Here is a 57,671-nt window from a genome sequence, read left to right as displayed (position 1 = left end):
CCATGGCACGCCGCTTCCCGCCCTTGAGCCCCTGGCAGCTCAAGGTCCTCAGGTGAATCTCGGACGGATGTCCCAACGGAGTCATGCAGGGCTACACCTACAAGACCACCGCGATTGCCCTGCAAGGGCGGCGTCTCATCTCGGTGAGTAAGCGCAAAGGAGTGTGGTCGGCCAGCCTCACGCCTGACGGTGTGTACTACCTCCGACACGGTGCCTACCGTCCAGTGGAGAAAGCGTCTCCACGACCGACAGCCTCGGCTTCCACAACCTCGCAGGCCAGTCGCAGACCAGGTCAGGGTGGTAGCGCTTGCACTTCGGACGCGACCGTGCGCGCGATGAGGGCAGCCACAGCGAGGAAGCCCAAGGCAGTCAAGGTCAAACACGTCGAGATCCGGGAGACCTTCATGCGATACCGCGTCATGGTGACTCGTGTCCAGGTGGCTGAAAGGTACGTCCGGGCGACGGACGAGGAGGACGCCGCAAAGAAGGTTCAGGAGGAGTTCGACCGTCCGTACGGCTATTTCGGCTCGTGGAAGACCGCAAGCTCCGAGGTCGAGGTCGTTGGGGCTGAGGAGACGGCCGTCATCAAGCAGCCGCACCCGCTCTCACCCGAAGGCCCGCTCCTGCTGAGCCTGAAAGAGGCCGGCAAAGCCCTGGGGCTCTCCTACTCCACCGTCTACGAGCTGGTGAACCGCGGGGAGATCGAGCACGTGATGGTCGGTTCCAGGAAGTACATCTCGCGCGACGCGCTGACGTACTTCATCTCCCAGAACACCCATCGTGGCTACCACAGGTGAGACGGCCATCCTTCTGTCGGACCTAGCCCTTGCGGACTGGTTGCCCTCAGCGGCGCCACCACTGGGGGCGCCGCCGGTTGCGGTAGTGCCATCCTTCTTCGTGTGTGCTTCCGTGGTCCGCCTCCTTGTGCTCCGTTCGGTGCCGGTATGTACGACGTGGTCCGTGAGGACTCCAGTCTCCGAGGAAGGGCCTCAGCTCATCCGGTGAGGGTGCGGTGTCGAAGTCCTGGCTTCGGACACCGGAGTCAGAGCGGACCGGATCCCACCGCTCGGCTGTTTCCTCTCCCCACCGTGCCCATAGCATCAACCGCTCAGATTGCGGGGAGTCCCCGCACTCCTGGGCCTCCTCCTCCAGCGCTCTGCAGAAGCGGAGTGTGTCAAGTCGAATCGGACAGGGGCAGGTGATCGTCAGGCCGCTTCACGCAGGTCAGCGCTGTGCTGTGCGGTAGGCACGATGTCCGGCTCGTTGATCCACGCGGCCTCGGGAAGAGCAGGAAGCACAGGCCTGCGGGTGAACCGCTGCGGATTGGCCGCGCGAAAGGCCTCAATGGCTTGCGCTCGCTTGTCCTGAATCGCGTGCGCGGTGCCGATATGCACCGTGAAAGGAGTGTGCAGCCCGATCCCGGAGTGGTAGTGCTCGTGGTTGTAGTACTGGAAGAATCTGCGGCAGAACCGCCGGGCTCCCTGAATGGACCCGAACCGGTCAGGAAACGCCGGGCAGTACTTCAGCGTCTTGAAATGCGCTTCGCTGTAGGGGTTGTCGTTGCTCGTCTTCGGCCTGGAGTGCGATTTGGTGATGCCGAGCATGGACAGCAGCTCGGAAACGGGCTGCGATGTCATCGCGGTACCGCGGTCGGAATGGATCACTTCGGCGGCGATCTGGCCGTTGGCCGCGATGGAGTTGGCGATGAACCCTTCGGCGATCTCGCCTGATTCTCTGGTGTGGATTTCCCAGTGCACCACGCACCGGGAGTAGATGTCGATCATGACGTACAGATCGAAGAACCTGCCCGGGCCGGGTCCACGCAGTTTCGTTATGTCATAGCTCCACACCTGGTTCGGGGCGTGGGCCACCAGCTCGGGTTTGGTCTTGGGCGGGTGGGTGGCCTGGGCCCGCCGCTCCCGGCTCTGGCCGCGTTCGCGCAGCAGCCGGTACATCGTGGCCACCGAGCACAGGTAGGTGCCCTCGTCCAGCAGGGCCGCCCACACCTGCCGGGGAGCTTTGTCCCGAAACCTCGTGCTGTTGAGGACTGCGATGATGTGTTCGCGTTCTTCGCTCTCCAGCCGGTTCGGGGGAGGCGTCCTGGCGGGTTCGGTCGGGGCGGAGGGGTTTCGGTCCCGGTTGCGGTAGTGGGTCGAGCGGTTGATGCCCGACAGGCGACAGGACTCTTTGACGCCGGTATGCGGTTCGAGTTGGATTCGTGTGTTCTCGCGAACCTCGGTTACGAGTTCTCCGAGTCCGCGCTCTCGGACACGATCTCCAAGAGCGCGTGTGCTTTTCCCAGGATTTCCATGGCTGCCTCGGTCTGGGTCAGCTTCTTGGACATCCGGGCGTTGTCACGCTCAAGTTTGGCTTTCTCCCGGCGCAGCTGTTCCAGTTCGACCTGTTCAGGTGTCTTCTTTCTGGAAGTCGCCCCGGCCGGTGAGGTGCTCAGTTCGCCGCCATCTCTCTGTTTGCGCCAGAGCTGGATGCTGGAGTCGTAGAGTCCTTCCCTGCGCAGCAGGGCGCCTTTCTCGCCGGCGGGTGCGGTGTCGTATTCCTCCAGGACCCGCAGCTTGTAGGCGTGGGTGAAGGTCCGGCGCTTGGGCCGGGTGGCTCGAGGCCCTTCATCGTTGGTGTGGAGGTCGTGGTTGGTCATCGTCACGGTGGTGGTTGCCTGTTCTCGCCCTGCTTGTGCCAGTTAGTGAAGGTTATCCCTTGGTGTCCCACTTGAGCCTGACACAGAGGGAAGTCACGGATTTCATTGACGGTGTTCCACGACTCCAGTGCTTCCCGGAACACCGCGCTCCGCCTGGCCGCGATGGCGTGTTCCGTGGCGTCGGCCATGGCCTTCTCCCATTGGGCCTGCTCGTGGAGCCGTCTGCGCCTCTCCTGCTCCTCCCATTCCCTGAGCTGCCGCTCCCGGGCGAGCCTCGCCTCGTCTACGGCCTTCGAACGGTGCTCGAGCTCGGGAACGAGGTCACGGACCTGGTTCTCCAGACGACGTCGTCCCTTGTCGCCCCAGTCCGTGGAATCGGCGTGTTCTTGGGGCGAGATCATGAGTTGGAGGCGGCCGGTCCATCTGAGTTCGTACACGGGGCGAGGCAACAGGTAGCGGTTGTGTGAGCGTTTCCTGAGCCGTGTGTCCGAGGGCTTCTTCTCCACCTGCTCGCGTTCTTCCACCACCGTCAGGTCGTACTGGTGTCCGTCGACCGTGACGAACAACGTGGTGCCGTTGCGCCTCTTGGCCAGGATCAGCCGATACCCCTTCCTGCTCAGGACTTTGCCGAGGGACTCGATGACGGTCAGTGCCCGCGGTCGAAGGGCTTCTGAGACCCTCAACGGCGAAGGATCGCGCCGGAGCTCTTCGAGGATGGCCGTCGTGCCGGTGTGCGTGCTGCCGGTGGTGGTCCGGATCTTGTTCCACTCGGTCTCGCCGCCGTTCGCCGGGTCGACCAGACACATGACCAGGTCTCCTGCGCTACGTCCTGTGTACTTCAGGGATTTACCCTCAGGCACGAGATTGTGCCGCTTGGCACGGTCGATCGCCCGTCGATAGCGCGCCCGGGTTTCCATGTCCGGGCTCTCGAGGTGGAGGACTCCCCCTCCGGCGTTCAGGTCGGCGATCAGCTTCGCGGCATCGTCCGAGGAGACGGAGCGGGAAGCGCGAGCTCTCTTCCGCTCTGCCTCGGCCGGGTGTTCCCTCCCCTTCGAGGCCTTCCCGCCGGAGGGCCTGTCCGGATGGTGGCCGTGCTCCAGGTAGAAGCGGCCGGCATCTGTGATACGGGATTGCCACTTGCCCTGCTTCCTGCCCGCCGTGACGAGGCCCCGGTCGCGAAGTGCGTAGGCCGACCGGCGGTACTTGGCGCCTTCGTGGTCACTGAGGTCGATGCCTTCAGCGATCTTGGACAGTACCGAGAGCTGCAATTCGTTGAGTGGATCCCAGCGACGCATAACCGTTCCTTCTCCGGCTCCGAGGCCGTTGACCAGTCGGCGGAGAGGCTGGCCAGATGAGGGTGTTGGGGATCCGAACCTACAGCAGCACTTCGTGGTGAGAGGGGAAAACCGAAAGACGGAGACACCTCTGTCGAGAAGAAGAACTCCGGAAAGTTCTCAGACCTGGGATGCCGACTCGAGTAGCCGAAGGTCTCAGGTCGGATACGGCAGCGAACCTGACTTGAAGGGAAAGGACTGCTCACGCCCGGTTTCCGGCCTCCAGCAGTACGGGGTCCAGAGCCGGTCTGCTTGTCCTGCCTTGGTGAGGACCATACGTTCACGGGCCAGAAGCGTCGAGGCGGCTACACAGAGGGAAGCCGTGATTCGCCCATCCGGATACCTGGATTTGCCGACAAGCTGACAAAACGTTGTGACCAGTGCAGATACCCTTGCCGATCGTCGGTGGAACAGATTGGTGCAGGGGTGGGCCATGGTGGTACAGGTGCACGGTCGTCCTGGTACGTCGTTGGACACGGCGGCGGACCAGTATGGTTCGGCGGCTCGTCGTGGCGCGTTCTTCGAACGCCGCGTGGGCCAGGCTGTACAGGGCTGGTTGGAGGGTTTGCCGGGCGTGTACCACCTCTTCCACGACCTGGTACGCCTGGACCACGTCACCGGTGCGGGACTGGATCCGATGTCGTTGGGGCTCACCAACATCGATCATCTGGCACTGACCGGATCGGGCTGGTTGCTCATCGACGCCAAGGGGTGCGGAGCCGGGGTGCTGGGCACCGATGCCCGGGGCAAGGGCCAACTGACCACTCCTGCCGGGGAACGAGTGGCTCAGCCGTGGATGGATACCGGCCGCTCCTACTCCCAGGCCGGAGTCGTCTACCGCCTCACCAACGGTAAGAAGGGCCAGTTGGTGTGGGTGGTTCCTGAGGACACGGACATTCACGAACCCTCGGCTGCGCGGGCACGCATCTTCGAACGTGGCGGGACGTTGTGCGACCTGACCGAGATCGTCTCCGGAGCGCTGGAACCCATGCTGCCCGACCCCGTGCCGGTCGATCCATGGGACCTGGAGCGTCTCACTGCTCACCTCTTCGCGCCCTGACCGGAGAATCTCATGCGTGCTCGGCTTCGGGGCGGGCCAGGGGGGGCGAAGACCTCTTGCCGGGGTTGACCCCATAGTTAACCGAGAGCTACGGGTACCAGTACAGGATGGTGTTCAGTCTCGTTGCCGTGGTTGAAGGCAGCAAAGCCTGACAGGGCAGGGGATGGACTGCGTCCGGCAAACTCCGACATCTTCTTCTCTTATATGAATCATTGAAGAGAAAAATCATCCTCCCCATGTCCTCCTCCTTCTCATGCTTCACCAAGACCGCGATCTCATCCTGTCTCTGATTCCTGTTTATCCAGACTGTTCTGGTCTGCTTGCCACGTTCCTTCGCCGTCCCATGGTTGACTCCCCATCCTCGCAGGTAGATTCACGAATTCTTGTTCCCTCAACTGCTCATCCATCTACCTTGACCTGTGCTCAATCTCTTCAGATGAACGCTGGTGCCTTGTGAGATCCCCGGGCTGGGAAAGTCGGGGCGAGGTATCTGAATTCCTCAGAGGGCCCTGAAGGACTTTTGATGTATGTGCTCGTGTGTTTCGACTGCAAGGAGTGCGATCTCGATTCCCCTTAAGTGGGAGGGCGCCGGGGGCTTTTCTCTCTCCGAGGGTGTGGGCCTCATCAGCGGATTCGATCGTCTGATTCCTCGCGTCATGCGTTTGCAGGCGACCTGCTTCCTCCTTGCGACGGGTTTTGTTCCCACGACGAGGAGGACGACGGTTTGCCGATCCGTACCATCGAGGCCAGCGCGCTGGCTCAACAGGCGCTGGCGGTGCTCTACCAGCACCGCCTGGTCACCAGCCACCAGTTGGCCCGCCTGCTCACCCCGGACGCCGCTTCACGCCGGTACATGCTCCACGTCCTGCGCCAGATGCGACATCAGGGCCTGGCCGACCGGGTGGTGCCCCCGGGCCGCCAACCCCACCGCTGGTTCCTTACTCCTGCCGGGGCACGTGCTGTGCAGGAAGCTGACCAGGTGCTGGTACGCCCTTACCGGATGAGCCCCGAACGCGCCGCGGGCCCGCTCGCCGACCACATGCTGGCCGTGGTGGAAATGGGCCTGGCCTTCTTCGAACACGCCCGCACCCAGGGGGACGACTTCGAACCCCTGCACTGGATCCCGGAGGTGGCACACCGCTACGCGAAGGGCACCGGCAGGTTCGCCGACACCCACGTGATCAGCGACGCTCTGCTGCACTACGTCGCCATCCGTTCCAACGGGTTCCGCGTCCAGTACCAGTTCCTGGTGGAGGTGGACCGCACCACCATGCCCGTGGCGCGGCTGGCGGCCAAGCTCGTGGCCTACGCCCGCTACTTCGATCACTATCCCCTACGCAAACGCAGGAGCGCCGCGGACGGGCCAGCGCGCCCGGCGTGGCAGAAGCGGTATCCGCGCTTCCCCCGGGTGCTGCTGGTTCTGGACGGAGCCAACCAGCGGCGCCTGGCCAACCGCCGGACCGACCTGGCGGCGTACGTGCGTTTCTCCCCGTATTTGACGGTCCCCCGGGAAGGCTTCGCGATCGGATGCGCCACGATGCCCGACCTGATGGAGCACGGGCCACAGGCGCGGATCTGGATCAACCTGACCAGCCCGCAACAGGGAAAGGAAGAGTACACGGACTTCGCACTGGGCTTCAGTCGCTGACCCTGAGGGGCCATGGGTGGATAGCGCGGTAGACCGGGCGTAGCCGTCGGGGAGGTGCGGGCACCGTGCCGCACCTCCCCGACTGTCGATCTTCCGCTACGTCCTGCACCAGCGCAGCACACCGATCAGAGAACTGTGCCACCAGTAGTTAGGCGGTAGCCGTGGTTGTGCTGCGGTAGCGAACGTTGCTGAGAGCTTCGAGGGCGCTGTCGTCGGCTTCGGGCAGGGTGTGCAGGTAGCGCTCGGTCGTGGTGATGGAGGCGTGTCCCAACCGGTCCCGGACCACGGTCAGGTTGGCGCCTCCGGCAAGGAGCCACGAGGCGTGAGCGTGCCGTAGCTGGTGCGGGGTTGCCGACTTCGGCAACCCTGCCTTCTCCCTTGCCGGGTGCCAGATGTTCTTGCGGAACCAGTCCGCCGGGATGTGCCCGTCAGTGGTGACCTTTCGTCGTCTCCTGGGCTTGTCCTTGCCTTCGGCTCGGCGGGCGGCACGGTAGTGGGCGAAGGCGGCACGACAGTACTCACAGCGGCACTTCCCGTTCGTGTACGCGGTCGTCGTGCCGTGCTTGTACCTACGCCCCTGGTCGTTGGGTGCGGTGAGCCCGAGGTCCGCACCATCGGGGACCCCGGGTACCGGGGCGTTGTCGTCCTGTTCGGGGAAGGAGAAGAGCAGGTCGTCGTCGCGGATTCCGTTCGCCATGGCGTAGGTGAGGACCTTCTTCACCAGGGGCCGGCTGAGCTTGAGGCGGCGGAACTTGCGGTCCTTGGGGTACTCCTTGACCAGGAACCGTCCGCCGGTCGGGTGGGACTTCGCGGTGAGCTCCACGACGGAGCGGCTGACGGTGAGGATGCCCGTCGCCCGGTCGATGTCCTTGAGCCGGACCTCGCTGAGCTCTCCCCACCGGAGCCCCGACTCGATGTCGAACTCGACGAGCAGCCGGAACCGCTCATCCTCGATCGCGTCGTGGAAGTCGGAGAACTGCTCGGGGGTGATGATCTCGAACTGCTTCTTGCCGACCGTTGGCAACACCACTCCCTTGCAGGGGTGGGTGAAGATGACCTGGTTGACGACGGCTGAGGTGAAGATGGCCGACAGGACCGTGGTCATGCGGTGGATGGAGGAGGCGGCAAGTCCCTCCTGCTGGGATTGCCGGACCCAGCTCTGGACGTGCTGGGGCAGGATCTCGTTCATGCGCATCTTGCCGAACTCGGGGATGAAGCGCTTGTGGACGGTGTAGGTGACGTTCTGGCGGGTGGACTCCTCCATGACGTGGTTGGGCAGCCAGGTGTCCAGGACGAAGGCGGCGAAGCGCTGGCGTCCGTGCTTGGTGCTGGTGACTCGGCCCTCGGCGACCTTGGCCTCGGCGCGTTGCCATGCCTTGTCGGCTTCCTTCTCGGTGGCGAAGGTGCCCGCCGACCGCTCGTCGCCCTTGATGTCGGTGTAGTACGCGGTGAAGCGTGTTCCGCCCCTGGCGCCGGTGCGGGCGCGTGAGAATCCCACGTGGACAGACCCCTGTTCTTGACCGTGATCTGACCGTGTGACCGTGCGGTAGAGCACGACACCCGGCGTCACTCCGCGAACGGCAGGAGGCCGTTCAACAGGGGTAATGCGGTTCTCAGGGGGTCTGTGACGGGTCGTTCCAGCGGTCGGATGATCGCTGATAAGGATGAGGCCCCAGGTTCAAGTCCTGGTACGCCCACCAGCGAAAAGGCTCCCTACGGGGGGCCTTTTTCTGTGTCCCGTGCGTCACACGTGCGTCAGCGTCAGACCTGAACGTCGCCGGGTTCGTCGCGCGTGCGTCACGACGAGCGGCGAACCGCCTCCCCGGACGACTTCTCGTGCGTCACGCCGTGCGTCAGCCCTTGCGTCACGCCGTCCGCCGAGTCGCGCCAGACATCCCGGAAGCCGTCGTACTCGTCCGGCGCCGGGTGTGCGTACCGCTGGGTGGTCAGCGGCGACTCGTGCCCGAGCAGCTTCTGCACCTTGTACGGGGACGCGCCCTCGATCACGAGCTGGGGCGCCCCTGGTTGCGCTTCCGCGAGCCGCACACCACCTGTCACACTCGAAACGCCGTAGAACACCCGTATCCAAAACCCGGAGCGCCCTCGAGGCCCCGGGTTTTGCTGCGTCCTGGGCCAGGTGGAGGGCAACTGATCACTCGTCGAACGTGTGGCGCCACTTCATCCGATCCACCACGCTCATGGGATCGACGAACGTCGCTCTCCCGTTCTCCCGCTCCAGGGCGATCACGAGCTCCTCGGGGTGAATCGACCCAGAGAATTCACAGGTGAGCTCTATCGTCATTCCGAGAGTCCCTGCCTCTGGTTCCATTCCTGCCGGGTAATCGCCCCCTCGGGCCATCTCCCGGTTCAAGACCAAGTGACTTTCGTCCTCGTTTTCGCAATAAACGTCCGGGTACTGGCCCTCTACATGGCGATCAGTGTTGTTAACGATTCCTAGAGTGAATTCGAAGGCGTGGGACTGCCCCTCCCGCGTGTCCCGCATCCGTACGGACGTCACCGTGTACGACACCGCTTCCCCCTGGCCCATCGAGTCCGTCCGGTAGTCGAAGAAATCACCGAAACGCAACGTGCCGGCTCCGGTTTCCCCTCGCTCATCCTCGGGCCCAGGGTGGAAGGCATAGATCGCGATGCCACCCATCAGTAGTAATGAGAGGGTGCCCGCGACGAAGCTGAAAACAAAACACCTGATGAGGATCCATCCCTTCATCTAGACGCCCGCATGGGCAAGGTCAGACAGCTTTGACCTTTGGAGGATTTCGCTATATGACCCTATCCATCCAAACTGATGAGATCACCGGAGAGAACATCGTCACACGGCGGGACTGGGGCGCTGACCCAGACGGAGACCCGACCGGCAACGGTCCCATCGAGGGCTCGCCGGGCATCGCGATCCACTATGCGGGCTCGATTTGGCCCGTGCCCATCCTGCACCGCAACTGCGACGAGTACGTACGCGGTATCCAGGAATCTCACATGACCGGCCTCTATGACGACATCGCGTACAACTACCTCGTCTGTCGACACGGTTACATCTACATCGGGCGCGGACACCAGTACCAGTCCGGCGCGAACGGCACCGACTTCGGCAACGCCACCTACTACGCGATCTGTGGCCTGACTGGCGTCCTGGACGGACCCGTGCTCATCCCCGGCACCACACCACCCCTGGTGTCAGCAGTCCGCCGCGTCATCGATCACCTCGAAACGCTGGGCGCCAATGCCTCCGACACCGTCGGACACGGTGACATCCCTGGGAACGACACCCTGTGCCCCGGAAACCTGCGCCCCTACGTCGAAGACGGTTCCTTCCAGCCGGAGGGCACCACCGCCGAGAACGCCCCCGAACCGCACGCACACATCAGAGTCACGCAGACGGCCGAGCCTCCCGAGTGGCCAGGTGTGGAGTTCACGAACCCGCCTCCGACCGAACACACTTCCGTGCAGGTATGGCAGGAACAGATGGCCACGCGTGGTTGGCGGCTCGATGTTGACGGCGTGTACGGCAACCGGAGCCAACTCGCATGCCGCCTGTTCCAGGCAGAGAAGGCATTGGACGTTGACGGGATCGTCGGCGAGCAGACATGGAACGCCGCCTGGACCGAACCCGTCACCGATCCCGTGGACTGGACCTGGCCCGGACTCTACTTCCGTTACGAGCCGGCGAGCCTGCATCCTGACATCTCCCGCTCCTACCCGAGTGTGACCACGCACACCAGCGTGTCCGTCTGGCAGAGCCAGATGGCTCACCGTGGGTGGAACGTCGGGGCGGTCGACGGTGTGTACGGCGCTCAGTCCCAGGCCGTGTGCCTGGCGTTCCAGGATGAGAAAGGGCTCACGGTGGATGGGATCGTTGGCCCTGAGACCTGGGCGGCGTCGTGGGACGCCCCAATCGACTGAAGCATCCCAGTAGAGGGGTGTTCTCGCATGAAGCGAACTGGCCCCCGTTGGTTGGACCGGCGAACTGGACGCGGCCCTGGCCGCGCTGGACTGGCGGCACGAGGACCTCGGCCCGGCCCCCTGCCGCGCCCCGGGGGCCTTCGGCGGCGTACGTCATCTCGTCCTGGCCGCCGTCGCCTCTGCCCTGTGTGGCGCAGACGCTGCGGGAGCACTGACCCGGCGTCGATGCCGTTGCCACCTGGCACGGGTGGGAGCAGCCCTGGCCGGGGAACTGGTCGCGGGCGCGATCATCGCCCTCATGCTCACCGGCGGGCGGATGCTGGAGGATTTGGCGGGCGCCGTGCGCGCTGCGCCCCGGGTGCTCTGCCCGCCGGGGCGCCGAGCGCCGGTACGCGGTAGGGGCGCTGTCGGGCTGTACGCGGTCCCGCTTTCGCACTTCGCCCAGGAGGAGGGTTTCCACGTGCTCGCCGCGGTCGACGACGGGCCTGGGAACGTGGGACTGAAGACCCTACGCGAAGAACCCTTCGACGCCTGTTCACAAGGGCACGATTCGGGTCGAGTGGGAGGTAGGCCGCGGCCCGCCGTCACGGGCCCGGGTCGATCGAGCGAGGAGATGATGACATGAACGCCATTGTTCGTCACACCGGACCGTCCCGCTTGCCGGACCTGGCCGAGCTGTTCGACGCCCCGCTCTTCTCCGGTAGGTCTCCCGCGGGTCTGCGGGTGGAGACCGCGATGGAGGACGACCGGTACGTGGTTCGGGCGGAGGCACCCGGGATGGACCCGGACAAGGACCTCACCGTGACCGTCGAACACGGGGTCCTGACGATCCATGCGGAGCGGAGCGAGAGCACGACGTCGCCGCAGCACTCGGAGTTCCGCTACGGCTCCTTCAGCCGCATGCTCGCGCTCCCGGCGGACGCCTCCGAGGAGGACGTCACCGCCTCCTACGACAAGGGAATCCTGGAGGTGAGCATCGGTCTGACCCAGCGGTCGCAGAGCAGCCGTCGGGTGCCCATCTCACGCAAGGCGCAGGAGTAGGAGGGGCGGCGCCGGCGTCCGGCACGGGGGAGGCCGGGCCCGGCTCCAACGGGGAGGCGCGTCGCCGCAGCCGGGGCTGGCGGCTCCGCCGTCCGGCCAACGCCCGTCCCGGGACAGGCCGGGGCCGTCGGCCGTTCCTGTGCCGTGGGCCCCGGATCGGCAGAACTCGAGTCGGAGGTTTCGTCATGACGGTCCTGGTGGGATACGCGAGTGAGCACGGTTCCACGGAGGGAATCGCGAGGAGGATCGCCGCCCGGTTGCGCGAGCGGGGTCGCACCGCGGACGTGCGGCCGCTGTTCGATGCGCCGGGGGCGGACGGCTACGAGGCCGTGGTCCTGGGCAGTGCCGTGCACGGCGGCGCCTGGCTCGATGAGGCCTCCGGCTACGTTCGTGCCAACACCGACCCGCTCGGCCGGATTCCGATCTGGTTGTTCAGCGTCGGCCTGGCCAGGGTCGTCGGAGGGTGGTTCGAGAGGCACTCCCGGGACCCCGAGGAGATCATGGAACTGTGCCGCGGACACGATCTCCGCGATCACCGTCTGCTGGCCGGCGCCCTGCGGCCGCAACACCTACCGTTGCCTGGACGGGTCTTCTACCGACTCATCGGAGGGCGCTACGGCGACTTCCGTGACTGGGAGGAGATCGACGCGTGGGCCGACACGATCGCCGCCGACCTTTCCGCGGCGGGCGCCTCGGGCGCCGCTTCTGTCTGACCGCCGGTGCGGTGAAGCGCCGGGCGCGGTGAAGCGCTCTGCGGCGGGGCGGAAGCTCTCACTACGCCGCCCCGAGGGGGCGGGGCGGGCGTATCACGGCGACCGGGCAGGGGCTGTGCGAGATCACGTTCTGGCTCACCGAGCCGAGCAGCATGCCGGCGAAGCCGCCGCAGCCGTGCGAGCCGACGACCATCAGGTCGCAGTCCCGGGCGCTGGTGCACAGAACCCTGGCTGGATGTCCCGTCGCGACGACCTCCTCGACCTGTACCTGGGGCCACCGCGCGTGTTCGTCCGCGACCGCCGTGGACAAGGCCTCGCAGTAGGCTCTCCGTTCCTCCACCTTCCCGGGTTTGGGCTGTTTCCCGTTCCCCGCCCACGACGGGTCCTCAGATGCGCCCGAACGCCACCAAGCTGTGTTCTCCCGTACGGTTACCGCGCGCAGCGCCGCTTCGCGGGCGTCTGCCGCGGAGAAGGCCCACTCCAATGCCGCCCGGGAGGTCTCCGAACCGTCGACACCCACCAGGATGCGGTCCGTGGCGGCTTCGGGCGGCCGGTCGGGCACGACCACGACCGGGCACGCAGCCGAGGCGAGCATCTCCAGGACCGTCGAAGCCGGGAGCACAGCGTCCAGGGCCTTCCTGTGGTGTGCGCCCAGTACCAGCATGCTCGCGCTCTGGCTCTCCAGGAGCAGAACAGTCTCAGGATCGCCGATGACGTCCACCGCTTCTACGGTGACGTCCGGCTCCAGTTCCACGGCGCGTCGACGTGCGCTCCCCACGATGCGCAGAGCGGACTCGTCGAGGTTGAACCCCGGTAGGCCGAGAGGCAGAGAGCGGTACAGGGGCCAGCCGAGAGCGTATACGATACGCAGCCCGTGACCCCGCCGACGGGCCTCGCCCGAAGCCCAGCCGACTGCCCGCTCGCTGGCTGGCGAGCCGTTGACCGCTACCACCACGTGTGCGTGCGTGCCCTGGCCCATCGTTGCCTCCGAAAGGTGGACAAACCCCGGTTTCAGGTTATGGAGCCCGCGGAGCCCGTGCCAGGAGCGTACGTCCCGTACGGGCGGGACCACCGGTCCGGTTCCTCAGCGCTGCCACGGGGTCCCGGTGGTGGGCTGCCCGCCTCCGGTGAAGGAGAGCGTGCCACAGGGCCTACGCGGTGGGGTCCGACGGCCCTGGTCCGTCACGCGGCCGGAGGGCAGGATGACACACGAGGAGCGGAAACGGGCGCACCCGCCAGCGCGAAAAGAGCGTGCCAGCCGGTCGCCACCGGACCGCTCACCGTTCGTGCCGGGCCCGGGGGGGGGAGCCTGAGATGCGTACCGTGCGTGAGGTCATGACGACCGAGGTCTTCTCGGTCGCGCAGGAGACCGACTACCGGAATGTCGCCGGGACACTGCTGGAACGGCAGGTGAGTGCGCTGCCGGTGACCGACGGCGACGGGCGTGTGGTCGGGGTGGTGTCCGAGGAGGACCTGCTGCACAAGGAGGAGTTCGCGGGAGGGGACTACCGGCCGCCACTGCGTGCCCGGCTGCGTACCCGGATGGGTCCGGGGGGAAGCGCGGCCGACAAGGCGCAGGCCCGAACCGCGGGCGGGTTGATGACCAGCCCCGCCGTCACCGTCTCTCCTGACGCGGGTACGGTCACGGCGGCCAGGCTGATGGAGCGGCACGGTGTCAAGCGGCTGCCGGTCGTTGACGGGGAGGGCCACCTGGTCGGGATCGTGGGCCGACGGGATCTGCTGTCGGTGTTCATCAGGGAGGACGACGAGATCGCCGAGGAGGCACGAGCCGGGATCACCGAGGCCCTGACGCCGGTGCGCGTACAGGAACCCGCCGTCACCGTCGAGGACGGGGTGGTGAGGGTGTCGGGGACTGTGGAGCACCGCAGTGAGGCCCAGGCGCTGATCCGTCGGCTCAAGGCGATCGAGGGCGTCGTGTCGGTCGACTCCGAGCTTCGCTGGCGCGTGGATGACGTCGTGCCCGAGTACGTTCGGTGGCGATCCGTGACTCCCTGAGGCACGCGGCCGCGGGAGGGCGCACGGCGGATGGATCCGCCGTGCGCCCTTCTGGTCGCCGGGCGCGGGAACCGGTTCAGGCGGAGTGCACGATCATGAGCGGGCAGGGCGCGCTGTGCAGCAGCCCGTGCGCGATCGCTCCCAGTGCCGCGCGCGGAAATCCGTGGTGTCCCCGCGCGCCGACCACGAGCCGGTCGGCTCCGCGCGCGGCTTCGGCCAGGGCGAACAGCGCTGGCGCGGGAGACAGGGCCAGGGCCGTCACCAAGAGCAGGCCGCAGTCGCACCGGATTCCCTCTGTCTGCCCCGTGTGAGGGCGAAGTCCCCAGTTCCCCGGGGACGAAAGCCCCTGCGATCGACTCCTGGTGGCCCTGGCCTGCACGGATCGGCTGCGGGAGAGTTGGCGTCAACAGCGAGCTTTGCTCTGGAGGTGACCGGTATGGACGACGGCACGGGTTACCCGCTGAAGGTCGAGGGGACGCTCGACCCCTCATTGAGCCGCTGGCTGTGGCTGGTCAAGTGGATCCTCGCCATCCCCCACTACGTCGTACTCTTCTTCCTGTGGTTGGGGTTCTGCGCGCTGACCGTGGTGGCGTTCTTCGCGATCCTGTTCACGGGGCGCTACCCGCGGTGGATCTTCGACTTCAACTGGGGGTGCTGCGGTGGAGCTGGCGGGTCGCGTTCTACGCCTACGGGGTGCTGGGGACCGACCGGTACCCGCCCTTCACGCTCTCGGGTGACGTCGACTACCCGGCGCGACTGGAGGTGGCCGCACCAGGGGACCTCTCACGCGGCCTGGCCCTGGTCAAGTGGTGGCTGCTGGCCTTGCCCCACTACCTCGTCGTCGCCCTGTTCACCTCCGGGGCCGTGCGCGTGGTGTCCGACACCGGTGCTCCCGCTGGGGCAGGGGGCACCGAAGTCGTGTTCCAGTCCCCCGGTCTCATCGGCCTGCTGGTGCTGTTCGCCGCGGTGGCCCTGCTCTTCACCGGCTCCTACCCGCGGGGACTGTTCTCCTTCGTGCTCGGCCTGCACCGCTGGGGGCTGCGGGTCGTCGCCTACGCCGCACTCATGACGGACCAGTACCCGCCGTTCGTACTGGTCAAGGGCGGCACCGAGCCGACGGTGACCGAGGGTCCGGGGCCCGTTCCGCGTCCCGGCGGCGGTGAAGGCGGGTGAAACGGCCCCGCGGTACGGGTGAGGGCCTAGGGCGGAAGCCGCCTGTGACCAACGCCCCGCTGACCCCGGGCGTCGATCGGGACTCCGCACTGCTGCCGGATGTGTTCGGCGAGCGGGATCCGTCGGTGGCGCGCAGCATCGAGAGCCCGATCGCCGACGCCCACACGGCTGGCCAGCCGACGGGCCTATGCGGGCAGACGCCCGCTGACGACCCCGCGCACGCCGGGTTCCCGGTCGAAGCCGGGACCGACTCCGTATTCGTGGTACCGGACGGATTCCTCGCGGCCGGGGAGAAGGCCGCCGCGGCCGAGCGACGCGACACCCGTACCCGGTGCACGCACGCGGCCGCTCCCAACGTGACACGAGAGGGCTTCACAGCCGCTGGGGGGAAGTCATGAACCACAGAGCCGACGCGCCGCTGGTGGCGGCGGTCAACGGAACCGCGGCGAGCGGGCGGGCCCTTGACTGGGCCGCGGATGACGCGCGGCGGCGGGGGTTGCGGCTGCGTATCGTTTACGCCTTCGACTGGCCGCTCTACCACTCGATCCCCCGTGGCCTGCCGCGGTTCGACGTGAACGAGTTCGCGCGCCGCATCGTGGACGAGGCGCGCGAACGGGCCCTGGAACGGGTGCCGGGCCTCGACGTCACCGCGGTGCACGTCACCGGCGATCCCGAACCCGTCCTGCTGACTGAGAGCCAGAAGGCGCATTCGATGGTGGTGGGAGCGCACCGCATGACGGCCGTGGAGCGGGTGATACCGGATTCCACGGCACTGGAGCTGCTGGCGTCCGCCTCGTGCCCCGTGGTCGTCGTGCCGGACCGGGAACCGGGTCCCTTCCGTGGCCGTGTCGTGCTGGCTGTGGACGGATCGCACTCCGCGCGGGCCGCCGCGGAGTGGGCGTTCGCCACCGCGGACAGCTGGAGGGCTGAGCTGCGCGCGGTCATGGTGCGCGAAGAGGGCCGCTGGTGGCGCCTCGGGGCCCTGGACGACCCCGCCTGGACCAAGCCTCGGGAGGTACGGGAGGAAGAGGAGGCCAAGGAGGCGCGCAGGGCGCGCCGGATGCTTGCGGAGGCGGTCGAGGGCTACCGCGAGCGCTGGCCACGGATACGGGTCGAGGAAGTCGTGGAGAAGGGTCACCCCGTCGAGGCCCTGTGCGACTCGGCCCGGGACTGCGACCTGATGGTCGTGGGTTCGCACGGGCGGGGCGGCTTCACCGGGATGCTGCTGGGCTCGGTGAGCCGGAACGTGATCTCGCACAGTCCGGCCCCGGTCGCGGTGGTGCGCCCCGCCGAGCACGGATGAGGGAACCCTCCGGCGCACAGCCCTCCCCGGTACCGGTTTCGCCTGGTGCGGGCCGTCCGCGGGGCGGAGCGGGGGCCGGGGCCGGGTAGACCTGGGGCATGGCAGAGATCGACGACCGCATCAGGGTGCGCGGCGCCCGCATCCACAACCTCAAGAACGTGGACACGGAGCTTCCCCGGGACGCCCTGGTCGCCTTCACCGGCGTCTCGGGCTCGGGGAAGTCCTCGCTCGCCTTCGGGACGCTCTACGCCGAGTCCCAGCACCGGTACCTGGAGTCGGTGGCCCCCTACGCGCGGCGCCTGCTCCAGCAGCTGCCCGCCCCCGAGGTGGACGGCATCACCGGGATGCCGCCCGCGGTGGCGCTCGCCCAGCCGCGCTCGGCTCCGTCGGTGCGGTCCACGGTGGGCACCCTGACCACGCTCTCCAACACGCTGCGCATGCTCCTGTCGCGGGCCGGGGACTACCCGCCCGGCGCCGAGCACCTGGACTCGGACTCCTTCTCCCCCAACACCGTGGCCGGGGCCTGCCCCCTCTGCCACGGCGAGGGGGTCGAGCACGAGGTGACCGAGGACTCGCTGGTGCCCGACCCCTCCCTGAGTATCGCCGGGGGCGCCGTCGCCTCCTGGCCCGGAGCCTGGCAGGGCAAGAACCTGCGCGACATCCTCGACACCCTCGGGTATGACATCCACAAGCCCTGGCGGGAGCTGCCCCAGGGCGAGCGGGACTGGATCCTGTTCACCGACGAACAGCCCGTGGTGACCGTCCACCCGGTCCGGGAGGCGGGCCGCGTCCACCGCCCCTACCAGGGCAAGTACAGCAGCGCCCGGCGGCTGGTGCTCAAGGCCTACGCCTCCTCGGCCAGCGAGACCCGGCGGCGCAAAGCGGCCGAGTTCATGGTCGACCGGACCTGTCCGGAATGCGGCGGGCGGCGGCTGCGGCAGGAGTCGCTGCGGGTCACCTTCGCCGGGTACGCCATCACCGAGCTGGCCGCGATGCCGCTGACCGAACTCGCCGCCGTGCTGCGCCCCTGGAAGGAAACGGCCGGGGCGGCCGGTGCGCTGGCCGCGGAGATCACCGCGCGGGTCGAGGTGCTGGAGGAGCTGGGCCTGGGCTACCTGAGCGCGGACCGTCCGGCGCCGACCCTGTCCACCGGGGAGTTCCAGCGGATCCGGCTCGCCACCCAGCTCGGCGCCGGACTGTTCGGTGTGGTCTACGTCCTGGACGAGCCCTCCGCGGGCCTGCACCCCGCCGACTGCGAAGCGCTCTCGGGCATCCTGCGCCGGCTACGGGACGGCGGCAACACGGTGTGCTTCGTCGAGCACGACCTGGACATCGTCCGCGGCGCGGACTGGATCGTGGACGTGGGCCCGGACGCCGGAGAACACGGCGGGCGGGTGCTGTACAGCGGACCGGTCGCCGGGCTGCGCGACGTGCCGGAGTCGGTGACGCGCCGCTACCTGTTCCAGAACATCCTCCCCGCCACTCCAGGCCTGCCCGAACGCCCCGCGCACACGCCCCGCGGGGCTCTGGAGCTGCGCGGGGTCACCGGTAACAACCTCCGGGACCTGGACGTGGACGTCCCGCTGGGGGTGTTCACCGCCGTCACCGGGGTGTCGGGTTCGGGCAAGTCCACGCTGCTGGCGAAGATCGCCGAGCACGCCGCCGACCGTGCCACCGGGCCGGGCCGGGTCGTGTGGGTCAGCCAGCAGCCCATCGGCCGCACCCCGCGCTCCAACCTGGCCACCTACACCGGACTCTTCGACACGGTGCGCAAGCTGTTCGCCGCCACCGACGACGCCCGCGCGTTCGGCTACGGTCCGGGCCGGTTCTCCTTCAACGTCGTGGGCGGGCGCTGCCAGAACTGCGAGGGCGAGGGTTTCGTTTCGGTGGAACTGCTGTTCCTGCCCACCACCTACGCTCCGTGCCCTGCCTGCGGTGGTTCCCGCTACGACGAGGACACGCTGCGGGTGCGCTACCGGGGGCTGACCGTCGCGGACGTGCTGGCCATGTCAGTGGAGGAGGCAGCGGGATTCTTCACCGAGGAGCCGTCGGTGAGCAGGGCCCTGGAGACCCTCGCCGGGGTCGGCCTGGGCTACCTGCGGTTGGGGCAGCCCGCCACCGAGCTGTCCGGCGGAGAGGCGCAGCGGATCAAGCTCGCCACCGAGCTCCAGCGCCGCAAGGTCGCGGACACGGTCTACCTGCTGGACGAGCCCACCACGGGGCTGCACGCCCATGACACCGACGTCCTCATGGGACGCCTGTGGGAGTTGGTCGGTGCCGGGGCCACCGTGGTGGCGGCCGAGCACGACATGCGGGTGGTGGCCACCGCCGACCACGTCATCGACCTCGGACCGGGCGGCGGCTCGGCGGGCGGACGGATCGTCGCCCGGGGAACGCCCGCCCGGGTGGCGACGGCCCCGGAGAGCCGGACCGGCACCTACCTGAAGGAGCTGCTCTGATGCGCCAGGCCCTCTGACCACCCTTCCGGGGCCAGCTCGGCGAGCGACTGCGGTCACGGACCCGGCCCCGGCGGGGCTGACTCCGGCTGAGGTGATTCGTGGACCTGTCGACAGGTCGAGGAGACATGTCGACAGGTCGGTCTGTCACCCCTCCGGTGCCGTTCAGGCCGGGCCCCGCCGCCTTGTCTCGGAGTGTGGACGGTTCGGAATTTTTCTTCCGGTCGTGACCGAGTGGTCGCGTGCTGCCAGGCTGCCTAGTCAGACAGGGTTTCTCACCGACCGTTCGGTAAGTACACACGTGTCTAGCTGCGAAAAAGCGAAACCCAGTGTGGAAAGTGCAGTGAGTCACATGGCATTGTGTGCTGGGGCTCAGGGTCTGTCCCGGTATCCACCGTTCTGTTTTCGGGTGTGGGTGCCGGTCGCCCTGTGCCCGACCGAGAACTCGGCCACCCCCGGCCGGTAGAGAACTACGGAGCAGCAATGGCGACTTCCGACGCCACGGTCCCAGGACCCGGTGGAACCCTCGACCCCAAGGAGAAGCGCAAGGTCCTCGCGGGGACCATGGTCGGTACCACCATCGAGTGGTACGACTTCTTCATCTACGCCCAGGCCGCGGGTCTGGTACTGGCCCCCCTCTTCCTGGCCCCGCTGGCGGACACCAATCCCGGTGTGGCGCAGGTGCTCTCCTTCGCGACCATCGGTATCTCCTTCCTCTTCCGTCCGCTGGGCGCGATCGTGGCCGGGCACCTCGGGGACCGGTTCGGGCGTAAGAGGATCCTGGTCTTCACCCTCGTCCTGATGGGTGTCGCGACCTGTGTGATCGGCCTGCTGCCGACCTACGCACAGATCGGCTTGGCGGCACCGATCCTGCTGATCCTGATGCGCATCGTCCAGGGCTTCTCAGCTGGCGGTGAGTGGGGCGGAGCCGCCCTGATGTCGGTGGAGCACGCGCCGCTGAGCAAGCGCGGCTACTTCGGTGCCTACCCGCAGATCGGTGTTCCCTGCGGCATGATCCTGGCGACCTTCGTGGTCTGGGCCATCACGGCGGCCATCGGTACCGAGGCCTTCATGGAGTGGGGATGGCGCATCCCGTTCCTGCTCTCCTTCGTGCTGATCATCGTCGGCCACCTCATCCGCAAGACGGTCGAGGAGTCCCCGGTCTTCAAGCACATGCAGCAGCGCCGGGCCAAGTCCTCGGCCCCGCTGGGCCGGCTGTTCCGCAAGAACTCCAGGGAGGTCGTGCTCTCCGCGCTGATCTTCGTCGCCAACAACGCCGCCGGTTACCTGGTGATCGCCTTCCTGGCCACCTACGCCTCGCGCCCGGTGGAGGAGTTCGGCCTCGGCATGGACCGCGGCCCGGTCCTGCTGGCCACTACCCTGGCCTCCTTCGGCTGGCTGGTCTCCACGCTGTACGGCGGTTGGATCAGTGACCGGATCGGCCGGGTGCGCACGTTCCAGATCGGCTACGTCCTGCTCGCCGCCTGGGCGGTCCCGATGTGGTTCATGGTCGACACCGCGAACATCTACATGTACTTCCTGGGGGTCTTCGTCTTCACGCTGACCTTCGGCCTGAGTTACGGCCCCCAGTCGGCCCTGTACGCGGAGATGTTCCCGGCCGAGGTCCGCTACTCGGGTGTGTCCATCGGCTACGCGCTCGGCGCGATCCTGGGCGGCGCCTTCGCCGCGATGATCGCCGAGCTGTTGCTCACCAGGTACGACGCCTCGTGGACCATCGGCGTGTACGTGGTCGTGCTCTCCCTGGTCTCCTTCATCGCGGTCTCCCTGGTGAAGAAGGACATCCAGGGCGTGGACCTGCACGCCGAGGGCATCGAGGGCCCCGAGCCGGTCACCAGCGACAAGTAGGGCAGCTCTGCTGAGCCCGATCGCGAGGGACGGGGCGGCAGATCGTTTCGGCGACCTGTCGTCCCGTCCCTTTGTCGACCTGTAGATCCGCCGACAGGCCGGTCGGATGCCCTCAGCAGGAAGCGGGTCAGCCGAGGACGCCGCGGACGTGGTCGATGACCCCGCGGTTCCACATCATCGAGATGTGCTCGACGCAGCCGACCTGAATGTTGTTCGCCCCCGGCAGGGACGTGCTGCTCGTGGGCGAGATGATCAGGTCGCAGGACGAGCGCATGGTCGTGTAGGTGACCGGCCCCGGCGTGGCGTCGCCGCCGTTGAGGTCGTTGAGGAAGGACGAGCCGTGGCGCATCTCCTTGCAGGGGGTCATCAGGGACGGGCAGAAACTGGCGACCTTGGTCCCGTTGTTGGGGCCGCCGATGGAGATCCACTGGTCGACGGTCTCCGCGCCGCCGAGGTTCTTGATGTAGTACCGCGAGGACAGGCCGCCCATGGAGTGGGTCACCAGGTGCACCCGGTCGGCGCCGTGCTGGCCCCGCACGCTGTCGACACGGTCGGCGAGCTGCCTGGCGATGGTGGTGTTGGAGCGGGCCCAGTCGTAGGAGAAGACGTGCAGCCGGTCCTCGGGGTAGCCGGATTGGACCAGGGCGGCGCGCATGTCGTTCCACTGGCCGCCCTTGCCCATGAAGCCGTGCACGAAGATGACCGGGGCGCGGGAGTCGGCGGAGGCGGGGGCGGAGTGGAGGGCCGCGGTGAGGGCGAGGAAGAGTACGCACAGGAGTGAGGTCAGGCGTCTCATGTGAGCTCCGGGGGTGGGGGAAGCGGGGACCTTGATTGTGTGTGTCGGGTCACATCGAGCGCATCGGCTGAATAGCCGGTCTCTTTACTCGCCCTTAACCGGCGAGTAACTTAAAGGTGTGATCAGCGTGAACCCGCTCACACGCACAGTGCCCCCGCTCGGGCGCGACCACGAACTCCGAACCGTCCGCCACCTGCTCGAAGCCGCCCGGTCCGGACACAGCGGCGGCCTGCTCGTGACGGGCGCCCCCGGCGCGGGCCGGACCGCCCTGCTGGAGCACGCCGGGGACGAGGCCCGCGACTTCACCGTGCTGCGCGCCCGCGCCGCCCCCGGCGAAGGACGCCTCCCCCTGGCCGGGCTGCACCAGCTCCTGCGGCCGGCGCTCCCCTATCTGCCGCGTCTGCCGAGCATCCAGCGCGAGACCCTCACCCGGGCCCTGGACACGGGAACCCCCGGCGAGGCCTTCCCGCTGGCCAACGCGGCCCTGGGGCTGTTCGCCGAGGTCGCGGCCGAGAGTCCGCTGCTGATCTGCGTGGACGACTTCCACCTGCTGGACCCGCCCTCCCAGAAGGCCGTGGCCTTCGCCGCCCGAAGGCTCACCCACGACGGGGCCGTCGTCCTGCTCAGCGCCCGGGAGGGTGACCCGGACCGGCTCACCGGGATTCCCGTGCTCCGGCTGCGCCCGCTGCCCGAGGACGCGGTCCTGCGCCTGCTCATCGAGGCGGCCGGGGCGGAGGAACTGGCCGAACCCGTGGCGGCGGCGCTGGCCACCGCCGCCGAGGGCAACCCCCGCGCCGCCCTCGAACTGCTGGAGGGCACCGGACCCGGACAGCGCTCCGGCGCCCTCGCCCTGGCCCGGCCGCCGCGCTCCCGGGGCGAGCTCACCGACGGCTTCGCCGCGACCCTGGCCCGGCTGCCCGAGGCCACCCGGCTCAGCCTGGTGAAGATCGCCGCGGAGCCGCACGGCCCCCTGCCCCCGGAGCCCTGGGGCTCCCCGCCGGGCGAGGGGAACCCCGACCCCCTCGAACCCGCCCGGCGGGCCGGGCTGATCGCCGAGGAAGGGGACCGGGTGGTCTTCACCCACCCGCTGGCCCGTTCGGCCGGCTACCACCGGGCCTCCCCCGCCGAACGCCGCTCCGCGCACTCGGCTCTGGCCCGCGCGCACGAGGCTGCCCACGACACCGGGCGCGCCGCCTGGCACCGGGCCCTGGCGGGGAGCGCCCCTGACGAACGGGTCGCCGCCGCCCTCCAGGAGGAGGCGCGCCGCACCGTCGAGCGCGACGGGCACTCCCCCGCCTCCCTGCTCCACGAACACGCCGCCCGGTTGACCCCGGACCCCGTCCTGCGCGGCCTGCGCCTGACCGACGCCGCCCGCTCCGCCTGGCTGTCCGGAGACCCGAACCGGGCCCGGCGCGTCCTGGAACACGTGCGCTCGGACCACGCCGACCTGCTCCGGGCCGAGATCGACCTGCGGTCGAGCGTGGCCATCGACGCCTCCGAGCGACTGGGCCCCACCGCGGACCGCCTGGCCCGCAGCGACCCCGGGGCAGCGCTTCGGGTCCTGCTCCAGGCCGGGGAGGCCAGCTGCCTGTCCGGCGACCACGAACGCTTCTTCGCCACCGCCGAACGCGCCCGAACCCTCATGGCCGCGGCCCCCGCCGCTGGAGACACGAACGGGGACGCAACCGGGATCGACCACCCCTGGAGCCGGCTGGTCCTGGACTACATGACCGGCAAGGCCGCCATGTTCCAGGGCCGCCACCGCGAGGGCGCCGTGCTGCTGGGCCGGGCCGAGGACACCGCTGACCTGATCGGCGACCCTCAGGCGCTCGTGCTCGGCGGGATCGCGGGACTGCTGCGCGGCGACCACGTGCGCACCCGGGCCCTGGCCGGACGCGCGGCGGCCGTGGCCCGCAGGACCGGGGCGCTCGCCCTGCTCCCCCAGGCCCTGGAGTTCCTGACCTACGCGGAGATGTGGTTCGGCCGCCTCTCCCTGGCCGAGGAGAGCGCCGCCGAGGGGCTGCGCACGGCGCTGGAGTCCGGGCAGGACAACTGCGCGAGCCACCACCGGGGAGCGCTCGCCTTCGTCGCCGCCATCCGCGGCGAGGAGGACACCTGCCGCGAGCACGCCGGAACGGCCTTGGCCATGGCCGGGGAGCACGACGTGGGGCTGCCGGCAGGGCTGGCCGCCTGGGCGCTGGCCCTGCTCGACCTCGGCGCCGGGCGCGGCGCGGAGGCCGCGATGCGCCTGCGCGCCCTGGCCCGCTCCGGCCCGGGCTGCGGTCACGCGGCGGTGCGGCTGCTGATCACCCCGCACCTGGTGGAGGCCTCGGTGCGCGGCGGGGTGGCGGTACGGGTCCAGGGCGCGGTGGAGACCTTCGCCAGCTGGGCGGAGGCCACCGGCCAGGACACCGCGCGGGCCCAGGTGATGCGCTGCCGCGGGCTGCTCCACGAGGGCGAGGAGGCGAACGCGTACTTCGAGAGCGCGCTCGACCTGCACGCCTCCGGCTACTGCGACTTCGAGGAGGCCCGCACCCGGCTGCTGTACGGCGGGCACCTGCGCCGTTCCCGGCACCCGGGGCTGGCCCGCGAGCACCTGTACACCGCGATGGAGGTCTTCGACCGGTTGGGCGCCGTGCCGTGGGTCCGCCAGGCCCGTGAGGAGCTCCGGGCGGCGCGCGGCAGCACGGCGGTGCGCGAGGACAGCGGGGTGGAGCTGCTCAGCCCGCAGCAGCTGCGCATCGCCCGGCACGTGGCGGGCGGGGCCACCAACCGGGAGGTCGCGGCCCGTCTCTTCCTGAGCACCCGCACGGTCGACCACCACCTGCGCAACATCTACAGCAAGCTGGGTATCCGCTCCCGCGTGGAGCTCTCCCGCCTCGTCGGCCAGTAGTTCTGCCGTCCCAGCCTCCCCAGCCTCCGTGCCGGTCAGTGGCCTTGTCGACCAGCCGACACGTGGACCTGCCGACAGGTCCACGTGTCGGCTGGTCGACAAGGCGACACGACGACAGCTGTTTCACGTGAAACACCCTCCTTTCCTGGTCAGGGCCGAGCGGCCGCCGGAGGCCGGTTCCGGCCGTCCGGCAGGGTGCGGTCGGGGCAGTCCCCGAGGTGGCGGCGGTGTCCCCCGAACGGAGGACACGGGTCCGCTTTCGCCGCCCGGTCGGAGGACGCCGGGCGAAGTGACGCCTCAGTAATGTCAACCGTGAACCAGACAGACACGATCCGTGAGGTGCGCATGTCCCCCCGACCTCCCGCCTTCGAGCTGTACGACCTCTGCAAGAGGTTCGGTACGAAACAGGCGGTTGACCAGGTCAGCCTGACCGTCCCCAGCGGCTCCTTCTACGGCCTCGTCGGACCCAACGGAGCGGGTAAGACCACCTCGCTGACCATGGCCGTGGGGCTGCTGCGACCGGACAGCGGAGGGGCGAGGGTCTTCGGCGCGGACGTGTGGGCCGACCCGCTGCGGGCGAAGTCGATGATCGGGGTCCTGCCGGACGGCATGGCGATGCCCGAACGCCTCACCGGACGCGAACTGCTCACCTACCTGGCCCAGCTGCGCGGCCTGAGCCCCGAACAGGTGGGGGAGCGGGTCGACGACCTGTTGACCGGGCTCGGCCTGGACGAGGCTGAGAACACCCTGATCATCGAGTACTCGGCGGGCATGCGGAAGAAGATCGGGCTGGCCGGGGCCCTGGTCCACGCTCCTCGGCTGCTGGTCCTGGACGAGCCCTTCGAGGCGGTCGACCCCATCTCGGCCACGGTCATCAAGGGGATCCTGCGCTCCTTCACCGAGGGCGGCGGGTCGGTGATCATCTCCAGCCACGTGATGGCGCTCGTGGAGCAGATCTGCGACCACGTCGGTGTCATCGCCCGGGGCCGGGTGCTCGCCTCGGGCACCACGGCGGAGGTCCGGGGAGAGCACGCGGGGCTGGAAGAGGCGTTCGTGGACCTCGTCGGCGCCCCCGAGCCGGTGAAGGGGTTCGCATGGTTGGCGTGATGGTCCGGATGAAGCTGTCGATCCTGCGCAACGGGTCCAGCACCCGCAGGCTCGTCGGCGGGGCGGTCGGCCTTGCCCTGGCGGTCCTCACCGTGCTGGTCTCGGTGTTCGCCCCGATGGACGCGGTGGTCAGTCTGCTCGCGGTGGTCCTCGGCGTGTGGCTCGTCTGCTGGGTTGCCGGCCCCTCGGGCGGCAGCGGCGGTGACGAGTCACTGCGGCCGGAGTACTTCGCCCTGGAACCCGTGCCGCTGCGGACGGTCATGGTCGGCCTGCTCGCCTCGTCCTTCGTGGGGGTCACGGTCCCCGTCACGGCGGTGGCGTCCCTGTCCCTGTTCACCCTGGCGATCCGCTTCGGCCCGCTCGCGGCGCTGGTGGCGGTGGTCGCGGTCCCGCTCACGGTGATCGTGATCGTCCTCTGCTCCCGCGTGTTCACCGCGATGGTGGGCGCCGCGATGCGGACCCGGATCGGGGTCGAGATCAGCGCGGTCCAGAGCGCCGCGGTCCTGGCCGCGGGCTTCTCCGTCTTCATGGTCTACCAGGCGGTGTCCCAGTACACGGACGTGTTCGCGCTGCTGTGGAACGAGGGTGTGGCCGCCCCCTATTCGACCGTCGCGCTCGCGCTGCCCTCCGGCTGGGGCGTGTTCGCTGTTCGGGCGGCCGGGGAGGGTTCCCCGCTGCTCGCCCTCGGCGCGCTGCTCGGTCTGCTGGTGCTCGCGCTGCTCCTGCTCGCCGTGTGGGGAGTGTTCGTCCGCCGCCGGGTGAGCAGCCCGACCACCGGTCCGGCCCGGGGCGGCCGCGGTGTCACCCGCCTGCTCCAGCGCTTCCTGCCCTCCGGGCCGATGGGTGCGGTGATCACCCGGGAACTCCGGACCTGGGGCAAGGACCCCAGGCGCGCCCTGGAACTGCGCGTGGCCCTGTGGACGGGCGTGCTGGTCTGCGCGATGGGCCTGTTGGTCGGGATGACGTTCATGATCCCGCTGGCCGGGCTGATCATGGTCGCGATGGCCGCCCTGATGTCCCTGAACGTGTACGCACTGGACGGCAGCGCGCTGTGGCAGACCCTGCTGACCCCGGGCGCCGAGCGCCGGGACGTGCGCAGCCGTCAGATCACCTGGCTGCTGGTGTTCGTGCCGATCTCCGTGCTGGTGTCGGTGGGCGGAATCCTGTTCACCGGGCAGGACTGGGCCTGGCCCTGGGTGGCCGCGGTGCTGCCCGCGCTGATCGGCGCGGGTGCGGGCCTGAGCGTGCTGTTCGCGCTCATGTGGCCCGCGCCCGGCCCGGAACCGCACCGGCACGGCGGTAGCCCGCTGGCCTCCGGGGACTCCTCGGGCCAGTTCACGGTGCTCTTCCCGCTGCTGCTGGTCTGCGCCGCCCCACCCGCCGCCCTGACCGCTCTCGGGGTGTTCAACGGGAACCAGAACCTGGTCTGGGCCGCGATCGCCTTGGGTGTCGCCGAAGGGCTGCTGCTGGGCTGGGGGCTGGGCCGGGTGGCCTACCGTCGGCTGGAGAAGCGGGGCCCGGAACTGCTCAACACCCTGCGCTGGGGCTGGGACGCCACGGCCGGAAGGAGCGTGGAGCAGGTCGCCGGGGAAAGCTCAGGGAACCACGCCGACGCGGGTTCGGAGAACGCGGAGGAGTGGGCGCTGTTCACCCGCCTCGAACACAACCTCGACACCCTGTCGGGGCGTGCGGGTGCCGCGCTGACGGTGCTGGGCCTGACCTTCTGGCTGCCGCTCTACCAGGGCGCGGCCTCGCTGATCGGGGTCCTCGCGGGCACGGAGCACCCCTCCTGGCACCTGCCGCTGCACCTGCCCGGGCCCCTCCAGCTCCCGGCCGCGGTCGGGATGCTCCTGCTGGGCGCGGTGATGGTCGGCGCCATGCTGCGGATCCTGTTCCGTCCGGTCCCCGAACCGGAAACCGTACCCGGACACCGGGACGGCGCGGAGAACAGGAACGGCCCCGAAACCGTGGTTTCGGAGCCGTGAGGGCCGACCGCGGGGACTAGGGCGTGATCCGCGGACACACGCCCTAGCTTGGCGTTTAACCTGCTTGCTTGGCTCCGGGGTGCCCCGTAGTGCCCGTTTTGTTCTTCTTGGGAACCCCGTATCGGGGAGCTGGACGCTTGTTCTGGCTCCCCACCGGACGCCCCGGACCAGGCCCGCAGGATTTCGGTGCACCCACACACACCGGCAGGTCAGCGCGAATGTACCGAAACCCCCGACGCACCCGCGCCGGACTCATCCGGTCCGCTTCCACCAGCCGATGCCAGGGCAATCTGACCTGACGCGCCAACAACCGGGCCAGACGTAGCTGGGTATAGGCCACCACGACCAGCCAGGACCACCGGTCCGCCGATCGCGGGTCCCGTAGCCGGGGTGCGTTCCACCCCAACGACTGTTTGAGGAAGCGGAAGGTGTGCTCGATGTCGAACCGGCGCAAATAAGCCCACCACATCTGACTGACCTGCTCTGAGCGCATGCCGGTGGCTGAGGACCACAACCACAACGGTTTGGGATCGCGCCGCGAGGGCAAAGCCTGCACCTGCAACAACACCAGGGTGCCCTCGATCACCGGTAGCTCACCGGGGTGCTCGGCCCAGGCTGAGCGGTGGGTCAGCCGGGGATGCATCCGATCCCAGGAGCGCGCGGTGGCACTGCCGTAGCGGCGGGTGGCAGCGGTGGTCACCGTCTCCGGCTCGGGCCAGGTATCGGGGGCGGCCATCCGTAGGGCAGCCCCGTGTTTGGGCGGGCGCCCGTTGGCTGAGATCGGTCGGTGCTCGGCTGGGCCGTAGAGCACCCGGTTGGAGGGCAACCGGCCCACCACCTGAACGGGCAGATCAGCGAGCAGATAGGCCAGACGAGGACTGTCATAGCCCGCGTCAACCACCACCACAATGTCGGGATCGCCCTGCTGGTGGTGTTCAGCCCTGATCAATCGGGCGATCAGCTGGCGGACTTGGTGGGCGGTGACGGTGGTGGGGTCCTCGTCACTGTGCAGGCGGCGCAGGTCCAGGGGCGCGGTCCAGGAGGTGGAGCCCTCTTCCAGTGCGACGATCATGGAGTAGGGCCAGCCCGGGACCATCTCGGCCTGGCCGGTGCCGCGCCCGTAGGTGTGGCACCAGGCCCGGTCAGGGCTGGTCCAGGCGTCCGGGCGCAGCCAGGGGGAGACATCGCAGGCCAACACGATGCGCCCGTGGAAGCGGGGCAGGGGCAGCGAGGCCAGGATCGATCGCAGTTGGGTGGTGTCGATGCTTCCGTGGGCCAGGGCGGCGTAGGCCGAGCCGTGGCCGCGGTGGTGTTCGGGCTCCAGGGAGAGTTGTGCCAGGTGGCGCACGGGGGTCGGGGTGCTGACCAGGGCTTCGCAGACCTCGAAGAGGGCGTCAGCACGTGTGGTCAGGCAGGCGTGGAACTGGGAGCGGAATCGGGCCAATGTCGACAGTGGCTCGACAGGGGTGTGCTGGTGCAGCAGACTCATGGTGACGGCCTTCGTTGTGATCAGGTGTGTTCGTGGTTGAAGCACATGATCACGCGAAGGCCGTTGTGCTGTCCGGGAAACAACGAAGCCCGTGACCGGGACGGTATCCGGTCACGGGCTCGAGGTTAAACGCCAAGCTAGGCGTCGCGCACCTGGTCCTCGCGGTGCACGACCGGGGGCTCCACCGACCACGGGAAGTTGATCCAGCGGTCGGTGTGCTTCCACACGTACTCGCACTTGACCAGCGACTGCGGCTTCTCGTAGATGACCGCGCTGCGCACCTCGGCGGTGTGCTCGGCGCAGAAGTCGTGCACCAGTTTGAGCGTCTTGCCGGTGTCGGCGACGTCGTCGGCGACCAGGACCTTCTTCTTGCTCAGGTCGACCACGTTGGGCACCGGCGGCAGCATGACGGGCATGTCCAGCGTGGTGCCCACACCCGTGTAGAACTCCACGTTCATCACGTGCAGGTTCTTGACGTCGAGGGCGTAACCCAGGCCTCCGGCGACGAAGAGGCCGCCCCGGGCGATGGACAGGATGATGTCGGGCTCGTACCCGTCGTCGGCGATCGCCCGGGCCATGTCCCGCATCGCGGTGCCGAAGAGCTCGTAGGTCAGGTTCTCGCGCTCGTCGCTCACGGTCTGGTTTCCCCCTGAAGTCCCTGCTGGAGTGGTGTGCGCCCGGCGCCTCGCAGGTCAGGCCGCTCGCGGCACCGCTACATGCTAACGACGCCCGAACACCCGGTCGGCGGTGCGGGGTGTCCGCGGGGCGTGCGAGCGGCGAGGGTCACCCGGCACTGAGTCCTGGGCCACATGTCCACCGAGAGCGGTGTCTTGGGTCACATTTTCGGACAAAATGCTCAAAAATCTGGGAACTCTCGCGACATTTTCTTGATTCCTCCTGGTTTGTGGCGAACAGATGGTCGGAAACAGCACCATGTCCCTGTACATATCTTCCGTGAACCAGGAGGTCGCAGCATGGCTGAACACCAGGGCCTACTCCCCTCCGAGCAGCCGCTCCAGCTGCTCGACGAGTCAGGAGTACCGGTCGTCGGCACCGACCTGCGGATGCCCGACTCCCAGCGCCTCCTCGAGGCCTACACCTCCCTGGTGATCGGCCGTCGGGTCAACGACCAGGCCAGCGCCCTCGTCCGCCAGGGCCGCCTCGCCGTCTACCCCTCCTCCCACGGCCAGGAGGCCTGCCAGACCGGCGCCGCGCTCGCGCTGGCCGACGGCGACTGGCTCTTCCCGACCTACCGCGACACCGCCGCCGTCATCGCGCGCGGCGTCGACCCCGTCGAGGTCCTCACCCTGCTCAAGGGCGACTGGCACGCGGGCTACGACCCCTACGCCCACAACGTCGCCTCCCAGGCCACCCCGCTCGCCACCCAGCTCCTGCACGCAGTCGGCGTCGCCCACGCCGCCCGCCTGCGCGGCGAGGACACCGTGGTCATGGCGCTGTGCGGCGACGGCGCCACCAGCGAGGGCGACTTCCACGAGGCCCTGAACTTCGCCGCCGTGTTCAAGGCGCCGGTCGTGTTCTTCGTGCAGAACAACGAGTACGCGATCTCCGTGCCCCTGGCCAAGCAGAGCGCGGCCCCCTCCCTCGCCCACAAGGGCGTCGGGTACGGCGTCAACGGTGAGCGCGTGGACGGCAACGACGCCGCCGCCGTCCTCGCCGTCCTGGAGCGCGCCGTCGAGGCCGCCCGCTCCGGCGAGGGCCCGCAGCTGGTCGAGGGACACACCTACCGGATGCAGGCGCACACCAACGCCGACGACGCCTCCCGCTACCGCAGTGAGGAGGAGGTCGACCCGTGGGTGGCCCGGGACCCCCTGCTGCGGATGGAGACCTACCTCAAGAAGAAGCGCGTGCTCACCAAGGCCCGGCAGGCCGAGATCGCCGAGCAGGCGGAGAAGGTCGCCGCCCACATGCGTGAGGGCGTCAACAAGGACATCGAACCGAACGGCGCCGAGCTGTTCGCGCACGTGTTCGCCGAACCCACCCCGCAGCTGACCGAGCAGGCCGCCTTCCTGGCCGACGAACTGAGCAGAGAGGGCAACTGAACATGGCGACCGAGAAGCTCTCCATGGCGCAGGCGCTCAACCGGGCGCTGCGCGACTCCCTCGATCAGGACCCCTCCGTCTACGTATTCGGCGAGGACGTCGGCCCCCTCGGCGGTGTCTTCCGCATCACCGACGGCCTGACCGCCGAGTTCGGCGAGGACCGCTGCTTCGACACCCCGCTCGCCGAGTCCGGCATCGTCGGCATGGCCGTGGGCATGGCGATGAACGGCATGCGCCCGGTGGTCGAGATGCAGTTCGACGCCTTCGCCTACCCGGCCTTCGAACAGATCGCCAGCCACGTCGCCAAGACCCGCAACCGCACCCGCGGCAAGGTCGGCCTGCCGATGGTCATCCGCGTCCCCTTCGCGGGCGGCATCGGCGGCGTGGAGCACCACTGCGACTCCTCCGAGGCCTACTACGCCCACACCCCGGGCCTGAAGGTCGTCACCCCGGCCACCCCGGAGGACGCCTACTACCTGCTGCGCGAGGCCATCGCCTCCCCCGATCCCGTGGTCTTCATGGAGCCCAAGAAGCTCTACTGGGCCAAGGAGGAGGTCGACTTCGACCGCCCCGCCCCCGGGATCGGCAGGGCCGTGGTCCGCCGCGAGGGCACCGACGCCACCCTCATCGCCTACGGGCCGTCCGTGCCCACCGCGCTGGAGGCCGCCGAGGCAGCCGCCCAGGAGGGCCGCAGCCTCCAGGTCGTGGACGTGCGCTCGGTCGTGCCCTTCGACGACGAGACCGTCTGCGCCGCCGTCCGCTCGACCGGGCGCGCCGTGGTGGTCGCCGAGGCCAGCGGTTACGCCAGCGTCGCCTCGGAGATCGTCGCCCGCGTGACCGAACGCTGCTTCCACTCGCTGGCCGCCCCGGTCCGCCGGGTGACCGGTTTCGACATCCCCTTCCCCCCGCCCAAGCTGGAGCGCTTCCAGCTGCCGAGCGTGGACCGCATCCTCGACGCCGTCGACGACCTGCAGTGGGAGGACCAGTGACGACCCGGATCTTCGACCTCCCCGACCTGGGAGAGGGCCTCACCGAGGCCGAGGTGGTCAAGTGGCTGGTCGCCGTCGGCGACACCGTCACCCTGGACCAGCCGATCGTCGAGGTGGAGACCGCCAAGTCCATCGTCGAGGTCCCCTCGCCCTTCGCCGGGACGGTCAGCGTCCTGCACGGCGAGGAGGGCGAGGTCCTGGCGGTCGGAAAGCCGCTGATCACAGTGGACACCGCCGTGCCCGTCGCCCCCGCCGAGTCCGCCCCGGCTGCCGAGGGCGACGCCGCCGGTGAGCGCTACCGCGAGGAGGAGCGCGCGGGTTCGGGGTCGGGCAACGTCCTGATCGGCTACGGCACCCCCGAGTCCACGGGCTCCGGTCGCCGCCGCCGTCCGCGCAACCGCCCCCCGGCGCGCGGCGCCCAGCCGCCCGCCCCGGCGGCACCCCTCCCGACCACCCCGGTGCGCCGGGTCCCGCTGGTCACCTCGCCGCTGGTCCGCCAGCTAGCCCGCGAGGCCGGACTGCGTGTGGCCGACATCGAGGGCAGCGGCCCGGGTGGCCTGATCACCCGCCGCGACGTACGCTCCGCGATCGAGGCGGCCGGTGCCAACACCGCTCCGGCCCCGTCCGCCCCGATCGCGGCCCCCGCTCCGGACGCTCCGGCAGCCGGGCCCGCTCCGGTCGAGCCGGGCGCGATCGACACCCGCACCGGTCTCACCGAGTCCCAGCGGGTCCCGATGGGCACCTTCCGCAAGGCCGTGTCCGCCTCGCTCACGCGCAGCCGCAGCGAGATCCCCGAGGCCACCGTGTGGGTGGACGTGGACGCCACCGAACTGGTGCGCCTGCGCCGGTCCGACCCGGAGGGGCCGGGCCTGCTCGCCTACGTGGCGCGGTTCGTGCTCGCCGGTCTGCGCGCCTACCCGGAGCTCAATGGCCTGGTGGACACCGAGCGAGAGGAGCTCGTCCAGTACGACGGCGTCAACCTCGGCCTGGCCGTCCAGACCGACCGCGGCCTGGTCGCCCCGGCCGTGATGGGCGCGCACAAGTTGACCACCGCCGAGCTGGACACCGAGATCAAGGGGCTCACCCGGCTGGCCCGCGAGGGCAAGGCCACCCCGGCCCAGCTCACCGGCGGCACGTTCACGCTGAACAACTTCGGTTCGCTCCGTGTGGACGGCAGCGCCGCCATCATCAACCACCCGCAGGTCGCGATCCTCGGCATCGGCCGGATCATCGACCGCCCCTGGGTGGTGGACGGTGAGCTCACGGTCCGCAAGGTCACCCAGCTGTCGTTCGCCTTCGACCACCGCGTCTGCGACGGCGGCGCGGCGGCAGGCTTCATGCGCGTCGTCGCCGACGCCATGGAGAACCCGGCCGGGGCCATCGCTCACCTGTGAGCCGGGTTCGGGGATAACGAGCGCCCCGGAGGAGTCGGCACCTCCGGGGCGCTGCCTCATGTCCGACCGCCTGCCAGGGCCGCGTGCATTCGTTCGAGCCTCGGGCCGAAGGCGCCACGGACGCCCACGGCGGCGGCGAGGTCGCCCGCCGGGCCCAGGCCCGTGCTGATCTCCACCAGGTCCGTGTGCCGGGTACCGGAACCGTGCGGCTCGACGGTGTGGGTGTGCCGCCAGTAGCGGAACGGACCGCGCACCTGGAGGTCGCTGAACGACCGCCCCTCCTCGTAGGCGTCGATGACGGCGGTCCAGCGCACCGGGAACACCCCGGCCGCGCCCCAGCGCAGGTCCAGGACCTCGCCCCGGCCGAAGCGTTCCGGCCATTGCAGGACCTCCACCCCGGGCGGCATGGCGTCCAGGAAGCCCGCCTCGCTCTGGACCAGTGCGAAAACCCGCTCCGGCGGCGCGGCGAAGTCCTCGACCACCCGCAGTTTCGTGGTGCGCCTGGGCCGCACGCTCCGGTCACGCTCTCTCACGGTCTCCCCTTTGCCCGAGTGCCGGCGGTGTTCTCGGAGCCGGCGCGGTGTTCTCGGAGCTGGCACTGTGTCGGGCCATCAGTATGCCAGTGGCACCAGCCCCGGAACGGGAGGACGTCAGCTCCGGGCGGGTGACCAGATCCCCTCGGTGAACTGGAGCAGGAGGCGCTGGGCCTCGGCCGCGTTGTCCTCGTGGTGCTCCGTGGCCAGCGAGATGCCGTTGGCCAGGACCAGAAGGTCCCGGATGTCAGCTGAGGGACGGGCCGCCCCCTCCTCGACGGCGCGCTGCAGGAGCGGCGCGCCCGCGTCGGCCAGCGACGCGAAGCAGCTTCTCGTGTCCGGGTCCTTGAAGGTGTCGTCCGTCATGGCCAGGGCGGCGGCCAGGCCATTGGCCGACGTGAGGTAGCTGCAGACCTCCCCCAACCACGCGGTGAGCACGGTCCGGGCGTCACCGCTGTCGGCCAGAACCCGGGCACGGTCAGCGAGGGCCGCCACCCGCTCGTGGAAGACCTCTTCGAGCAGTGCGCTCCGGGTGGGGAAGTGGCGGTACACCGTGGCCGATCCCACACCGGAGGTTCGGGCGATCTCCTCGAAGGAGGCGTCGGCCCCGTGCCTGGCCACGACCGCCTCGGCGGCGGCGAGGATCCGCTCGTAGTTGCGCCGGGCGTCGGCGCGCATCGGATGAGGTGCGCGCGTGGGCTTCGGACTGCTTGCGGACAAGTCGACCACCTCAGGGTTTGCATAAACGGGGAGTGCCCCCATATTGTACCGAAGTGTAAATGGGGAGTCCCTCCGTTTAGGGGAAGAATATGTCGACAGACCAGAACACCGCACCTGTACTCGTCACGGGCGCCACCGGACGACAGGGCGGTGCCACGGCCCGAGCCCTGCTCGCCCTGGGCGTCCCCGTGCGCGCCCTCGTCCGCGATCCCGGCTCCGAGCGCGCCAAGGCGGTGGAGGCACTCGGCGCCGAGCTGGTCAAGGGCGACCTCTACGACGTCGGCTCCGTCCGCGAGGCGGCCCGCGGCGTCCGCGCCGTGTTCTCGGTGCAGATGCCCGACATGAACAACATCGAGGGCGACTCCGAGTGGGTCTTCGGCAGCAACCTCGTTCGGGCCGCCCAGGAGGCGGGCGTGTCCCAGTTCGTGCACACCTCCGTCTCAGGGGCCGGAACCCACCGGGACGCACCCGGCTGGGCGGAGGGGCGCTGGAAGGCCGTGGAGCACTACTACGAGACCAAGTTCGGGCTCGAGGAACTGGTCCGCGGGGCCGGGTTCGAACACTGGGCGGTGCTGCGCCCGGGCTTCTTCATGGAGAACTTCGACCGGTCCGAGGGTTTCATGCTGACCCCCGGCCCCGAACTGCGCATGCTGACCGTCCTCCGTCCCGACACCGTCCTCGCCATGGTCGCGGTCGAGGACATCGGAGCGGCCGCGGCGGCCGCGATCACCGACCCGGAACGCTTCCACCAGGTCACCTTGGAATTGTCCGGTGACCGGCTGCCGATGAGCGAGGTCGCCGGGGTCCTCTCCAGCGCGCTGGGCGTCGAACTGGCCGCCCCGTCCATGGGCGCGGAGGAGGCTCTCGCGGCCGGCATGTTCGCGCCCCTCGCCGCCGCGCACGAGTACATGAACCAGGTCGACACCCCCGCGCGTCCGGAGTTCGCGCACGCCCTGGGGATCCCCACGACCTCCTTCGCCGCCTGGGCCGGGGAGCACATGCGCCCGACCGGTCTCTGATCGGCCGCGGACACGGCGGTGCCCCCGACCCCGAGAAGGCGGATTCTCGGGGGCACCGCCGCATGTCGCCTGATCGACCTGTCGACAGACCGACAGGTCGATCAGTACGCGTGTCTGCTCCGGACTACTCCGCTCCCTTGGCCACCAGGGTGAGGACGTCGTAGGTGGCGACCGCCTCGCCGTCCTGGTCGGTGACCACGGCGTCCCAGCGGACCTCGCCGTACTCGGCGTTGGTGCGCGGGGTGATCTGCTTGGCGGTCAGCGTCACCTTGATCACCGCGTCCTCCTTCACCGGGGTGAGGAAGCGCAGGTGGTCCACGCCGAAGTTGGCCAGCACCGGGCCCGGGGCAGGGTCCACGAACAGGCCCGCGGCCAGCGACACCACCAGGTAGCCGTGCGCCACGATCCCGCCGAACAGCGGGTTGGCGGCGGCGGCCTCCTCGTCGGTGTGCGCGTAGAACGTGTCACCGGTGAACTCGGCGAAGTGGTCGATGTCCGCGCGGGTCACCGCGCGCTCGGCCGACTCGATGGTGTCGCCGATCCGCAGCTGGCTCAGGTCCTTGCGGAACGGGTGCACGTCGCCCACACTGCGGCGCGAGCCCGTGGTCCACTGGCCGGTGATCGCGGTGAGCATGTCCGGGGAACCCTGGACGGCGGTGCGCTGCATGTGGTGCTTGACGCCGCGCACACCGCCCATCTCCTCGCCGCCGCCCGCGCGGCCCGGCCCGCCGTGCACCAGCACCGGCAGCGGGGAGCCGTGGCCGGTGGACTCCTTGGCGTCGTCCCGGTTGAGCACCAGGACGCGGCCGTGCCAGGGGGCGACGCCCAGGACGACCTCACGGGCGACGTCCTCGTCATTGGTGACCAGCGAGCCGACCAGGCTGCCCTGTCCGCGCGCGGCGAGTTCCACGGCCTCGGCCACGGTCTCGTACGTGATGACCGTGCTGACCGGGCCGAAGGCCTCGACGTCGTGCGGCTCCTTCGCGCCGGGTTCGGCACGCAGCAGGATCGGCGACATGAACGCGCCGGTCTCCGCGTCCGCGCCGAGCACCTCGACCGCGTCCGGGTCGCCGAAGACCAGCTCACTGGAGGTGCGCAGGGCCTTGACCGCCTTGCGGACCTCCTCGCGCTGGTCCAGGGAGACCAGCGCGCCCATCCGGGCGTCCGGGTGGTCGGCGGCACCGACGACCACCTTCGACAGGCGGTCGGTGAGGGCCTCGGTGACGGCCTCGGCCATCGACGAGGGCACGATGACCCGGCGGATGGCGGTGCACTTCTGACCCGCCTTGACCGTCATCTCCGCTACGACCTGCTTGACGTACAGGTCGAACTCGGGGTCCTCCGCCTTCACGTCCGGGCCGAGGATCGAGCAGTTCAGCGAGTCGGCCTCGACGTTCAGCTGGACCCCGCCGCTGACCACGTTCGGGTGGTTGCGCAGCAGCGCGCCCGTGGCCGCCGACCCGGTGAAGCCCACGATGTCCTGCGGTCCCAGGTTGTCGAGCAGCCCCCGGTGGCTGCCCACCAACAGCTGGATCGACCCCTCGGGCATGAGGCCGGACTCGACCATCCGCTTCACCACCGCGACCGTCAGGTACGAGGTCTGCCCGGCGGGCTTGACGATGCTCGGAAGCCCCGCGAGGAAGGCCGGCGCGAGCTTCTCCAGCATGCCCCAGACGGGGAAGTTGAAGGCGTTGATCTGCACCGCGACGCCCGGCCGCGACGTGTAGACGTGCTGTGCGACGAAGGTGCCGCCCTTGCTCAGCGGTTCGAGCGGACCGTCCAGGATGACCGTCGAGTTGGGCAGCTCGCGCCGACCCTTGCTGGAGAAGCTGAACAGCGTGCCGAAGCCGCCGTCCACGTCGACCATGGTGTCGCGCTTGTTCGCGCCGGTCCGGTACGAGAGGGCGTAGAACTCGTCCTTGTACCCCATGAGGTGCTTGGCGACCTCCTTGAGGATGTTCGCCCGCTGGTGGAACGTCAGAGCCCGTACTGCCGGGCCGCCGACCTCACGCGCGTACTCGATCATCGCCGCGACGTCGGGGCCGTGCTTCGAGATCCGCGCGACGGTCTCGCCGGTGTTCGCGTCGGCCAGCGGCGAGCCCTCGTCCGCGGGGGTGAACCACGACCCCTGTGCGTAGCTCTCCAGTACTTCGGACACGTGACGGTCCTCTCCTCGTTGGGTCTCTGTGAACAGTATTACAGACCGATCGGTCAGTAAATAGTCTCCCGCCTCACCAGGGCTTTTCCCGGCTGGGGCGGGTCGCCTGGGGGGCCTCACCAGCCCGATCTACCGTGGAGCCATGACCAACTACGCGCGGATGTACCGTCTTGGTTTCACCCCCTGGGAGCGCTACGGTCCCGCCGCGGGAGCCCAGCTCCGCTCCTGGCTCGACCGCGAGTCCAAGGAGCGCCCGAGCCCGGGCCGAGCCCTCGACATCGGCTGCGGCCGTGGACAGTTCACCCCCGAGCTCGTCGACCACGGCTGGCAGACCACCGGCGTCGACCTCGTCCCCGCCGCGATCGAAGCCGCCCGCGAGAAGGGCCCCGCCGAAGCCGTCTACGTCGTCGGCGACGCCACCGACCTCTCGCCTGACCTCGGCGAGTTCGACCTCTTCCTCGACGTCGGCTGCTTCCAGGGCCTCGACGGCGCACAGCAAGCCGCCCTGGCCCGCGGCGTCACGGCCCTCGCCAACCCGGGCGCCACCCTGCTGATGCTCGCCTTCGGCCCCTCCGCCTTCCGCCGCATGGTCGAGGGCGTCTCCCAGGCCGAGGTCGAAGCGGCCTTCCCCAAGACCCAGTGGGAACTCCGCGATGTCGAGGACGCCACCACCGAGGGCCTCGGCTTTCCCATGAACCGCACCAAACCCAAGTGGTACAGGTTCCGCCGCACCACCAGCTGACCTGCCTCTCGCCCGCATGAGAAAGCTCCACCCGGTGTCCGAGTGGAGCTTTCCTGTGTTTCCCAGCGGGTCAGAGCGGCCCCGGGGCGAAGATGGAGTGAGTGCCGACCCTGCGCCAGATGACGTGCGGCTTGCCGGGGAAGCGCTCGTCTCCGTACTCCCACGTGGCCCGACCGTCGGGTGCCCAGGTCATTTCGTAGACGCCGGGAGCGCCCTGCACTCCCTTGACCCGTAGCCCGAGCCGGAACTCCCCCTTCTGCACGTCGGGAGCGAACTGGTCGGTGACCACCGCACGAAAACGCGCGGCCTGCTCCCTGGTCAGCTTCTTGAAGTCCGCTTTGAATCGGGGGGTGGTGGCGAACGTGGCCAACTGGTCTTCAGCGCTCCTGTTCAAGAGCGTCGAACATCGACTCCGCGTCCTCGAACCCCTCGGTGCGACCAGCGGCGATCTGCTCGCTGGCCTCCCGCTCGCCCTGCTGCCATTCCCGGTCCCAGAACCAGGCCTGATCCGAGGGCACCACGGTCATGCCGCGCAGCACGACCTGGCCGTCCTCGCTGATCTCGAACTCGACCTCGTCGCCTTCGCGAATGTGCAGTGCCTCGATGACCTCCCGAGGCAGGGTGAGTTGGTTCTTGCGACGCATCACCGCACGCCGACGTCTCCTCTTCGTTTCCCTCATGGCTATCGGGAACCTTCCAGTCGTGTTGCGCCGCTTCCCCAACCGGCGCACCCTCACTCGAGCTTACGTTCCGAAATTCCTACTGTCCGACAGTAAGAAAAATCGCGCCTCGAAGACCGAAGCGCGCTGTGGATGTCTGCTTGCCCGCCGACAGCCCGGAGCGCTCCCGCGAGATAGTCCGCCGAGCCGCCCACCCGACCTCCCTCACCCCCGGGAGCGGGCCCGGATCTCTCTGGCCGTCTCACCGAACTCGGCTCTGAGCATCCGGCTCAGGTGCCCCGAATCGAGCACTCCCCAACGGGCGGCGACGGCCGATGTGCTCCGGTCGGCCAGGAGGGGGTCGCCGAGGTCGCGGCGAATGCGGGACAGTCTTTCGGTGCGGATCCACCGGGCGAGGGTGAACCCTCTGGCTTGGCACAGTTTGTGCAGGTAGCGCGGGGAGACGCGGTGCGCTGAGGCGACGGACTCCACGGACAGGCCCGGGTCCGACAGGTTGGCCAGGCAGTACGCCTGGATCCGTTCCCAGGGGTCCTCCGCCTCTTCGGGGAGGGCGTCGACGAAGGCCGCGCAGACCAGGGACACCAGTGCTGTGGCGAGGTGGTGCTGCGCGCTGGCGGCGGCATCGGAGCCCGTGCCGGCGGCCACCCCCTGGAGCATCGTGGTCAGCAGCGCGCCGGTGCCGCGTTCGGCGGGCACGGGAATGGCCACCCGTTGGCGGAGCTGGTCCGCGTGCGCCCCGAACAGGTACGCGGGGATCCCCACCACCGTCGTGTCGTAGGACTCCCAGAACGGGAGTTCGTAGGGCCGCCCGGACTCGTAGATGACCAGGTCGCCCGGTCTGAGCAGGCACTGCCGCCCGCCCTGGTCCACCCCCGCCCTGCCGGAGACGTGCCAGGCCACCTTGATCAGGTCCGGATCCGTCGAGCTCATCACCGAGCGCTCCCGCTTCACCGTCACCGGGTCGGCCTGGATCCGGGTGAGCACCAGCTCGTCCACCCGCATGCTGCCGAACTCGCCGTGGAAGGGACTCCCGCCCTCGGCGCGGATGCGCAGGGGCGCGAAGGCCTCGGACGCCGCTGCCTCGAAGCCCTCGATCCGGTCCATGGAGCGCACATCGGTCACGTCCGTCTCCCTTCCCCCACGTTACGGCTCTGACATGGGCGTCCTCCGCGACGCCCGCTGTCCGGATCCGCCGCCCGAGGACCTGACCGAATGTTAGCCGCGCCACTCCGAACCGAACAGGGTGTGCGCGAAACGGCGACTGGCCGTGCGGGCGATGGCGACTCCTCCGGCGGCTGCGTGACTACGGTCACCCCCAAGCGACGAAGGGGTACCCATGGCAGACCACGTCCACAAGGACCTGCGCACCGACATGTTCATCGACGGCGAGTGGACCACCGGGACCGGCACCGGGACCATCCCCACGTACGACCCCGGCACCGGTGCCGTGATCACCGAGGTTCCCGAGGCCACCACGGCCGACGTGAACACCGCTGTGGAGGCCGCCGAGCGGGCCTTCGAGTCCGCCGAGTGGGCCGGGATGCTCCCCGCCGCCCGCGCCAAGCTGCTGCTCGACCTGGCCGACCTGCTGGAGGCCGAGGCCGACTCCTTCGCCCGCCTGGAGAGCACCGACCAGGGCCAGCCGCTCGGTATCAGCTCCGGGATCTCCGTCCCCAACGCCGTCGAGCACCTGCGCTACTACGCCGGCTGGGCCACCAAGATCACCGGGGTCACCGCCCCGCTGTCCGTCCCAGACGTGGACTACCGGACCCGCCGCGAACCGCTCGGCGTCTGCGCGCTCATCACGCCGTGGAACTTCCCGCTGATGATCCTGGTCTGGAAGCTCGCACCCGCCCTGGCCACCGGCAACACCGTGGTGGTCAAGCCCGCCGAGCAGACCCCGCTCACCACGCTCCGCCTCACCGAGCTCGTCCGCCGCGCGGGCATCCCCGACGGGGTCGTCAACGTGGTCACCGGCGGCCCCGGGGTCGGCAAGGCCCTGGTCGCGCACCCCAAGGTCGCCAAGGTCTCCTTCACGGGCTCCACCGAGGTCGGCCGCGAGATCGCCGCCCGGGCCGGGCACGACCTCAAGCACGTCTCCCTCGAACTCGGCGGAAAGGCGCCGTCCATCATCACGGCCGACGCCGACATCGACGCCGCCGTCCGGGGCAACCTCATGGGCGGTCTGCTCAACTCCGGTCAGGTCTGCGCCGCCTACACCCGCTTCTTCGTGGACGCCGCCCGCCATGACGAGTTCGCGGACAAGCTCGCCGCCGGGGCCGCCTCGATGCGTCTGGGCCACGGCCTGTCCGAGAACACCGACCTCGGCCCGGTGGTCTCCGCCGAACAGCGCGACCAGGCTGAGGAGTACGTGCGGATCGGCCGAGACGTCGACGGCGCCCACCTGCACGACCGTGCTCCCGCTGAGGGTGAGGGCTACTTCGTCCGTCCCGCCGTTTTCTCCGGGGTCACCGACGACATGCGCATCGCCCGCGAGGAGATCTTCGGCCCGGTGCTGTCCGTTCTCCCCTACGACAACCCCGACGAACTCGTCGCCCGGGCCAACGACACCGACTACGGCCTGGCCGCCGTCGTGTGGTCACGCGACATCGGTGTGGCCAACCGCCTGGCCGCCCGGGTTCGCGCGGGCACGGTGTGGATCAACATGCCCCCGTTCCTGGACGCCGCCGCCTCCTGGGGCGGGATGAAGGCCTCCGGTCTGGGCCGCGAGATGGGCTGGTCCGCCATCGAGGCGTTCACGCAGGTCAAGAGTGTCTGGACCAATCTGGCCTGAGCCACCCTCTCGACAGGTCCCCTTGCCGACGTGTCGACTTGTCGCGAAGCCAATTCACCGACTCACCGACTCGCCGACTCAGCGACTTGGAGACCTGGCGACACCGCGCACCGACGCCCCCGCCCACCTTCCGCGAAGGACCACGATGGCCGGCAACCCAGCCCATCCGAAACATCCGCTCGACGCCCTCACCCCGGACGAGATCACCGCCACCCGCGACATCCTCACCCGCACCGGGCACGCCACGCCCCGGAGCAGGTTCGTGTACGTGGGCCTGGAGGAACCCGCCAAGCGCGACCTGATCGCCCATGCCGCCCGCACTCCCGGCACCTGGTCCGCCACCGCCCCGGACCGGCGCGTACGCGTCATGCTCCTGGACACCGGCGGAGGCCCCTCCCGTGACCTCGTCGTCTCGCTCACCCACGCCCGGGTCGACTCCGAACGCGAACTCGACCCCCTCACCGACGGCCAGCTGCCCGTCCTCGACGAGGAGTTCGAGCTGGTCGAGCGTGTGCTGACCGCCGACGAGCGCTGGCTCAAGGCCCTGCGCGACCGCGACCTCGACCCCGCCCGGGTCCGGGTGGCGCCGCTGTCCGCCGGGGTCTACGACGACGAGTACCCCGAGGAACGCGGTCGCCGTATTCTGCGCGGGCTCGCCTTCGTCCAGGAGCACGAGGCCGACCACCCCTGGGCACACCCTGTGGACGGGCTCGTCGGCTACGTCGACGTCGCCAACCACACCGTGGACCGCGTCCTGGACTTCGGCCCGGTCCCGGTGCCCTCGGTCAACGGAAACTACACGGCCCCCGAGCTGGTCGGCCCGCACCGCACCACCCAGAAACCCATCGAGATCACCCAGCCGGAGGGGCCCGGCTTCACCCTCGACGGCAACCTCCTCACCTGGGAGAACTGGTCACTGCGCATCGGCTTCGACGCTCGCGAGGGGTTGGTTCTGCACCAGATCTCCTTCCATGACCGCGACCAGAACCGCGAGCGCCCCCTCATCCACCGGGCCTCCATCGCCGAGATGGTGGTCCCCTACGGCGACCCCTCTCCGGTGCGTTCCTGGCAGAACTACTTCGACACCGGCGAGTACATGGTCGGCCGTTACGCCAACGCCCTCCAGCTCGGCTGCGACTGCCTCGGCGACATCACCTACCTGGACGCTGTGATCGCAGACGAGTCCGGCGCGCCCAAGACCCTGCCCAACGCCGTGTGCATGCACGAGGAGGACTTCGGCGTCCTCTGGAAGCACACCGACCTCTGGGCGGGCTCGGCCGAGACCCGCCGCCAGCGCCGCATGGTGATCTCGTTCTTCACCACCGTGGGCAACTACGACTACGGGTTCTTCTGGTATCTGTACCTGGACGGAACCATCGAGTTCGAGGCCAAGGCGACCGGCATCGTCTTCACCTCGGCCCACCCCGGCGGCGACTACCCGTACGCCTCGGAGGTCGCCCCCGGCCTGGGCGCGCCCCTGCACCAGCACCTGTTCTGCGCCCGCCTGGACATGAACCTGGACGGCACCACGCACCGGGTGGAGGAGGTCGACGCGGCGCGTGTTCCCCTCGGTCCGGACAACCCGCGCGGAAACGCCTTCACCCGCAAACGCACCGTGCTCACCTCCGAACTCGGGGCCCAGCGCCTGGCGGACGCCTCCGTGGACCGGGTGTGGCACGTGTCCAACCCCGAGTCGCTGAACCACCTCGGCCAGCCGGTCGCCTACGCGCTGCACCCGGAGGGCAAGCCGGTGCTGCTCGCCGACCCCGCGTCCTCGGTGGCGGCGCGGGCGGCCTTCGCCACCAGGCACCTGTGGGTGACCGCCCAGGACGACACCGAGCGCTACCCCGCGGGTGACCTGGTCAACCAGCACCACGGCGGGGCGGGCCTGCCCGCGTTCACCGCCGCGGACCGGGCGATCGACGGCCAGGACGTGACCGTCTGGCACACCTTCGGCCTGACGCACGCGCCCCGCCCCGAGGACTGGCCGATCATGCCGGTGGACTACACGGGCTTCAAGCTGCGCCCGGTGGGCTTCTTCGACCGGAACCCGACGCTGGACGTCCCGCCCACGGTGAGCGCGCACGGCTCGCACGGCTGCTGCGCGGACTGAGCCGCGCCGCCCGCACCACAGCGGATGAGCGGGGAAAGCTGGGAAAGCGGGGGAAGCGGTCATTTCGGCGGTGCGCCGGAGCCCTTCCCCCGCGCCCTATCCACACGTGTATTTGTCGACAAATCGACTCAGGCGTCACTCGCCCAACCTGAGCCCGTCCCGTCCTAACCGGCCAGCGGCCTGGTCAGAGACAACACCTCAGCGCCCGGCAGCTCGGCCAGAAGCGGCCCCGGGACCCGCAGCTTGGAGCGGCGCAGGCCGCTGCCCACCACCACCCACGGGGTGTCGTACACCCGCTTGTCCACCAGGACCGGCCAGCCCTTCGGCACTCCGAACGGCGTGATGCCGCCGTACTCCATGCCGGTCAGTCCGGTCGCCTCGTCCATCGGCGCGAACGACGCCTTGCGCGCGCCAAGGTGCTTGCGCAGCACCCCGTTGACGTCCGCCCGGTCGGTGGCCAGCACCACGCACGCCGCGTACGTCGCCTCACCGCCGCGCTTGGCGGACAGCACCACGCAGTTCGCGCTGGTTTCCAGCGTCAGCCCGTAGGCCTCGCAGAACTCCGCCGTGTCCGCGAGCTCGGGGTCGATCGCGGCGGCCCGCACCGAGCCGTCGAAGGGGGCGATCGCCGCACGCACCGGGTCGGCCGTCAGTTCCGGGTGGTCGTGTGCCGCCACCCACTCGATCCGCTCCGCCATGCCCGCTCCCCGTTCCCGTACATATCCACGTTCCCGCTTCCGTGCGCCACCATGATGCCTCAAGCCGGGGAAACGGCCGCATCCGGACAGTCCGCCCCTCACATATACCGGCCGGTACCTCGTAGGGTTCGCGGTATGCGCCAGACAACCCCGGGTGGAGGGTTGGTCGGCGCGGCAGTCCTGGTCAGCGCGCTGGTCACGGTACCTGTCACGCTACTGGCCCCACCCGCACACGCCAGTGACTCCGAAGACCAGTCGGCCCGTCTCAACGAGAGCGTCACCGCCTATCACACCACCGCCGAGGTCCACCCGGACGGGACCGTGGACGTGGTCGAGGCGATCACCTACGACTTCGACACCAACACCAGCCCCGGCATCTACCGGAGCATCCCGGTGACCCTGGACAAGGGCCTGTTCCGGGAACGGGTCGTCGAGATCCGGGACCTGGAGGTGTCCAGCCCGACCGGGGCCGAGACCCGGCTGGACTCCGCCGGGATGGAGGGCGACGAGTACGTCGTCCTCGTCGGCCTGGAGGGCCTGGAGGACACCCACGTCACGGGAGAGCACACCTACGAGCTCTCCTACACGCTGGAGGGCGCCCTGCTGGCCCTGGACGACCACGACGAGTTCTACTGGGACTTCGTCGGTCCCGACTGGGACGTCCCCAAGGAGGACGTGTCGGTACAGGTCACCGCGCCGCGGATCATCGACGTCTCCTGCTACCAGGGCGCCGAGCACGGCAACAGCCCCTGCGAGCAAGCTGAGTACTCGGGCGAGATCGCGCGGGCCGGGCAGTCCCGGCTGGCGGCGACCGACGGCATGACCGTCGCCGTCTCCATGGCCAAGGGCGCGGTAGACACCTCCGCCTCCTCGCACGAGACCCGACGCATGTGGACCATCGGGCTGACCGTCCCCGTCCTCGCGCTCCTCCTGCTGGGCGCGGTGGCCCTCATGGCGGTCTACCGGAAGCGCACCGACGCCGCGGCCCGTGCCGGCTTCGACCGTATCCCGCCCGGCCTGGGCCCGGCCGCCGCGCACACCATGCGCAGTTCGGCCGGCACGCTTGGTCCCGAGGACCTCATGATCATGCTGGTCCAGTTGGAGGAGCGCGGGCTGATCGCCTCGCAGCCGCACCCGGGCACCCCGGGCGACTGGGTCTTCCACCTCCGCGTGCACCCGAACGACCCGCGCCTGACCCCGGCCGAGCAGGTCCTGGTCCGCGACCTGTTCGCGGGCGCGCCCAGCACGGACCTGCAGATGATGACCACCTCCCTGACCCCGTCGGTGGCACAGGCCGTCAACAAGCGGTTGTACGAGGAGAAGCGCGCGCTGAACCTGTGCCCCACCTCGGGGACCTACCTGTTCGGCCGGGTGTTGCTGCCCCTCCTGTGCGTGATCGCGGGCGTCATCGTCCTCTTCGCCGGCGACTCCTTCCCGGCCCGGGGCGCCGTCTATGTCGCGTTCCTGCTGTTCGGCTACGCCGTGGCTTCGGGTGTGCTCCTGGGGATGGGGCCCTACAACGCCAATGGCCGCCGGGTGCGCGCGCTGCTGGAGGACTCACGCGAGGACTCCGTCCGCGGCGGCCCGCTCTCGGTGATCGGATCGCCCTCCTGGGAGCTGGCGGTCGGCCTGCCCAGCCAGGTACAGGACCGGCTGGCCTACGACTACCAGATGCGCACGCACCAGCCGCGCCCCTACTTCTACGACCCCGTCTACCGACGGCGCTGGGACCAGGACTGCGGGCGCAGGATGCAACCGCAGTCCTCCGGTGGCGGCGGGTTCTCCTCCGGCGGTGGCTCCGGCGGAGGTTCCGTCGGCGGTGGCGGCGGCGGAGGGGGCGGCGGCAGCCGCTGATCGGCCGCCCTCCCGACTGCCCCTCCCCGCGCTCCCGGTCCCCTCGGGGTTCCGGGCGGGGTCTGCGGTGCTGGGGTATGGGGCCTCACCGAACAGGGACCGGGAATCGTCGCAAGTCGTCTCTACCGAGGAGCTCACTGTCCGCATCTGGCCTGATAGAGGGGCCTATGCGGGGGTTGGTCGCCGTACAATCCGACACATGGATTCCCCCAGTCCCGCCCCCTCCCCCGGCACCACGCTGCACGGGCGCGTCCTCCTCGGAGAACGCGTCGACGGCGACGGCTCGGTGTCCGTGTACAGCGGCCACGACACGGTGACGGACATGCCCGTCACGGTCACCCTCCTGGAACCGGAGCTGGCCGCCGACCCCGCTGTCGCGCACGCCTTCCTGGGCCGGGCCCAGACCCTGGCCGCCCTCGACGCACCCAACCTCGTGCGGGTGCTGGGCGACGGGCGGGACGGCGGCCACGTGTACATGGTCACCGAACCGGCCCCGGGCAAGACCCTCAGCGAGGTGCTCGGCGGTGGTGAGCAGGGGCAGCGTTACAGCCCGCACCTGGCGCTGTCGATCGTGGCCGACGTCCTGGCGACGCTGCGGGAGGCGCACGGCGTGGGTCTGGTTCACGGCCGCCTCACCCCGGACGACGTGGTCATGGACGACGACGGAGGGGTGACGGTCACCGGTTTCGGGCTGGTCGGGGTCGAGGAGCTGACCCCGCGCACGGACGTGCACGCCGTCGGGGCGCTGCTGCACAGCCTGATGACGGGCTTGCTCCGGGCCGAGGACGGTGAGCCGCTGCGGCCGTCGTCCGTGGTGCCCGGCCTGCCACCGGACCTGGACATGCTGGTCGCCAACGCCACCGAACCCAACCCGCGCTACCGCCCGCGCGACGCCGGCCAGTACCTGACCCTGGTCGAACAGGTCCTGAGGTCGCTGCCCAAGCCGTCAGAGGAGGGCGACGCCACCCAGCCGATCCCGGTGGTGGGGGCGCAGACCGCGCAAGGCGCCGGGCACGGCTCCGCCGGCCCAGGCCGGGACACCAAGGCGGCCCCGCCCCTGTGGCGGCGCGTCCCCGTCCTGGTCACCGCCGGCGTCCTGGTCCTGGCACTCCTCGCCGCCGGGTGGACCCTGGCCCCCGAGGACGCGGTCGAACTCCCCGACCTCACCGGGTTCTCCCCGGAGATGGCGGAGGTGGAACTGGCCGCCCTGGAGCTCGACCTCTCCTTCGACTACGCGGACACCTACAGCGACGACATCGAACCCGGTGAGGTGGCCTCGACCGATCCCGCCGCGGGCACGGAGCTGGCGGGTGGGGAATCGATCCTGCTCTCGTTGTCCGTCGGCCCTCAGCACGCCGAGGTCCCGGACGTGGTCGGCGGCACCGAGAACGACGCCCGCAACCTCCTGCGGGAGGCCGGGTTCACTGACGTCGAGGTGGTGCAGGAGCACTCCGCCGACCAGATCCCGGGCACCGTGCTCTCCTCCGCACCGGAGGCGGGCGAGACCGGCGACCGCGACGAGGCGGTGACCCTGCATGTCAGTGAGGGCGTCATCGTGCCCAGCCTCATCGGGATGGGGCAGACGGAGGCCGCCGAGGCCCTCGTCGGACTCGGCCTGTCCGTCTCCGTGGCGGAGGCCGCCCACGACACCGTCCCCGAGGGCGAGGTCAGCGGCCAGGCCCCCGAACCCGGCGCGATCCTGCCCGAGGAGGGCACGGTCACGATCACCGTCTCCACCGGCCCCGAGGAAGTCGAGGAGGAACAGGAGGAGGACGCACCCGGCGGGGACTCCGAGGGCTCCGAGGGCTCTGGAGACGGCGGAGTCCAGGAGGAAGCCCCGGGCGCCGCCTGCTCCGGCCAGGCCTGGAGCCCCCGCACGGTCTACGACGAGGGCGACCAGGTCCACTACGAGGGCCGCGTCTACGAGGCCCGCTGGTGGATCCAGGGGATGCCGCCGAACGCGGGCGGCGAATGGGGCCCCTGGTCCGATCAGGGCCCCTGCTGACCCGCCCTCGTCCCCGTGATCTTGTCTACCAGTAGCGATTTCGGCGGGGGTGGTTTCCAGTATCCGTTGCAACGAACCCGATCCAGGGGGTCATCCTTCGGGCTGGAAGGCCGCGCGGTGGTCGCGGGCCCACTCCCGGAAGGTCAGGGCCGGGCGGCCGAGCACTCGGGCGACGTCTCCGGAGACCTCTTCGGGGACGTCGATGTTCTCGCTCCAGTGGGTGATGATCTGGTCGGCGAAGTCCGCGCCGACCGCCTCGGTGAGTTCGTCCCGGGCCTCGTCCAGCGGCTGCTCCTGCCAGCGGGCCGGGACGCCGACCTCCTCGCCGATCACCCGCACCTGGTCGGCCTGGCCGATCACCTCGGGCCCGGTGACCACGTAGGCGCGGCCCGAGTGCCCCCCGTCCACCAGCGCCCGGACCGCCATCTCGGCCACGTCCCGTTCGTGCACCAGCGAGCGTGCCGCCCCGCCGAAGGGCGCGCGCACCACACCCCGGCGCACCTGATCAGCCCAGGCCAGCGTGTTCACGGCGAGGCCGCTCACCCGGAGGAAGGTCCACTCGGGGACCGCGCCCCGCACGGCACGCTCCACCCCGCCCCACACTCCGCCGCTTCCCTCGGCGGCTCCAGTGGCGGACAGGTAGACCACCCGGCCCACGTGCTCGCCCAGCGCCGCGGCCACCTCGGCCGCCCCCTCGGCGGCCTCGTCGGTTCCGGGCCACACCAGGTACGCGGCGGCCGCGCCCTTCGCGGCGGCGGCCACGGCCGCGGGGTCGGTGACGTCACCCCGGACCGCCTCCGCCCCCGCGGGCAGAGCGGCCCGTGCGGGGTCCCGGGTCAGAGCCCGCACGGGGAAACCCTCCGCGAGCAGCCCCGCCACCACGTGTCGTCCGGTGTTGCCGGTGGCCCCGGTGACCAGAATCGGCTGTGTCATCGTCACTCCCCCGTCGGGTTCTGTTCCTGTCTTCACAGCCAACTCCCTCAACCAATGTTGAGGTCAATCCCCGGCTCCGCTGCATGCCCCGAACCGCTGGCCGTGGGGTGCCGGGACACCGATTCGCGACTGAATGTATGCCCCGGCTACATGTGAATCAGGTCACTCCGGTTCTACCTTCGGGTTGGCGCCCCCTCCACCCCCCATCCCCCGAGCACGGGCGGTTGTGCCCCAGCAGAGGCGGGTGCCGACTGGAGGAAGAAATGCGCAAGACCCCCCTGGCCGCGGGAACCCTCGCGGTCGCGCTCGCCACGACCGCCTGCGGAACCCCCGGCGAGGCCGCCGGAGGTGACGGCGAAGGCCCGATCAAGGCCGGCATCGTCTACTCCGCCACCGGCCCCCTGGCCACCTACGGAGAGCAGTACCGGCAGGGCTTCGAGGCCGGGCTGGACCACGCCACCGGCGGCTCCCTGGAGATCGACGGCCGCCCCGTCGAGGTCACCTACATGGACGACGCGGGCGAGCCCAGCAACGCCGTCTCGGCCACCCGCGAACTCATCGGCGACGGCCACCAGATCATCGCCGGCTCCACCGCCTCCGGGATCGCCGTCCAGGTCGCCCCGCTCGCCGAGCAGAACGACGTCCTGTTCATCTCCGGCTCGGCCGCCACCGACGCCATCACCGGTATCAACGGCCACACCTTCCGCTCCGGCCGCCAGACCTACCAGGACATCCTCACCGCGAGCACGTTCATGGACGACCCCGACGGCTCCGACGTGGTCGTCCTGGCCCAGCAGAACGCCTTCGGCCAGGACAACGTCGACGCCGTCACCGAGGTCCTGGGCGACCGCGGCGCCAACGTGGACAGCGTCCTCGCCCCGCCCGACACCACCGACCTCACCCCCTTCGCGGAACAGGTCAACCGGGCCGACGCCGACCTCGTCTTCGTCGCCTGGGCGGGCGAGACCGCCTCCGCCATGTGGCAGGCCCTGGACCAGCAGGGCATCCTCGACTCCACCGAAGTCGTCACCGGGCTGGACATCAAGCCCTCCTACCCGATCTTCGGCGCCGCGGGCGATCGCATCTCCTTCCTCTCCCACTACTTCGACGGCGCCGCCGACACCGACGAGGCCCTGGCCATGAAGGAACGGGTCGAGGCCGAAGGCGGCGTGGTCGACCTGTTCACCCCCGACGGGTTCACCGCCGCGCAGATGGCGGTGCACGCCGCCGGGGCCGGTGACCAGACCGCCGACCGGATCGACGCCCTCAGCGGCTGGACCTTCGACGGGGTCAAGGGCGAACTGCACATCCGGGCCGAGGACCACGCCCTCATCCAGCCGATGTACCAGGTCGAACTGGTCGGCGAGGGCGACGGCGCCCACCCCGAACTCGTCGCGGAGGTCCCCGCCGCCGACGTCGAGCCCTCGGTCACGGAGTAGTCGTGCACACAGACACCACCCCCGGGATCACACCCGCCCCGGCCGCACCCGAACCCGGACCCCCTCCGGTCCTCGCCCTGGCCGGCCTCAGCTGGTTCGTGGGCGGCGCCGTCATCGTCGACGCCATCGACATGGCCGTCGCCGAAGGCGAGTTCGTCGCGCTCATCGGCCCCAACGGAGCAGGAAAGACCTCCCTGTTCAACCTCGTGTCCGGACTGACCAGACCCACCGCCGGTACCGTCTCCCTGGCCGGGACCGACGTCACCCGGTTCGCTCCCTACCGCCGCGCCCGGCTCGGCATGGGCCGCACCTTCCAGACCTCCAGCGTCTTCGCCGACCTCACCGTCGGCGCCAACGCCGGCCTGGCCGTGCAGGCCCGCACCGGGGAGTCCCGCCGCTTCTGGCGCCTGGCCGCCCCCGACGGCGGGGCCGAGGCCACCCGGGTCCTGGACCTGGTCCGGCTCTCCCACCGCGCGGACGTCCTCGCCGGGGACCTCTCCCACGGTGACAAACGCAAGCTCGAACTCGCACTCCTGCTCGCCCGCGGCCCCCGGCTCATCCTCCTGGACGAGCCGATGGCCGGGGTGAGCGCCGGGGAGGTCGGCGAACTCACCACCGTCATCCAGGACGTGCACCGCGAACAGGGCTGCACGGTCCTCATGGTCGAACACCACATGGAGGTGCTCCTCGACATGGCCGACCGCCTGGCCGTCATGCACCACGGCGCGCTCCTGGCCCTCACCGACCCGGAGTCGGCGATGGCCGACCCCGACGTGCAGGCCGCCTACCTCGGGGACGGCGCGTGAGCGCGGGCGAGCCGCTGCTGGAGGCGGCCGACCTGCACGTGTGGATCGAGGGTTCGCACATCCTCCAGGGGGTGTCCTTCACGGTGCCGGGCCGCGGCGTGACCGCCCTGCTGGGCCGCAACGGCGTCGGCAAGACCACCACCGTCAAGGCCCTGCTCGGGCTGGTGCCGCGCAGCGGTCGGGTGGCCTTCGACGGAGTGGACATCACCGCGCACCCCACGCACGCCATCGTCACCAGGGGCATCGGCTACGTGCCCGAGGAACGCGGGATCTTCGCCGCCCTCACCGTCGCCGAAAACCTGCGTATCGCCGAACGCCGCCCCGGGGCGTATCCGACGGGCAGCGCCCACCGGACACGCCCCGGCGGGCCCCGCTACGAACTCGTCCACGACCTCTTCCCCGAACTGCGCAAACGCGCCCGTCAGCCGGCCGGAACCCTCTCCGGCGGACAGCAGCAGATGCTGGCCATCGGCCGGGCGCTGCTCAACGACAACCGGCTCCTCATCGTCGACGAACCCACCAAGGGACTGGCGCCCCGGATCGTCCGCGAGGTCGCCGACGCCGTCGCCACCGCCGCCGAGCGCGTGCCGGTCCTGCTCGTGGAGCAGAACCTCGCCCTCGTTCGCCGGGTGGCCGACCAGGCGGTGGTGATCGACGCGGGCCGGGTCACGCACACCGGCCCCGCCGACGCACTCCTCGACGACGCCGACCGCGTCCGCGAACTCCTCGGGGTGGCCCGGGTGGCCACCGAGGAGCCAGATGCCGAAACCGGGCCCCCACCCCACGACAGACAGGACGGCAGGCAGGTGGACACCGCGTGAGTACCGTCGTTCTCCTCATCATCACCGGGCTCGGCCTGGGCGCCCTGTACTTCCTCATCGCCTCCGGCCTGTCCCTCATCTTCGGGCTGATGGACGTCCTCAACTTCGCCCACGGCGCCTTCCTGGCCATCGGCGCCTACGGCACCTGGTGGGCGGCCAACCATCTGCCCGGAGCCGGACCGGCCGGGGCGGGCTTCCTCCTGGCGGTGGTCTTCGGCGTGGCCGCCGGAACCCTGGCCGCCGTCCTGGTCGAGCTGTGCGTCATCCGTCCCCTGTACGGCAAGCACCGCGAGCAGATCCTGGCCACGGTCGGCCTGAGCTTGGCCGTCCCCGCGCTCATCCAGGCGATCTGGGGCGCGGACCCGCTCACCTTTCCCCGCCCGGAACTCGTCTCGGGCACCCTGCCCCTCCTCGGCGTCAACGTCCCCAAGGACCGCTACCTGCTCATCCTCGCCGCGGTCGCCGTGTTCGTCGCGCTGTGGCTGTTCAACTCCCGCACCCGCTACGGGCTGATCGTCCGCGCCGGGGTGCAGGACCGAGCCATGGTCACCGCCCTGGGCATCGACGTACGCAAGTCGTTCACGCTCGTGTTCGCGATCGGCGGGGCGGCCGCCGCGCTGGCCGGGGCGCTGGGCGGCCTCTACTTCGGCGTGGTCACCCCCACCCAGGGGATGTCGCTGCTGATCTTCGCGTTCATCGTGGTCGTGATCGGCGGGACCACCTCGCTCACCGGCTGCGCGATCGCGTCGGTGACGGTCGGCCTCATCCAGCAGTTCGCCAACTACTACACGGTCGCCGGGTTGGGCGACATCGCCGTGGTCGCCGTCCTCGCCGCGGTCCTGCTCACCAGACAGGGCGGTCTGACCTCGAAGAAGTCCGCGGAGAGGGTGGCATGATGACCGACACCGAACTGGCCGCGCGCACCGCGCCCGGCGCCCCCGGCAGCTCCGGCGGCACCGGAACCCCGGTCGTCCCCGACGTGCGCAAGCGCCGCTCCCTCCCCTGGTGGGCGGTGCCCGCCGCGGCCCTGGCGGTACTGCTGTCCCTGCCCTTCTCCACCCTGCGCGTCCCCGGGGTGTTCGAGCACGCCCTCAACAGCCCCTCGACCCTGCACCTGCTCGCACTGTGCCTGGTCTTCGGCGGCCTGGCCACCAGCTACGACCTCCTCTACGGGCGGGTGGGGCTGCTGTCCTTCGGGCACGCCCTCTACTTCGCCTGCGGCGCCTACGCGGCGGCGCTCCTGATGTCCGTGCTGGAACTGCCCCTGGTGTGGGCGGCCCTGGTCTCGGTGGTCGGCGGAACCCTGCTCGCCCTGATCCTCGGCGCGGTGTCGCTGCGGGTCAACGGAATCGCGCTGGCCATGGTCACGCTCGCCTTCGCCGAGGCCGGCTCCATCCTCATCTCCCGCGACCCCGGCCGCTGGACCGGCGGCGAGGAGGGGCGCTCGCTCGACACCGCGGCGATCCCGGACGCCTTCATCGGCGTGGTCAACACCGTCAACCTCTACTGGGTCGCGGTCGGCTACCTCGTCATCGTCCTGGCCGTGGTGTGGTGGCTGGCCGCCTCCCCGGTGGGCCGGGTCTGGCAGGGCATCCGCGCCAACGAGCAGCGCGTGGCCGTGCTGGGCGTCAACCCCTACCCCTACAAGCTGGCGGCGTTCACCGTCGGCGGCGGTCTGGCCTCCCTCGGCGGGGTCGCCTACCTGCTGATCAACGGCGGGGTCACGCCCGGCATCACCACCGCGGAGTTCACCCTCACCCTCCTGGTGATGGTGGCCCTGGGCGGTGCGGGCACCCGCTGGGGACCCTTCCTCGGCGCCGCCCTGTACACCTACGCCGAGCACCGGCTCCTCCAGCTGGGCGGTGCCTTCGACGCCCTGCCCGCCTGGATCGCCGCCCCCCTCTCCCAGCCCCTGTTCATCCTGGGCGTGCTCTTCGTCCTGATGGTGTTCTTCTTCCCCGGCGGCCTGGTGGCCCTGCCGGGCCGGATCGGAGCCGCGGTCAGGGACCGGCGCGCCGAACGCACCAGAGCCGACAACACAGGAAAGGCGGACCCCTCGTGAGCCGACCCTCCCGTACCGGCGGGGACGGGCACAGCACCGCCCCCGTCGCCGGGGGCGACTTGGCCGTCACGTCCTGGGGCACGGGCCCCGGGACGCCGGTCCTGGCCGTTCACGGCATCACCGCCAACGGACTCTCCTTCGCCCGCACCGCCGCCGAGCTCGCCGAGCGCGGCGGCCCGCCGCTGATCGCCCCGGACCTGCGCGGTCGGGGCCGCAGCGGCACCCTGCCCGGCCCCCACGGGCTGGCCGCCCACACAGACGACCTCGTCGCCGTACTCGACAGCCGCGGGGTACGGCGCACGGTGGTCGTCGGCCACTCCATGGGCGCCTTCGTGGCGAGCCTCCTGGCCGCCCGCCACCCCGACCGCGTGGCCGGGCTGGTCCTGGTCGACGGCGGGGTCGGCCTGCCCGTCCCACCGGACACCGACATCGACACCGTCCTCGGCCCGGCCATGACCCGGCTACGCATGACCTTCGAGAACCCCGACGCCTACCGCGCGTTCTGGCGGGACCACCCCGCCTTCAAGGGCCGCTGGAACCGCTGGGTGGACGACTACGTGCTGCGCGACCTGGTCGGTGCCCGGCCGCGGCTGCGCTCGGCCTGCGCCGAGGAGGCGGTCCGGGTGGACGGCGCGCAGGTGCTCGCCGACGCCGAGACGCTGGGCGCGATCCACCGGCTTCCCTGTCCCGCCCGCCTGCTGTGGGCCGCGCGCGGGCTCATGGACGAGAGCCCCGGCCTGTACACACCCGAACGCCTCGCCGGGCTGCCCGAGCGCGTGCGCACCCTCGAACTCCCCGACGACAACCACTACACCCCGCTTTTCTCCTCAACCGCCGCCCTGGTCGCCGAGCAGGTCCACGCCCTTGTCGAGCAGACCGTGCAGGTGGAGGGCGAGCTGTAGTTCCAGCGCGCGGTCGGGGTGCTGCCAGTCGGCCCCGATCAGCTGACCGATCCGTTCCAGGCGCTGCGCCACCGTGTTCACGTGGATGTGCAGGTCGTCCTTGGCGCGGGACAGGTTGCCCCCGGCCGCGAAGTAGGCGCGCAGCGTCTCCACCAGCAGGGTGCCCCGCTTGGCGTCGTACTCCAGCAGCGGCCCCAGGGAGGCGGTCACGAACCCTGGCACGTCGCGGTTCTGGCTCAGTAGCAGCCCGGAGAAACCGAGGTCGTCGGTGGTGGCGGAGTCCCCCTCCCGGCCCAGGGCCCGCAGCGTCTGCAGGCACCGCGCCGCCTCTGTGAACGAGTCCCGGAAGGTCTCCGGGCCCCGGGTCGGCCCGGCCAGACCGGCGGTCACCGGCCCGTTGGCGGCTGCCGCGAGTTCCGCCGTCACCTGGCGCCCCGCCTCCGAGGGGTCCGAACCGGGCAGGGCCAGCACCAGCCGACCGCCCCGGGTGGCCACCAGCCCCCCGGTGGTCTCGGCCGCGAAGGCCGCGGCCGAACGCAACCGCTGCGGGTCCGCCCCGGGAGCCTCGGCCACCACCAGCACGTGCGGGGTGTCCAGGTCGGCGTGGAGCAGGGCCGCCCGTTGACGCAGCGATACCGGATCGCGCGCGGGCACTTCCAGGAGTTCGTTGAGCAGGTCGCCGCGCACCCGGTGCTCGGTCTCGCTCACCGAACGGCGGATGAGCAGCAGCAGGGCGGTCACCATCGCGGCCCGCTCCAGGACCCGCTGGTCGGTGCTGTCCAGCTCCACCCCGCGCAGTACGAGGGTGCCCAGCGGCTCGGCGCCCGCCGCGGCCGCGGCCACCCAGGCCCCGCCCACGGCAACCGCCCGGCCGCTGGCCAGGGAGGAGCGCGCCGCCTCGGCGAGTTCTTCGTCCCCCTCCGTCAGGGGGTCCCCGCCGGGCGCGGGCTCGCCCGCCCCGCCGTCGGGCACGGCGGTCAGCGACACGTCCGAGGTGCGGTCGTGGATGCGCACCGCGCCGCCCAGCACCTCGGCCACCGCCGCCGCGACCTCCCGCACCCCGCCCCCGCCGAGCACGAGGTCGGTGAACCGGTCGTGCGCGGCCGCCGACCGCTCCACCGAGGCGGTGTGCCGTTGCAGGCGCTCGTTGACGGTGTGCAGCTCGTCCAGGGCCCTGCGGGTGTCGTCGATGAGGTTGGCGTTGTCGATCGCGATCGCCGCGTGCGTGGCCAGCGACGACAGCAGAGCCACCTCCGAGTGCGCGAAGGGGCGCTCCCGCCGGTTGGCCGCGAACAGCACCCCCACCCCGCGCCCGTTCATCTTCAGCGGCACGCCCAGGATGGCCACCAGTCCCTCCTCGCGCACCGCGTGGTCGATGTTCTCGGCGTGCTCGAAGCGCGGGTCCGTGAAGTAGTTGGCGGTCACGTACGGCAGCGACGTGCTCGCCACCAGCCCGCCCAGCCCTTTGCCGTGCGCCAGCCGCACCCGTTGGAAG

General features: G+C 70.0%; 50 protein-coding genes and 1 pseudogene (1 of these 51 cut by a window edge). 31 read left to right on the top strand and 20 right to left on the bottom strand.

The features are described from left to right. Positions 1-335: 335 nt before the first annotated feature. Positions 336-797, top strand: coding sequence for a helix-turn-helix domain-containing protein (locus HNR07_RS24840; protein WP_184367026.1), 462 nt, complete (start codon positions 336-338; stop codon positions 795-797). A 408-nt stretch (positions 798-1,205) separates the two neighbouring features. Here HNR07_RS24840 and HNR07_RS24835 read toward each other — a convergent pair whose 3' ends face one another. From HNR07_RS24835 to HNR07_RS24825, 3 genes are read right to left on the bottom strand one after another with little or no spacing between them, the layout of a single operon-like run. Next, positions 1,206-2,216, bottom strand: coding sequence for an IS3 family transposase (locus tag HNR07_RS24835; protein WP_184371167.1), 1,011 nt, complete (start codon positions 2,214-2,216; stop codon positions 1,206-1,208). A 23-nt stretch (positions 2,217-2,239) separates the two neighbouring features. Beyond that, positions 2,240-2,656 (bottom strand): hypothetical protein, encoded by a 417-nt coding sequence (locus HNR07_RS34470; protein WP_221318652.1) that lies wholly within the window; start codon positions 2,654-2,656, stop codon positions 2,240-2,242. 2 nt (positions 2,657-2,658) lie between these two features. Then, positions 2,659-3,951, bottom strand: a complete 1,293-nt coding sequence (locus HNR07_RS24825) for a hypothetical protein (RefSeq protein ID WP_184367025.1) — start codon at positions 3,949-3,951, stop codon at positions 2,659-2,661. Between the two features lie 472 nt (positions 3,952-4,423). Between HNR07_RS24825 and HNR07_RS24820 the strand changes: the two genes are divergently transcribed. Together HNR07_RS24820 and HNR07_RS24815 are read left to right on the top strand one after the other, a co-directional pair. Continuing rightward, a complete protein-coding gene (locus tag HNR07_RS24820) occupies positions 4,424-5,050 on the top strand; it encodes a nuclease-related domain-containing protein (protein ID WP_184367024.1) in 627 nt (208 codons plus the stop codon). Between the two features lie 724 nt (positions 5,051-5,774). Beyond that, positions 5,775-6,698, top strand: a complete 924-nt coding sequence (locus HNR07_RS24815; protein WP_184367023.1) for a replication-relaxation family protein — start codon at positions 5,775-5,777, stop codon at positions 6,696-6,698. Positions 6,699-6,846: 148 nt separating this feature from the next. Here HNR07_RS24815 and HNR07_RS24810 read toward each other — a convergent pair whose 3' ends face one another. The 3 genes from HNR07_RS24810 to HNR07_RS24800 form a co-directional block, all read right to left on the bottom strand. Next, positions 6,847-8,196: a tyrosine-type recombinase/integrase gene (locus HNR07_RS24810; RefSeq protein WP_184367022.1), complete on the bottom strand. Its 1,350-nt coding sequence runs from the start codon at positions 8,194-8,196 to the stop codon at positions 6,847-6,849. A gap of 299 nt (positions 8,197-8,495) precedes the next feature. Then, positions 8,496-8,705, bottom strand: coding sequence for a site-specific integrase (locus HNR07_RS24805; RefSeq protein WP_184367021.1), 210 nt, complete (start codon positions 8,703-8,705; stop codon positions 8,496-8,498). 145 nt (positions 8,706-8,850) lie between these two features. Then, on the bottom strand, positions 8,851-9,426 hold the full coding sequence (locus HNR07_RS24800) for a hypothetical protein (protein ID WP_184367020.1): 576 nt from the start codon (positions 9,424-9,426) through the stop codon (positions 8,851-8,853). Positions 9,427-9,482: 56 nt separating this feature from the next. Between HNR07_RS24800 and HNR07_RS24795 the strand changes: the two genes are divergently transcribed. The 4 genes from HNR07_RS24795 to HNR07_RS24780 all read left to right on the top strand — a co-directional run bounded on the left by HNR07_RS24795 (position 9,483) and on the right by HNR07_RS24780 (position 12,370). Then, positions 9,483-10,616: a peptidoglycan recognition protein family protein gene (locus HNR07_RS24795; RefSeq protein ID WP_184367019.1), complete on the top strand. Its 1,134-nt coding sequence runs from the start codon at positions 9,483-9,485 to the stop codon at positions 10,614-10,616. A gap of 247 nt (positions 10,617-10,863) precedes the next feature. Next, the gene (locus tag HNR07_RS24790; protein WP_184367018.1) at positions 10,864-11,241 is read left to right on the top strand and encodes a hypothetical protein; all 378 of its coding nucleotides are present in this window, start codon (positions 10,864-10,866) and stop codon (positions 11,239-11,241) included. After that, the gene (locus HNR07_RS24785) at positions 11,238-11,657 is read left to right on the top strand and encodes an Hsp20/alpha crystallin family protein (RefSeq protein ID WP_184367017.1); all 420 of its coding nucleotides are present in this window, start codon (positions 11,238-11,240) and stop codon (positions 11,655-11,657) included. Before HNR07_RS24790 ends, HNR07_RS24785 begins: the two co-directional genes overlap by 4 nt. Positions 11,658-11,842: 185 nt before the next feature. Further along, complete coding sequence (locus HNR07_RS24780; protein ID WP_184367016.1) at positions 11,843-12,370, top strand: flavodoxin domain-containing protein; 528 nt, start codon at positions 11,843-11,845, stop codon at positions 12,368-12,370. Positions 12,371-12,431: 61 nt separating this feature from the next. On the opposite strand, the gene HNR07_RS24775 is transcribed toward HNR07_RS24780, so the two are convergent. Beyond that, positions 12,432-13,349: a universal stress protein gene (locus HNR07_RS24775; RefSeq protein WP_184367015.1), complete on the bottom strand. Its 918-nt coding sequence runs from the start codon at positions 13,347-13,349 to the stop codon at positions 12,432-12,434. Positions 13,350-13,684: 335 nt separating this feature from the next. Between HNR07_RS24775 and HNR07_RS24770 the strand changes: the two genes are divergently transcribed. Further along, positions 13,685-14,386: a CBS domain-containing protein gene (locus HNR07_RS24770; protein ID WP_184367014.1), complete on the top strand. Its 702-nt coding sequence runs from the start codon at positions 13,685-13,687 to the stop codon at positions 14,384-14,386. Between the two features lie 76 nt (positions 14,387-14,462). Here the strand turns inward: HNR07_RS24770 and HNR07_RS34465 are convergent, their stop codons facing one another. Then, the gene (locus tag HNR07_RS34465) at positions 14,463-14,648 is read right to left on the bottom strand and encodes a universal stress protein (RefSeq protein WP_312893971.1); all 186 of its coding nucleotides are present in this window, start codon (positions 14,646-14,648) and stop codon (positions 14,463-14,465) included. A 174-nt stretch (positions 14,649-14,822) separates the two neighbouring features. Between HNR07_RS34465 and HNR07_RS24760 the strand changes: the two are divergent. The 5 genes and pseudogenes from HNR07_RS24760 to HNR07_RS24740 all read left to right on the top strand — a co-directional run bounded on the left by HNR07_RS24760 (position 14,823) and on the right by HNR07_RS24740 (position 21,184). Next, positions 14,823-15,559, top strand: a pseudogene (locus tag HNR07_RS24760) (DUF4389 domain-containing protein). 44 nt (positions 15,560-15,603) lie between these two features. Beyond that, positions 15,604-15,957, top strand: a complete 354-nt coding sequence (locus HNR07_RS24755; RefSeq protein WP_184367012.1) for a putative PEP-binding protein — start codon at positions 15,604-15,606, stop codon at positions 15,955-15,957. Next, positions 15,954-16,862 carry a universal stress protein gene (locus tag HNR07_RS24750; protein ID WP_184367011.1) on the top strand — a complete coding sequence of 303 codons (909 nt, stop codon included), beginning with the start codon at positions 15,954-15,956 and terminating at the stop codon, positions 16,860-16,862. Before HNR07_RS24755 ends, HNR07_RS24750 begins: the two co-directional genes overlap by 4 nt. 98 nt (positions 16,863-16,960) lie before the next feature. After that, positions 16,961-19,321: an ATP-binding cassette domain-containing protein gene (locus HNR07_RS24745; RefSeq protein WP_184367010.1), complete on the top strand. Its 2,361-nt coding sequence runs from the start codon at positions 16,961-16,963 to the stop codon at positions 19,319-19,321. Positions 19,322-19,801: 480 nt separating this feature from the next. Further along, entirely contained in the window at positions 19,802-21,184 is a 1,383-nt protein-coding gene (locus HNR07_RS24740) for an MFS transporter (RefSeq protein ID WP_184367009.1), read from the top strand. Between the two features lie 127 nt (positions 21,185-21,311). Here the strand turns inward: HNR07_RS24740 and HNR07_RS24735 are convergent, their stop codons facing one another. Next, a complete protein-coding gene (locus tag HNR07_RS24735) occupies positions 21,312-21,980 on the bottom strand; it encodes an esterase/lipase family protein (protein WP_184367008.1) in 669 nt (222 codons plus the stop codon). Positions 21,981-22,098: 118 nt separating this feature from the next. On the opposite strand from HNR07_RS24735, the gene HNR07_RS24730 reads away from it, so the two are divergent. The 3 genes from HNR07_RS24730 to HNR07_RS24720 all read left to right on the top strand — a co-directional run bounded on the left by HNR07_RS24730 (position 22,099) and on the right by HNR07_RS24720 (position 27,965). Next, the gene (locus tag HNR07_RS24730) at positions 22,099-24,873 is read left to right on the top strand and encodes an AAA family ATPase (RefSeq protein WP_184367007.1); all 2,775 of its coding nucleotides are present in this window, start codon (positions 22,099-22,101) and stop codon (positions 24,871-24,873) included. 345 nt (positions 24,874-25,218) lie between these two features. Continuing rightward, positions 25,219-25,980, top strand: coding sequence for an ABC transporter ATP-binding protein (locus HNR07_RS24725; protein WP_184372625.1), 762 nt, complete (start codon positions 25,219-25,221; stop codon positions 25,978-25,980). Then, positions 25,968-27,965 (top strand): hypothetical protein, encoded by a 1,998-nt coding sequence (locus HNR07_RS24720; protein WP_246420489.1) that lies wholly within the window; start codon positions 25,968-25,970, stop codon positions 27,963-27,965. Before HNR07_RS24725 ends, HNR07_RS24720 begins: the two co-directional genes overlap by 13 nt. A 55-nt stretch (positions 27,966-28,020) precedes the next feature. On the opposite strand, the gene HNR07_RS24715 is transcribed toward HNR07_RS24720, so the two are convergent. Beyond that, complete coding sequence (locus HNR07_RS24715) at positions 28,021-29,454, bottom strand: NF041680 family putative transposase (RefSeq protein ID WP_184360963.1); 1,434 nt, start codon at positions 29,452-29,454, stop codon at positions 28,021-28,023. A gap of 137 nt (positions 29,455-29,591) precedes the next feature. Beyond that, a complete protein-coding gene (locus HNR07_RS24710) occupies positions 29,592-30,089 on the bottom strand; it encodes a phosphoribosyltransferase (protein WP_184367006.1) in 498 nt (165 codons plus the stop codon). A gap of 339 nt (positions 30,090-30,428) precedes the next feature. Here HNR07_RS24710 and pdhA point away from each other — a divergent pair, with 339 nt between their 5' ends. Genes pdhA through HNR07_RS24695 form a run of 3 tightly spaced genes read left to right on the top strand, consistent with a single transcriptional unit; the run spans position 30,429 to position 33,897 of the window. Then, entirely contained in the window at positions 30,429-31,514 is a 1,086-nt protein-coding gene (gene pdhA / locus HNR07_RS24705; RefSeq protein WP_184367005.1) for a pyruvate dehydrogenase (acetyl-transferring) E1 component subunit alpha, read from the top strand. Between the two features lie 2 nt (positions 31,515-31,516). Next, entirely contained in the window at positions 31,517-32,503 is a 987-nt protein-coding gene (locus tag HNR07_RS24700) for an alpha-ketoacid dehydrogenase subunit beta (protein WP_184367004.1), read from the top strand. Continuing rightward, positions 32,500-33,897, top strand: coding sequence for a dihydrolipoamide acetyltransferase family protein (locus HNR07_RS24695; protein WP_184367003.1), 1,398 nt, complete (start codon positions 32,500-32,502; stop codon positions 33,895-33,897). The genes HNR07_RS24700 and HNR07_RS24695 overlap by 4 nt, the downstream gene beginning before the upstream one ends. A 56-nt stretch (positions 33,898-33,953) precedes the next feature. Here HNR07_RS24695 and HNR07_RS24690 read toward each other — a convergent pair whose 3' ends face one another. Together HNR07_RS24690 and HNR07_RS24685 are read right to left on the bottom strand one after the other, a co-directional pair. After that, positions 33,954-34,430, bottom strand: a complete 477-nt coding sequence (locus HNR07_RS24690) for an SRPBCC family protein (protein ID WP_184367002.1) — start codon at positions 34,428-34,430, stop codon at positions 33,954-33,956. 117 nt (positions 34,431-34,547) lie between these two features. Continuing rightward, on the bottom strand, positions 34,548-35,150 hold the full coding sequence (locus tag HNR07_RS24685) for a TetR/AcrR family transcriptional regulator (RefSeq protein ID WP_246420487.1): 603 nt from the start codon (positions 35,148-35,150) through the stop codon (positions 34,548-34,550). A gap of 89 nt (positions 35,151-35,239) precedes the next feature. Here HNR07_RS24685 and HNR07_RS24680 point away from each other — a divergent pair, with 89 nt between their 5' ends. Beyond that, a complete protein-coding gene (locus HNR07_RS24680) occupies positions 35,240-36,169 on the top strand; it encodes an NmrA family NAD(P)-binding protein (protein WP_184367001.1) in 930 nt (309 codons plus the stop codon). Between the two features lie 124 nt (positions 36,170-36,293). Here the strand turns inward: HNR07_RS24680 and paaZ are convergent, their stop codons facing one another. Continuing rightward, entirely contained in the window at positions 36,294-38,327 is a 2,034-nt protein-coding gene (gene paaZ, locus HNR07_RS24675; RefSeq protein WP_184367000.1) for a phenylacetic acid degradation bifunctional protein PaaZ, read from the bottom strand. 142 nt (positions 38,328-38,469) lie between these two features. Here paaZ and HNR07_RS24670 point away from each other — a divergent pair, with 142 nt between their 5' ends. Continuing rightward, entirely contained in the window at positions 38,470-39,069 is a 600-nt protein-coding gene (locus tag HNR07_RS24670; protein ID WP_246420486.1) for a class I SAM-dependent methyltransferase, read from the top strand. Between the two features lie 70 nt (positions 39,070-39,139). On the opposite strand, the gene HNR07_RS24665 is transcribed toward HNR07_RS24670, so the two are convergent. From HNR07_RS24665 to HNR07_RS24655, 3 genes are all read right to left on the bottom strand, one after another. Beyond that, entirely contained in the window at positions 39,140-39,439 is a 300-nt protein-coding gene (locus tag HNR07_RS24665; protein WP_246420485.1) for a hypothetical protein, read from the bottom strand. Positions 39,440-39,446: 7 nt separating this feature from the next. Next, the gene (locus HNR07_RS24660) at positions 39,447-39,713 is read right to left on the bottom strand and encodes an AbrB/MazE/SpoVT family DNA-binding domain-containing protein (protein WP_184372611.1); all 267 of its coding nucleotides are present in this window, start codon (positions 39,711-39,713) and stop codon (positions 39,447-39,449) included. 240 nt (positions 39,714-39,953) lie between these two features. After that, positions 39,954-40,871 carry an AraC-like ligand-binding domain-containing protein gene (locus HNR07_RS24655; protein WP_184366999.1) on the bottom strand — a complete coding sequence of 306 codons (918 nt, stop codon included), beginning with the start codon at positions 40,869-40,871 and terminating at the stop codon, positions 39,954-39,956. Positions 40,872-41,085: 214 nt separating this feature from the next. Here HNR07_RS24655 and HNR07_RS24650 point away from each other — a divergent pair, with 214 nt between their 5' ends. After that, entirely contained in the window at positions 41,086-42,543 is a 1,458-nt protein-coding gene (locus HNR07_RS24650; RefSeq protein WP_221318919.1) for an aldehyde dehydrogenase family protein, read from the top strand. Positions 42,544-42,688: 145 nt separating this feature from the next. Then, positions 42,689-44,656, top strand: a complete 1,968-nt coding sequence (locus HNR07_RS24645; RefSeq protein WP_184366998.1) for a primary-amine oxidase — start codon at positions 42,689-42,691, stop codon at positions 44,654-44,656. A gap of 164 nt (positions 44,657-44,820) precedes the next feature. Here HNR07_RS24645 and HNR07_RS24640 read toward each other — a convergent pair whose 3' ends face one another. Beyond that, on the bottom strand, positions 44,821-45,354 hold the full coding sequence (locus HNR07_RS24640) for a YbaK/EbsC family protein (RefSeq protein WP_184366997.1): 534 nt from the start codon (positions 45,352-45,354) through the stop codon (positions 44,821-44,823). A gap of 135 nt (positions 45,355-45,489) precedes the next feature. Between HNR07_RS24640 and HNR07_RS24635 the strand changes: the two genes are divergently transcribed. Both HNR07_RS24635 and HNR07_RS24630 read left to right on the top strand, forming a co-directional pair. Next, positions 45,490-47,208 carry a DUF2207 domain-containing protein gene (locus HNR07_RS24635; RefSeq protein WP_184366996.1) on the top strand — a complete coding sequence of 573 codons (1,719 nt, stop codon included), beginning with the start codon at positions 45,490-45,492 and terminating at the stop codon, positions 47,206-47,208. 199 nt (positions 47,209-47,407) lie between these two features. After that, on the top strand, positions 47,408-49,213 hold the full coding sequence (locus tag HNR07_RS24630) for a PASTA domain-containing protein (protein ID WP_184366995.1): 1,806 nt from the start codon (positions 47,408-47,410) through the stop codon (positions 49,211-49,213). A 90-nt stretch (positions 49,214-49,303) separates the two neighbouring features. Here HNR07_RS24630 and HNR07_RS24625 read toward each other — a convergent pair whose 3' ends face one another. Continuing rightward, positions 49,304-50,146, bottom strand: coding sequence for an SDR family oxidoreductase (locus HNR07_RS24625; protein ID WP_184366994.1), 843 nt, complete (start codon positions 50,144-50,146; stop codon positions 49,304-49,306). Positions 50,147-50,409: 263 nt separating this feature from the next. On the opposite strand from HNR07_RS24625, the gene HNR07_RS24620 reads away from it, so the two are divergent. The 6 genes from HNR07_RS24620 to HNR07_RS24595 are packed head-to-tail and all read left to right on the top strand — an operon-like array spanning position 50,410 to position 56,176. Further along, positions 50,410-51,585, top strand: coding sequence for a substrate-binding domain-containing protein (locus HNR07_RS24620; RefSeq protein WP_184366993.1), 1,176 nt, complete (start codon positions 50,410-50,412; stop codon positions 51,583-51,585). A gap of 2 nt (positions 51,586-51,587) precedes the next feature. After that, positions 51,588-52,391, top strand: a complete 804-nt coding sequence (locus tag HNR07_RS24615) for an ABC transporter ATP-binding protein (protein WP_376769942.1) — start codon at positions 51,588-51,590, stop codon at positions 52,389-52,391. Further along, on the top strand, positions 52,388-53,212 hold the full coding sequence (locus HNR07_RS24610) for an ABC transporter ATP-binding protein (protein ID WP_184366992.1): 825 nt from the start codon (positions 52,388-52,390) through the stop codon (positions 53,210-53,212). The genes HNR07_RS24615 and HNR07_RS24610 overlap by 4 nt, the downstream gene beginning before the upstream one ends. Then, entirely contained in the window at positions 53,209-54,108 is a 900-nt protein-coding gene (locus HNR07_RS24605) for a branched-chain amino acid ABC transporter permease (RefSeq protein WP_184366991.1), read from the top strand. The genes HNR07_RS24610 and HNR07_RS24605 overlap by 4 nt, the downstream gene beginning before the upstream one ends. Then, positions 54,108-55,274, top strand: coding sequence for a branched-chain amino acid ABC transporter permease (locus HNR07_RS24600; protein WP_184366990.1), 1,167 nt, complete (start codon positions 54,108-54,110; stop codon positions 55,272-55,274). The genes HNR07_RS24605 and HNR07_RS24600 overlap by 1 nt, the downstream gene beginning before the upstream one ends. Further along, entirely contained in the window at positions 55,271-56,176 is a 906-nt protein-coding gene (locus tag HNR07_RS24595) for an alpha/beta hydrolase (protein WP_184366989.1), read from the top strand. The genes HNR07_RS24600 and HNR07_RS24595 overlap by 4 nt, the downstream gene beginning before the upstream one ends. On the opposite strand, the gene HNR07_RS24590 is transcribed toward HNR07_RS24595, so the two are convergent. Further along, on the bottom strand, positions 56,102-57,671 hold the 3' portion of the coding sequence (locus tag HNR07_RS24590; RefSeq protein WP_184366988.1) for a helix-turn-helix domain-containing protein. Its footprint extends 431 nt past the window's final position; only the last 1,570 of its 2,001 coding nucleotides appear in the window; its start codon lies beyond the right edge, outside the window; the stop codon is at positions 56,102-56,104. The genes HNR07_RS24595 and HNR07_RS24590 overlap by 75 nt on opposite strands.

It is taken from the genome of Nocardiopsis metallicus, assembly GCF_014201115.1.
In the GTDB taxonomy this organism is placed as follows: Bacteria; Actinomycetota; Actinomycetes; order Streptosporangiales; family Streptosporangiaceae; genus Nocardiopsis; species Nocardiopsis metallicus.
The sequence above is the reverse complement of the archived record's forward strand: the minus strand, read 5'-3'. Positions and strand labels throughout refer to the sequence as shown.

Excerpts from the sequence above, each read along its gene's own strand:
- HNR07_RS24840 (WP_184367026.1), top strand. The coding sequence starts at position 336 with ATGAGGGCAGCCACAGCGAGGAAGCCCAAGGCAGTCAAGGTCAAACAC.
- HNR07_RS34470 (WP_221318652.1), bottom strand. The coding sequence starts at position 2,656 with ATGACCAACCACGACCTCCACACCAACGATGAAGGGCCTCGAGCCACC.
- HNR07_RS24825 (WP_184367025.1), bottom strand. The coding sequence starts at position 3,951 with ATGCGTCGCTGGGATCCACTCAACGAATTGCAGCTCTCGGTACTGTCC.
- HNR07_RS24820 (WP_184367024.1), top strand. The coding sequence starts at position 4,424 with ATGGTGGTACAGGTGCACGGTCGTCCTGGTACGTCGTTGGACACGGCG.
- HNR07_RS24800 (WP_184367020.1), bottom strand. The coding sequence starts at position 9,426 with ATGAAGGGATGGATCCTCATCAGGTGTTTTGTTTTCAGCTTCGTCGCG.
- HNR07_RS24795 (WP_184367019.1), top strand. The coding sequence starts at position 9,483 with ATGACCCTATCCATCCAAACTGATGAGATCACCGGAGAGAACATCGTC.
- HNR07_RS24785 (WP_184367017.1), top strand. The coding sequence starts at position 11,238 with ATGAACGCCATTGTTCGTCACACCGGACCGTCCCGCTTGCCGGACCTG.
- HNR07_RS24780 (WP_184367016.1), top strand. The coding sequence starts at position 11,843 with ATGACGGTCCTGGTGGGATACGCGAGTGAGCACGGTTCCACGGAGGGA.
- HNR07_RS24775 (WP_184367015.1), bottom strand. The coding sequence starts at position 13,349 with ATGGGCCAGGGCACGCACGCACACGTGGTGGTAGCGGTCAACGGCTCG.
- HNR07_RS24770 (WP_184367014.1), top strand. The coding sequence starts at position 13,685 with ATGCGTACCGTGCGTGAGGTCATGACGACCGAGGTCTTCTCGGTCGCG.
- HNR07_RS24750 (WP_184367011.1), top strand. The coding sequence starts at position 15,954 with ATGAACCACAGAGCCGACGCGCCGCTGGTGGCGGCGGTCAACGGAACC.
- HNR07_RS24745 (WP_184367010.1), top strand. The coding sequence starts at position 16,961 with ATGGCAGAGATCGACGACCGCATCAGGGTGCGCGGCGCCCGCATCCAC.
- HNR07_RS24740 (WP_184367009.1), top strand. The coding sequence starts at position 19,802 with ATGGCGACTTCCGACGCCACGGTCCCAGGACCCGGTGGAACCCTCGAC.
- HNR07_RS24735 (WP_184367008.1), bottom strand. The coding sequence starts at position 21,980 with ATGAGACGCCTGACCTCACTCCTGTGCGTACTCTTCCTCGCCCTCACC.
- HNR07_RS24725 (WP_184372625.1), top strand. The coding sequence starts at position 25,219 with ATGTCCCCCCGACCTCCCGCCTTCGAGCTGTACGACCTCTGCAAGAGG.
- HNR07_RS24720 (WP_246420489.1), top strand. The coding sequence starts at position 25,968 with ATGGTTGGCGTGATGGTCCGGATGAAGCTGTCGATCCTGCGCAACGGG.
- HNR07_RS24715 (WP_184360963.1), bottom strand. The coding sequence starts at position 29,454 with ATGAGTCTGCTGCACCAGCACACCCCTGTCGAGCCACTGTCGACATTG.
- pdhA (WP_184367005.1), top strand. The coding sequence starts at position 30,429 with ATGGCTGAACACCAGGGCCTACTCCCCTCCGAGCAGCCGCTCCAGCTG.
- HNR07_RS24700 (WP_184367004.1), top strand. The coding sequence starts at position 31,517 with ATGGCGACCGAGAAGCTCTCCATGGCGCAGGCGCTCAACCGGGCGCTG.
- HNR07_RS24680 (WP_184367001.1), top strand. The coding sequence starts at position 35,240 with ATGTCGACAGACCAGAACACCGCACCTGTACTCGTCACGGGCGCCACC.
- HNR07_RS24670 (WP_246420486.1), top strand. The coding sequence starts at position 38,470 with ATGACCAACTACGCGCGGATGTACCGTCTTGGTTTCACCCCCTGGGAG.
- HNR07_RS24660 (WP_184372611.1), bottom strand. The coding sequence starts at position 39,713 with ATGCGTCGCAAGAACCAACTCACCCTGCCTCGGGAGGTCATCGAGGCA.
- HNR07_RS24650 (WP_221318919.1), top strand. The coding sequence starts at position 41,086 with ATGGCAGACCACGTCCACAAGGACCTGCGCACCGACATGTTCATCGAC.
- HNR07_RS24645 (WP_184366998.1), top strand. The coding sequence starts at position 42,689 with ATGGCCGGCAACCCAGCCCATCCGAAACATCCGCTCGACGCCCTCACC.
- HNR07_RS24640 (WP_184366997.1), bottom strand. The coding sequence starts at position 45,354 with ATGGCGGAGCGGATCGAGTGGGTGGCGGCACACGACCACCCGGAACTG.
- HNR07_RS24635 (WP_184366996.1), top strand. The coding sequence starts at position 45,490 with ATGCGCCAGACAACCCCGGGTGGAGGGTTGGTCGGCGCGGCAGTCCTG.
- HNR07_RS24630 (WP_184366995.1), top strand. The coding sequence starts at position 47,408 with ATGGATTCCCCCAGTCCCGCCCCCTCCCCCGGCACCACGCTGCACGGG.
- HNR07_RS24625 (WP_184366994.1), bottom strand. The coding sequence starts at position 50,146 with ATGACACAGCCGATTCTGGTCACCGGGGCCACCGGCAACACCGGACGA.
- HNR07_RS24620 (WP_184366993.1), top strand. The coding sequence starts at position 50,410 with ATGCGCAAGACCCCCCTGGCCGCGGGAACCCTCGCGGTCGCGCTCGCC.
- HNR07_RS24600 (WP_184366990.1), top strand. The coding sequence starts at position 54,108 with ATGACCGACACCGAACTGGCCGCGCGCACCGCGCCCGGCGCCCCCGGC.